The sequence below is a fragment of the Cuspidothrix issatschenkoi CHARLIE-1 genome, assembly GCF_002934005.1.
GTDB classification, from domain to species: Bacteria; Cyanobacteriota; Cyanobacteriia; order Cyanobacteriales; family Nostocaceae; genus Cuspidothrix; species Cuspidothrix issatschenkoi.
Window position 1 is genome coordinate 1 of the sequence record NZ_PGEM01000059.1, and the last position, 41,507, is coordinate 41,507.

Genomic DNA, 41,507 nt, shown 5'->3' on the forward strand with positions numbered 1-41,507 from the left:
TTTTAACGCTAACCTACTTATATCCTACATTTTCTTAATTGAAATGCTTATTACTCGATAAAGGTAACGAATTTGAATTAAGGCAAATATTCGCCCCAGTCGAAGCCTAGCCTATGAAGGTTTAGTAACGATTGATGCGATAGGATGTCAAAAAATACAGATATTAATATATAGAACTGCACAAAATAAATCCACTATCGAAAATAAATAATTACTCTAAATCAGGACTTACGCAAAACATCACGAAAGTAGGGGTAATACCCTTCGTGCGTAAGTCCTATAAATTTATTAAATTTTTAGGATATTAATAAAGGAATTAATCCGATTTTAAATGAAATTAGATATTTTTCCATCTTAATGTACTAACATAGTATTTTGTCAATATAATTTAGATGCGTTTCCCCTGCCTGCCAGAGTTACAAATTCAATTTACCAGACTTTAAGATGTAGGTTGGGTTAAGCCACAGCGCAACCCAACAAAAAATACAGATTAATTCATACTTTTATTCAACACCAACCTTATTAAAATTTAAACTCCTCATCAGATTCAAACTGAGCAATTGCTTACAAGCTAACCAAATAAAAGCCGGGATAGTTTTACTATATCTACTAAACAATCTGAATGGTTCTTGCATCAGACGATATAACCACTCTCCTCCTATATGACGTATCCAATAGGGTGCTCTTTTATGACTCCCAGCAAACACAGGAAATGCTCCTCCTAAACCAATCATTACAGCTTGAATTTTGCCTTTATGTTGGTTCATCCATAACTCTTGTTTAGGACATCCTAAAGCCACTAAAACAATTCCTGCACCACTATCATGAATCTTTTTGATAATAGATTCATCTTCTATAGATGTAAGAGGACGAAATGGTAAAGACTCCATCCCGGCAATTTTCAAATTGGGAAAGACAGACTCTGAATTGTTTCGCATTTTATCTAAAGTTACTTCATCAGCACCTAAGAAAAAAAGAGGAATATTTCTGAGTGGAGCTAATTTACACAAAGATAACAGAATATCCATCCCCGCAACACGATTTTGAGTACCGACACCCATTAATTTTAACATCCAAACTAACGGCATTCCATCAGGAGTCACAATATCTGCATTCTTTAAAACAGCAGCAAATTCAGGATGCCAATAAGACTCTACCAACATATGAGTATTAGCTACACAAATAACCTTACTCACCTTGCTCATAGCCCATTCTAAAATGATATTTATTTGTACTTCAAAAGGTAAAGCCGTTACAGGAGAACCAATGATCTCAATTTTTGCAGGTTCAAAGTTAGGCAATGAACTTAATGCTGGACTTTCTTTAGTTAGAGTTAGCATAATTTTTGATATGGTTGTGTTGAAAAAGTATGCAAAAATAATCAATTATGTATAACAATTCATGTGAGGCAATAAGATCCCCCACTTTTGTGATCAATTTATAATTTATGGACACAATAAGTATTCTTAATACTGACTCCTGAATTCTTACATTTATCCTTTCATATCAACAGAGACTGTACCCAAAATGGGAGTAGAATAAAAATTTAGCTGCTCTAATACTTTCGCTAAAACAGAACGGTTAGTTTTACCTACTCTGATCGCCAAAATACTTGCATCTATATATCTCATTAATAGACTGGTATCTGCAAACTCTAATAAAGATGATGTGTCATATATAATTAGGTCAAAATTTCGTTTAAATTGTGCTGTTATATCTTGCATCTGAGGAGATGAAAGTAAAATTGTAGGATTGGGAGGAATTGGACCAGTTGTTAAAATAGACAAGTTATTTTCTAGAGAAAATAGTCCTATATACTGGGAAACATTTTTTTCTATATCATTATTTTTTGTATCGTCATTTTTACTATTATTGTAAATAACATTCTCCAAATTTAACCCTTCAGCAATCAAATTACTAAATCCTACTGTATTGGGTAAATTCAACATTTTATGAATATGAGGATTACGCAGATTTCCATCTACCAATAATACCCGTTTACCCATCGCTGCTGCTGTCTGAGCTAAATAAAAAGCAATTGTTGATTTACCATCTCCAGAAGTTGGTGAAATAATTGCTAGAGAATGAACCTCATTATCACTATGAAGAAAAGCAATATTTGTATAAACCGAGCGAAAAGATTCCCAAAATTTGGATAGCTCAGATTTTTGAGCAGGTTTACTATTTTTGCCAAACTTAATATCTGGAATATTTCCTAATATGGGTAGCTTAGTTTTATATTTAACTTCCTCAAGATTATAAAATACATTGTTGAACTTGTCTATAACCAATGCCAAGCCTGTACTTAATAATAACCCCAAAACCGTTCCTAAAATTAAATTGCGTATCGGACTCGGTGCCATATTTTCCGGTTGACTAGGAGGACTAAGGATCTGCCAAGGTATCTGCTTTTGAGCCGAATCTATACGTAATCTTTCCCGTTCACTTAAAAAGTTATTGAGATTATCAACAGCAATTTTTAATTGTCTTTCTAAATCATCCTTTTGTCGGATCAAACCAGGAAACAATTTAACCTGTTTCTCTAAAAAAATTTCCGCTTGATTTAAAGCTTGGATTTGGGTTTTTAATACTTCAATTTGTTTACTTGCCTCCAGAAACTTTTGAATTTCTCGCAGACGAGCCGAATTTGGGGCGGCTGAATATAAAGAATTCATAGTTGAATTTGACAAATTTATCCCCAAAATCTGTAATTTTTGTTTTTCTACTAAATCTAATAAATTATATTTTTGAACTAGCAAATTTCGAATATTTGGACTATTTTCCGTATATTGAGAGGATTTTATAGCAATTGTCGCTTCTATATCTTGTAACTGACTCAATAGTTTTTGATAATCAGGAGACTCACTCAAAGCAGAAATAGCTTCCGCTTGATCAGCTTCCAGTTGTAATTGTTTTTGCAAACTTGTATAAATTGTTTGAGTTCTGGCTAATTGGATTTCATTATCCATCCGTTTTTGGATAATTTGATCAAGTTGATTAGCTAATTGTTGTCCTTGAAGCTCAGCATTAATAATCCCATATCTCTGCCGAAAAATTTGTAACCTTGATTGCAGAATTTCTACTTGTTGTAGTAGTTGTGGTAGTTGTTTTTCTACAAACTTAATTCCTAAATTAGTTTCTGTTTGCCGCTTATCTAAACTATATTGTAAGTATAATTCAGAGACTTGATTTAATACAAACAAAACTTTTTCAGGATTGCGATCTTGATAACTAACTTCTAAAATTTGAGTATTTGGTAAAAGTTTAATATTCAGTTGAGGTTCACCACTACCTGGATAATACATCTGCACTTTTTTAGTCAGAGGAGACATCAATTTAGGACTTTGTAAAATCTTTAATTTAGTATCATCAATTTTGTTATCATCTGCCTTAGATCTATCATCTCGCACTACTTTATCTTCAGCAGTTACGGGTTCGGTTAAAAGTTCAAATTTAGCAACATAAATAGGAGGACTATTCAAAGCTAGTCCTACACCGGCACAAGCAACAGTAGTTGTTCCCATAATAATGAGAATTATTCTCCGCCGAATCACTGCCCATAATTCGCCTAAATTTAATCCACCTTCATTACTTTCTTCAGGCTGAACTGTATAAATGTAAGGAGTAGATTGACGCTGGTGTGTATTTATTTCAGACAAATTCTGGAGAGGATAGGGATTGTTTATCATCTCAAACCTTATATATTTTATAATGGATTTTCAACTTGATATTTCAATTAAATATAGGAATTTAGAGCCAAGTAATTTGTAAGGTAGCACGGTTTTATGAGTTGTAGTGGACAAGTTGGCAAAATCTCTATCGGCTTTCATTTTGCTAAATATATTATTGAGAAATTTGTCAATAGATAAGTTAAATCTTGTTAGAATATTTATAATGTAACTGTTTATATTAACAACCTGCAAAGACTGTGTAAAGTTCACAGAAAATGGTAAATCAGGTATTGACTTTTATATTGAACTATCATTTAATTGATTTCAATCCAGTATTCATAAATCCACATACATCATTCGATGAGCAGAATTTCGCGCTAAAAGTGAGAGATTGAATATCAGATATATCTACTCAAGTTTAGAAAAGTAGATTTTTCTGATTTATCATGGATTTTCATAATTAACGGTAGACAATAATGGCTATAGATGATAATGTTAGATTAGGTCAAAATGTAATAATTTTTCATCCTCAGCTTGTCAACCTTTACGGTTGTCAAATTGGCGATGAAACCAAGATTGGTAGCTTTGTAGAAATTCAGAAAAATGTCATAGTTGGAGCTAGGTGCAAAGTTTCATCACACAGCTTCATTTGTGAGGGTGTGATCATCGAAGATGAAGTATTTATTGGTCACGGGGTTATGTTTACCAATGACCTTTACCCTCGTGCCACTAATGAAGATAGTAGCTTAAAAAATGAAACTGATTGGTCGGTAATTAAGACTTATGTAAAACGTTGTGCTTCTATTGGTAGTAATGCCACAATCTTGCCAGGAGTCACAATTGGTGAAAATGCTATAATTGGGGCTGGAGCGGTTGTAACTCATGATATTCCCGATTATAAAATTGTTGTGGGAGTACCAGCTAAGATAATTAGTAATGTTCCTAATGTGGGCGAACTTAACCATAGTAACTTGTTAAGCTCAATCAGGTAATATTTCAGGTTTTAAAACAATATATTTACTAAACTGAGCGCGTACATAAATTTTACCAACTTGTCTACAATAAACTATGAAACAATGTTAATTTACAAAATATTTCAGGTTAAAAATTCTCTGAAATTTTACTAGGAAATTGTTAACAATATTGCTTTTAATAATCTCTAAAAATTGTTATTAAGCTACTTTGTAATCCTGTTTATTCTTGATAAATCAATTTTTGTAACACTTACTTTTTATACAGTGGAGATCCCATGACAAATACTCATGTTCACTCCCGAATGGCTGGTGATCCAAATATTTACAATACCCCCAGTAATCAGCAAAGTCAGGCAATTAATACAATCAAAATTGGTGTTATCGGCTATGGTTACTGGGGTCCGAATTTAGTTCGCAGTTTTGCGGATTTACCAGGGGCAGAAGTAATAGCCGTTAGTGATTTTAAACTAGATAGATTGGCAAAGGTGCAATCTCGATACCCAGCCATCCAGCTAACAACAAATAGTCAAGACCTACTTGCAGATCCAAAGATTGATGCGATCGCCATTGCTACACCTGTTTCTACTCATTACGATTTAGCCCTAGCAGCTTTACAAGCCGGGAAACACGTATTAGTAGAAAAACCGATGACTGTTTCCTCCCACCAGGCAATCAGACTAATAGATGAGGCTCAAAAGCGTAATTTAGTATTGATGGTAGATCACACCTTTGTGTATACAGGTGCAGTGCGAAAAATCCAGGAACTGGTAGCGACAAAGGTCATCGGTGATATCTATTATTATGATTCCGTGCGTGTCAACTTAGGATTATTCCAGCATGATGTGAATGTAATCTGGGATTTGGCAGTTCATGACCTCTCCATTATGGATTATGTATTGCCGTCAAAGCCTTATGCGGTGTCTGCTACAGGCATGAGTCACATTTCTAGCGAACCAGAAAACATTGCCTACTTAACCTTATTTTTTGAGAATAACTTAATTGCTCATATTCATGTCAATTGGCTCGCACCAGTAAAAATACGGCGGACAATACTGGGTGGTAGTCAAAAAATGGTCTGTTATGACGATTTAGAACCGAGTGAAAAGATTAAAGTGTACGACAAGGGAATTACTGTCAATGACAGTCCTGAGAATGTTTACCAAATGCTGGTGGGTTATCGCACCGGTGATATGTGGTCTCCCAAGTTGGATATGACGGAAGCTTTACAAAATGAAGCATTACATTTTATTGATTGTATTCGCCAAGGGAATCACCCCATCACAGATGGAGAAGCGGGATTACGGGTAGTGAAAATTCTCGAAGCTGCTACCCAATCTATTAAACAACAAGGACGATTAATTGAACTGGACTCAGCAGAGGTGGCAGTATGATTCCATTTATAGACCTGAAATCACAGTATTTGAGTATTAAAGAGGAAATCCAGCCCGCTATCTCTCAAGTCTTGGGGAGTACACAATTTATCTTAGGAAATGAGGTAGCAGCCCTAGAACGGGAATTTGCTCACTACTGCGGCGCAGATTATGGCATTGCTGTAAATACAGGTACTAGCGCTTTACATTTAGCCCTACTAGCTGCTGGTATTGCTCCTGGTGATGAAGTAATTACTACACCTTTCACCTTTGTCGCTACCGTAGCCGCCATTGACTATACCGGAGCTAAGGCTGTTTTCGTAGATATTGACCCTGTTTCTTTGACTATAGATGTCACCAAAATTGAAGCAGCCATTACGGAACGCACTAAAGCAATTTTGCCGGTGCATTTGTACGGTCAGCCCGCAGACATGGATCCCATTTTAGAGATTGCTCGGCGTTATGGTCTAACTGTCATTGAGGATGCCGCCCAGGCACACAGGGCTGAGTATAAGGGACAAAGAGTTGGCAGTATTGGAGATTTAGGGTGTTTCAGCTTTTATCCAGGCAAGAATTTAGGGGCTTACGGTGAGGGAGGGATGGTAGTCACCAATAACACCAAATATGCCCACACCATAGATATGCTGCGTGACTGGGGACAAGAACGCAAATATCACCATGTCCTCAAGGGTTATAACTACCGCATGGATGGGTTACAAGGGGCAATTTTGCGGGTTAAATTACGCCATTTAGATGATTGGACTGAAGCTAGGAGAAATCACGCCGCACAGTACGACAAACTACTAGCAAAGGCAGATGTGATCACTCCTACAGTCATGCCCTACAGCTATCATGTTTACCATATCTATGCAGTGCGTTCAAGGTCACGGGATGTACTACAACAGAGGTTACATGAGCAAGGAATTCAAACAGGAATTCACTACCCTATTCCTGTGCATTTGCAACCAGCTTACGCAGATTTAGGATATCAAGTAGGTGATTTTCCTCATTCGGAACTAGCAGCACAAGAAGTGCTTTCACTGCCTATGTATGCAGAACTAACTCCAGAGCAAATACAAACTGTTAGTCTCAACCTATGTGAGAGCATACTATGTCTGAACTGCTAAAAAATAGAATAGTGCAAGCTGTACATGGCTCTAAAGACTTAAAATCAGATCCACAATTTGAACTAGAAATGGCAGCGTCTTTCCGCCATCAATATAGCCATCAGGATTTAATGGAATTGTATATTGATATTCCCATCATTAAAACAGACTTGGAAATCAAAGCGGTAAAAGTGGAAACAGGAGCGGATATCGGCATGAATGCGGTGATTCTGCCTGGAGTCACAATTGGTAAAGGTAGTGTTGTTGGTGCTGGAGCAGTTGTCACCAAGGATGTACCACCCTTTGCCATTGTCGCTGGTGTTCCTGCTCAGTTCTTACGCTGGCGAGAAGGATATAAGCCATTGGAGAATACAAACAATGCAAAATAAACGAATTTTAATCACAGGTGGTGCAGGTTTAGTTGGTTCTCATATTGCTGATTTACTGGTGAAAGAGGGGGTATCAGAAATTATTGTCCTCGATAATTTTACACGGGGATGTCGTGATAACTTAGCTTCGACACAAGCCAATGGTCCGTTAGTGATTGTTGACGGAGATATCCGCGATCGCCAACTGCTTACTGATATCATGCAAGGTGTGGATATAGTCTTTCATCAAGCTGCTATTCGGATTACCCAATGTGCTGAAGAACCCCGTCTAGCATTGGAAGTTCTTGCAGATGGTACTTTTAATGTTCTCGAAGCAGCAGTCAAAGCTCGTGTGAAAAAGATAGTTGCCGCCTCATCAGCTTCAATATATGGCATGGCAGAGAATTTTCCCACAACTGAATCTCACCATCCCTACAATAACCGCACTCTCTACGGTGCTGCGAAAACCTTTAATGAGGGTTTATTCCGTAGCTTCTATGAAATGTATGGACTGAATTATCTAGGATTACGCTACTTCAATGTTTATGGACCCCGCATGGATATTTACGGTGTTTATACTGAGGTATTAATTCGCTGGATGGAGCGAATTATTGCCGGACAGCCACCACTAATTTTTGGTAATGGTGAGCAAACAATGGATTTTGTCTATATTGAAGACATCGCTAGGGCTAACATCTTGGCTGCTAAAGCTGATATCACAGATCAGGTTTTCAATATCGCTAGTGGTATAGAAACTAGCTTAAATGATTTAGCCCATAGTTTACTGAAAGTGATGGGTTCTGATCTCCAACCAGAATATAAACCAGAACGTAAAGTTAACCCCGTGCAGCGCCGACTGGCAGATGTGAGCAAAGCCAAGCAGTTATTGAATTTTGAAGCACAGGTATCTCTAGAAGAAGGGTTATCTCGCTTGGTTACTTGGTGGCAGAAACAAAAGCTGACAAAGGAAACGAGCCATGCCTGATAGCGATAGCGTGGCGCAAACCATGAACATGAAAAATATCCCCATTGCTAAACCTGGGATTGGTGAATCAGAAGCGACAGCACGAATAATATCTCGCCCCTTGCTAATTTTTCCGTGTAATGGCAATGGCATTGAAGCCTTGGACTGTCTTGGTTCTAAGTTCTATCCATTGGGGTTCATTGATGATGAACCTGATAAGGTGAACTCTGATCGCTTCGGGATCACTGTTTTTGGGCGTGAGGTCTTGGATCGTTTTCCAGATGTACAAGTGTTAGCCGTGCCTGGTGGACCGATGTCGTTTCGGGAACGGGAACGTGTTATAGCTTCTCTCGGTGTACCAGTTGCCCGTTTTGCCCAGGTAGTACACCCTTTAGCTCAGATATCGCCCCTAGCTACAGTTGGAATTAATGTACTAATTATGGCTGGAGTTGTGATCACGAGCAATGCCATTATCGGCGATCATGTCTGCGTACTTCCTAATACGGTTGTTCATCATGATGCAGTTGTAGGTGATTGGTCGCTGATTGGGTCTAACGTGATGATCGCGGGGAATACTACCATTGGACGCAATTGTTACATTGGCAGCGGTACGAGTGTAATGAACAGTATTAAAGTTGGTGATCGCGCACTTATCGGCTTGGCTTCAAACGTCATTCGAGACGTACCCCCTTCAATAACAGTGGTTGGAAATCCAGCCCATACTCTTTCGTAATCAGTTTCAGTAGACATCTCCAAAAAAGAGTCTCAAACCCTTAATCTGTCTAGGTGAAAACCTAATTTCTGGAGATGTCTAGTCAATTCTGATAGAAAAATAAAGGAACCAGTTCCATGCCGATGAAAATAAACGTCTCAAAAATTGAGATCGAAGGTCCATTGATTATCAAGCCAGATTTCTTCCAAGATGAACGCGGTTTCTTCTTCGAGAGCTATTCCTATCAGCAATTTAGCGAACACGGAATAGAGATTAACTTCGTTCAAGATAATCATTCAAGGTCTTCTAAGGGCGTTCTGCGTGGCTTCCACTTTCAAGACTCTCTGGCTCCACAGTGGCGGCTCGTACGTTGTACCGTTGGCAAGATATGGGACGTAATTGTCGATCTTCGAGTTTCATCTCCGACTTTTGGCAAATGGTACGGAATTGAACTTACGGCTGCGGAAAAATGCCAGTTTTTAATTCCACCTCAATTTGCCCATGGCTTCTGTGTTCTCTCAGATATAGCTGAAGTACAGTACAAATGTAGTCATTGCCATGTTGCCGATGCCGAGAGGACACTTGCTTGGGACGATCCAGAGGTGGGAGTACCTTGGCCGATTGAAAACCCGATCCTGTCGCAGCGCGATCGCAACTTAGGTAGCAGTCTGCGGACTTACCAGGAAATTCCAGTCTTCTCTTAATCTCTTAACTGAATCTCGATAGATGTTGTACGCTAATCAAAGGAGTATTTGAAAAATGATTCCAATTAGTCGGTTAAGTATAGGAGTTGCTGAGGCTAATGCCGCATCGGAGGTTATTCAATCAGGATGGATCGCTCAAGGTAAACGCACTGAGAAATTTGAGCAGCTAGTAGCCAATTATGTCGGATCTCGTCATGCAATCGCCGTAAGCAGTGCAACAACAGGTATTCATCTGGCTCTTGTGGCTGCTGGGGTCAAGGCAGGCGATGAGGTTATATGTCCTTCCTATTCCTTTATCGCTACAGCTAATGCAATTGTTTACGCAGGGGCAACACCAGTATTCGTAGATATTGATCCGCGAACTTACAACATTAATCCTTGTTTAATCGAAGCTGCCATAACGCCACAAACTACCGCAATCCTGCCAGTGAGCCAGGTGGGTCTAGCCGCAGACCTTGATGAAATCAAGCGAATTGCTTACAAGCACAAACTTGTCGTTGTTGAGGACGCTGCTCCCTCGCTTGGTGCAAAAGTGAAAGACAGATTTGTGGGCAGTATTAGTGACTTTACTGTGTTTAGTTTTGACGCTCGCAAGATTCTGACAACCGGAGAAGGGGGAATCATCACAACAAACGACGATGATGCTGCCATGCGACTTCGCGCGATGCGTGCACATTCGGCTTCAGCTTCCATGCTTTCACGGCACACAAGCAGCAATGTTGTACTAGAACAGTACCCAGAACTTGGTTACAACTATAAAATGACAGACATTGCGGCAGCCATTGGTATTGTTCAGATGGATCGGGTCGAAGAGTTCGTCGCAGAGCGGAGAAGGCTGGCGAGTCGGTACGCCGAGCTACTGGCAGAAGAAGACAAGATTGAGCTACCTTATGAGCCTGCGGAATACCGACACGTTTTTCAGTCGTTTACGGTTCGACTCCGCTCCAATCATTCCCAGCTTTTCGTTATGAGTAAAATGGCGAAAGATTTAGTTGCAACAAGACGTGTAATTGCTTGTCATCTTCAGGGAATCTATCGTCGTCAGCAACCTAATCTATTTTTACCAGAAAGCGAAGCGGCCTGTAATCGCACACTGCTTCTGCCAATGTTTGTCGGACTGACTGAAGCTGAACAAGAACTTGTAGTCAAATCGCTTCGATCTGCATTAAAATTCTCTGAGACGGACAAGGGCAAAAAATCAGCAAGCCACATGAAGATATCGCCGACTCTTCCATTCACCCCGGCAAGGTAATCACCACGTATGACAGTGGAATACTTACCACCAAAAACCCTGACTGGGACAGGCAATTTCGTCTCTGGCGACAACACAGTATGAGCATCACCGATAATAAATGATATCTCTACAACCCGAACACAAGTCCTATGACTCAACTGTTAATTTACTCAATCATCAACAAGAAGAAGGTTCTTATCTTGTTTTTCTCAGGGGTAGTGCTACAGTTGGACACTATTTGACAGCAGGTATTTTCGACAATGATGGCTTGAGTTTAACAGGAGTAACCATTAATTACCAATGGCAACAATCAGTAAACGGTAATTGGATTGATATTGTTGGAGAAACAGCGCAATCACTGACATTAACTAATTCTTTACTCAGACAACAGGTGCGGGTGTTGGCAAGCTACATAGATGCATTGAACAGCGGTAAATATGTTACCAGTTCAGGGGTGACTGTTGCGGCTCAAAATGCGATCGTTCTGGAAAATCAAAAGGCTGGAACGACTGCTTGGAAAATTACAAATCTGGCTACAAACGATGAGATTGCTGGCTATGGGGATGCAACCAGTATCAACAAAGGACAAGCCTTAAACCTAAAAATCTCCCTGGCTCAGGCAGGACAGTACAGACTCGATGTGTATCGCTTGGGATACTACGGCGGCAAGGGAGGTAGATTGATCACTAGTGTGACGGATCTCAATGGAGTGACTCAAGCCGATCCAAGCATAACAAATGCCAGTACCAATCTGGTCGAGTGCAAATGGAATACCTCTTATACCCTGCAAACTGGCACGGATTGGACTACAGGTCTCTATCTGGTGAAGCTGACTGACAGCGGAACAGGCAAACAAAACTACATCCAGTTCGTACTGCGAGATGATAATCGTCCAGCTGATCTGGGCTTCCAGGATGCCGTGGCAACGGCTCAAGCCTATAACAATTATGGCGGTTACAGCGTATACGACGCTACTAGTATTGGAGGTAAACGAGCTTACCAGGTGTCCTTTGACCGTCCCTATGCTGCGGCTAATTTAGGGCTGACAAACACTGATGGGTACAACTGTAATAATATGCTGACATGGGAGTACAACATGACGCGCTGGCTGGAATCCCAGGGCTATGATGTCTCTTATTACACAAATCTAGATGCAAGTACCAATCCTTTGCAATTGTATTCTTATAATATCTTCCTCTCCGTCGGCCACGATGAATACTGGTCACTGGATGAGCGCAATAATGTCGAACAAGCCAGAGACAATGGCATTAACTTGGCTTTTTTCTCGGCAAACACTGCGTACTGGCAAGTCTGTTTTGACCCTTCCAGTAGCGGACAAGCTAATCGAGTGATGACTATTTATAAGGATATTTCTGGGATCGGCACCGCTGCGTCAATTGACCCCATTGCTCAAACAAACCCTTTAGCCGCAACCACGCTGTTCCGTAGCCCTGAAGTCAATCAACCAGAGAATGCCTTACTGGGAGTTGGGTATGTATTAGATCACGGTAATATTTATCGTGGGTATGACTTTGTGGTTAGCAATGCTGCCGATCCTTACTATGCCAATACTGGACTCAAGAATGGAGACAAGCTCAGGGGTTTGGTGGGTTATGAGTGGGATGCACTTTTAAGTAATGGTTTCACCCCTCCTGGACTCGTTGTTCTGTCCCAATCACCAGTCCGATCTAACAGCATATTGCCACCACTTCCACCTGGAACAAACCCCAATATCTCCAATGCAGTACGTTACACAGCAGCAAGTGGTGCCAAAGTCTTTTCAACTGGCTCAATTCAGTGGGTATGGGGTCTTGATAGCGACTGGGTTGTGAGTCCTCTTGTGGAAAGTGTTAGTTGGTTTAGAAGGATAAAAAATTGGCTGGGAAGGATGAAAAAACTGTGGATTTTTGGCTTAAATAGCCCACAAGTTACGAATCCTCGTGTTGATTCCAGGGCGCAGCAGATAGCAGTTAATGTGTTCGCTGACATGGGAGCAAAACCTCAAACCCCATCTGTTGGGATTGTTTTAAGCTGATTTATAACAGTGAAAAGTTCTGAAAATTGGACTGAAACCACAAAAAATTAATTAAGTAGAAAACTTACTTATGGGATACAGGAGGCGTACATATGGACATTGTTACAAGCTGCACAAAACAACGTACCTATCAGCAACTCCTTAATATCTGGCAACACTGTCTCACTGGCGATCGCTTTACCGACCCGCACGAAGGGGTTGTTGACGAACTCAGCAGGTTCTTTGGGCTACCTCCTGAGAAAGTCCGTTGGATCTGGTCGTCGGCTGCTTTTCCTTACAAAGAAGACGTTATCAAGGATCGCACCTGGCATTCACGATGATTCGTAGTGATTTTTTACCTTATCTTAAGAGTTGCATACTCAAAAATATCCTTTTTATTTGTATCCAATTATGTCTCTTATATCTGTTGTCATTCCTGCTTACAAGCGCGGTTACGTAATTGAGAGAGCGATACGAAGTATCCTAGAACAAACCCATCAAGACTTTGAGATTCTTGTTGTTGATGATGGTTCTAAAGATGACACAGAATCAGTCGTTGCTTCCCTTTCTAAAAAAGAATGCAGAATTCGTTACTTATCTCATGAGACTAATCGAGGCGCTCAGGCTGCTCGAAACACAGGCATTAAGGCTGCCCAAGGAGAATGGATTGCTTTTTTAGATTCGGATGACTATTTCACTCCAAATAGTCTGGAAGTACGAATATCAACTGCTCGAAATGAAGGAGTGAAAGTTGTACATTCCAAATGCATAGCTATAAAAAAAGATGAAAGCATGACTAATTATGGATCTCCATCATTAAGTGGTTACGTCTACCGTGATCTATTGACAAATCCTGGACTGTTATTCTCAGGGTTTTTAATTGCCAAAGAAGCACTTGAGAAAATTGATTATTTGGATGAACAAATTATTTCTCATCAAGATTGGGATACTACTATTCGATTATCAAAATATTATCCTTTTAGTTTTGTAGCAGAGCCTACATTTATCTATGATTGTCGCGGCGATGACACCATCTCTCAAGATATGGTGCGTGAGGCTGAAGGTTATAGGCAAGTATTTAATAAGCACTTTTTTGAAATTGTCAAGCAGCTAGGTCCGCCTATTGTGGCTCACCATTACCGAAACATTGCAAATCTGTATCAATTGGCTGGTAATAAAAATTTTGCCCGATCTTATCGAGTTCTATCTCTTTTATGGTGGCCTTTTCGTTTTAAAGCTATTTATCGCAAGGTTCGGCAATTTGTCCAAAATTCATGGGATAGCTATGCAACCCACTTTTAGTCATTAGCAATGGAGGAGCAATTTTATCTTGTTTGTCCATTAGTAATACTTTATTAGTCTAAAATCTCATGAAGATAGAATTCAAAAATTACCAAAGGATAATATAAATAATTATATGAAACAGATTACTAAGCCAAAACTTGCATTTTTTCAATATAGATTTGGTGAGAAATTACCTGAATTTATGCATATTTTCAGACAACATCATGTTAAGTGCTTATCAGAGTTTTTTGAAGTAATTGTGATTCAGAAGAATTGTGACTATCAGGAAATATGTGATAAGTACCAGCCAGACTTAACACTGTTTGAAATGTTAAGTGGTATTGAACAAAAAACTTGTCAAAAATTGAAAATAACAAATATTCAAGCCTGTCCAGAAATTCCCAAATTAGGCTTTCATAATGCAGATGCATGGTGTGAAGCTCGCGCTGGCTTTCTTTCCGATATGGAGCATTGGGGTATAGAAACTATCTTCTCTATCTGCACTACTGCGGCCGAACGTATACCGGAAATAGCTGACAACTTGTTTGTTTGGCCAAATTTTGTAGATGCTGATATATATCGAGATTATGGAGAATCTAAAATAATACCAGTTCTTTTAACTGGTGGAAAATCGGGATTATATCCTTGGCGGCAAAAAATCCACAACCTCATTTTTGAATATTACCCCACACTCATTTGTCCACATAATAGTTTCAGTTCTGGATCTACCGCATGGCAAGTAATATATGGGGAGCAATATGCTCGTACGATAAATGCTTCTTGGATCGTTCCAAGTTGTGGTACTGTGGTCAAGGAAATTGTTCGTAAGCATTTTGAAATTCCAGCTTCTAAATCCTGTTTAATTACAGAAAAATCTCCAAGTCTTGAAGCTGCTGGCTTCATTGATATGGAAAATTGTGTTTTTGCTGATGAACATGATATCTTAGAAAAGTTATATTATCTGTTTCAACACATAGATGAAATTGAAAGAATTACCAATGCTGGTTATCAATTAGTTCACTCTCACCACACATTGAAACAGCGAGATCAAATTTTCCAATGGTTTAACCTATATAAGAATCTCAAACCAAATCAAAATATTGTTCAAACTAACCCTTTTGAGCCCCTTATTGTAGTAGAAAAATCATCAGGAATTAGAAGTTCTCATATTATCTGTAATGGATTAGATATTGTGCTTCTCCGACAAGGAGATGAAAAACTTTGGGCAGGTAAATACGACGAAGCAGAAGCTTTATATCTAAAAAGCTTAGATATGAACTCGGTGCCTGAGACAAAATTCAGACTTGCACTATGTAACCTGTATCAAGGAAATGCGAAAACAGCACTCGACTGGATTGTACAACCAATTCAGTACACTCTTGAACAGTACAATGCCTTTGACCCCGATCCAGTAGAGTGGGCTTATTGCATTATTTCGCTTCTTTGTTTAGGTAAATTTGATGAGGCTGTGAAGCATAGTAACCAATTTCCCTGTCTTAGTCATCCTGAACTTGATCACACTCGCTGGGTTATTGATTTCTTGAAACATGGAGGAGATATACCTCCTTTCCAGCAAAATGAGCAACTAAGGTATCGCTATACTATTCATCAATTACCCAGTATTAGTTTCAATAAATGGGTTGAAAATCTTTGTATTATACTGAATTCATGCCAACAGTTAGCTTTAGCAGAACTGTTGACAAAATATTTGACTTTACAGGCTTACTCATTCAACCAGACAAAAAATATTAATGATAGAAATAACGAAGTATTAATGAAGCAAGCAACAGCTATTCATCTTAATTGGTTCACAAATTTACCTGTTATTTCTGAAATAGCATATATGTTGAATCCTTATCCTTTTAGAAATAAGTTTATAGTTAGATTAAAGAAAAAATTGAAATCCAAAATACAATATTTTGCAATTACTCTCATTAGAAATATCTCAAAAATTTAGGATATTAACAATAAGTGGGATGCAATTTACTACTATCTCTTCGTAAATCCAATCTAAAATTAAGCAGTTTGTTAAAAATCTAGTAACTAAGGAAGCGATCTTATGTTATCAACAGATAATGAACCAATTATTGTAGTTTGTGCATCTGATGATAATTATGCCATGCCACTTGCTGTCACAGTTCGTTCTGCTCTTGTAAATCTTAAGAGTCAACGTAAAATTCTCTTATTTATCATAGACGGTGGTATTAAAAACCACAATAAACAGAAGATTTTACAATCAATAAGTATAGACAATTGTGAAATTAAATTCATACCAAAACCTGATTCTTGGCTTGACCTGATGGAGTTTGATAACCTTGAAAAAAAACACTGGTTATCTGTATCTGGTGCTGCATTCTATAGATTAATGATTGCCGAGCTTCTACCCAAACAATTTGACAAAGCAATTTATCTAGATTGTGATTTAGTAGTTAGAGGAAATTTAGAGGAATTATGGGCAAATGATTTGGCAGATAACTATATACTAGCAGTCCAAACTCTGACAATACCATATGTATCATCTCCTTGGGGGTTACTAAATTATAAAGAGCTAGGAATTTCTCCAGATGCTAAATATTTCAATTCAGGTGTTTTAGTTATCAATCTCAAAAAATGGCGAGATAACAAAATGACAATTAAAGCCATAGATTATCTTAATAACAACCAAGAATATATACGACTACATGATCAGGATGTTTTAAATGCCTTGTTTGCAAATCAATGGGGAGAACTTGATCTGAGATGGAATTTTTCGCCTTATATAACCGATATCTATCCATCGTGGGCAGATAGTTCATTTTCAGAAGAAGTTTACAATCTTCTAATTAGCGAACCGTATATTATTCATTATATAAGAGAGAAAAAACCTTGGACATCTCGCCATACTCCACTTAAAGATTATTTCTTTCATTATTTGGATATGACAGCATGGTCTGGTTGGAGGCTGACTATTTGGAGAAGGTTAAAGCTGAAATTGATACATAAATTTGAAAATCTCATGTCCAAAATTACTAACCAAGGTGATATTTTTCCCTTTTTTAAGTAATTTATTTCATGTTATATCAATTGTCGGTAATCTACATTTTGTTTAAAAATTTAGTAGCCAAGGAAGCAATTTTATGAAATTAACAAACAATGAACCAATTATCCTAGTTTGTGCAACTGATGATAATTATGCTATGCCACTTGCTGTCACAGTTCTTCTGGAGACAATGCTGGTTGAAGTTGATTCATGAATTCCAAAAGCTATATCCATATTTTAGATATTTCTCTTCATCTGAGATTAAACACCCATGAATAATTTTCTTTCCAGACTTTTATATATTACAAAAGGAAATCACAACTCGCTTATAGCGATGTTTTTTCTCTTCATCCTTGTTTCTAGCTTAGAAGTTGTTGGAACAGGAATGATTGCTCCATTCATTACAATCGCTATCACCCCAGATTCGATTAAAAATATTTACTGGTTGGATTTAATTTATCACCAGATGAACTTTAACTCTCAACAGCAATTTTTGATTTTTTTAGGATTCCTGCTTGTTATTGCTTTTTATATGAAAGCATTTTTAGCTTTTAATGCTCAAAAAGCAGTGTTTAACTTTAGCTCTGGCTTAAAAAGAAACCTGTCTTGCAAACTATTGACAGCTTATATGCACGCTCCTTATACCTATCATTTGCAGATTAATTCAGCAAGACTTATTCAGAACCTCACTGACACAACAGATGTAGTTTGTAGTAGTATAGTGTCTACATTTCTGACATTGATCTCTAATACTGTAATTGTTCTAGCATTAACGATACTTTTAATCAAAACTAATGCTATTGCTTTAATTCTTATTGCTCTGTTACTACTCATTTCTTTTATGTTGTTACATCCAATGAAAGATCGTTTATCTCGTTGGAGCAAAGAGAAATTTTATTCTTATGGCGAGATGATTCGCATTACAAATCATGGACTAGGAGGATTGAAAGAAACTCGTATAATTGGTTGCGAATCCTATTTTGAAAATCAGATGGAGAAGCAGTCAAAAATTTATACCTTAGCTAATACTTTAGCTTCAGCCTATGGCAATCTTCCTCGGTTTGTGCTTGAACCATTAATTCTGACCTTCTTGATTGGTTTTACAGTTTTATTTATCACCTTAAATCGAAATGAAATGCAAAATCTTACCGGAATTTTAGGGATTTTTGCACTTGCATTAGTTCGTCTGATGCCGGCAATTGCAAATTTAATTACTGGTATTAATACAATTAGAAGTAACACTTATTCTCTTGATTGGCTATTCTTTGATCTTAAAAAGTTGGAAACAGAAAAGCTAATAACCGACTTTGATTCTCACAGCTTATTGCCAAGCAACAACCAACAAAAATTTCAGTTTTCTGATAAAATTACTTTAGAGAAACTCACATTTCAATATCCAAACACTACAAGAAATGTTCTAGAAAATGTTTCCCTATCTATTCGTAAGGGAGAATCTATTGGACTAATTGGTAAATCAGGCTCTGGTAAAACCACTTTGGTTGATGTTCTGTTGGGTCTTTTTATCCCTCAATTTGGAGATATCAAAGTTGATGGGGTTTCAGTTTATAGCGATTTACGCGCCTGGCAGAATATGCTTGGCTATGTTCCCCAATCTATATTTTTGATTGACGATACCCTTGAACGGAATATTGCATTTGGGGTATCTGATCATTTAATTGACCAAAATAGATTAAAGAAAGCGATTGAAATGGCTCAACTCAGCGAAGTAGTAGAACAACTTCCACAAGGGATAAAAACTATTATTGGTGAACGGGGAGTTCTCTTATCGGGAGGACAACGCCAAAGAGTTGGGATTGCGCGGGTGCTTTATCACGAAAGAGAAATACTGGTTTTTGATGAAGCAACTGCTGCTTTAGATACTGAAACAGAACATCTAATTACTGAAGCGACAAAAACTTTAGCCGGTAGTAAGACGATCATTATTATTGCTCATCGCCTTTCAACAATTGAGCATTGCAATAGTATTTACCAACTTGAGCAGGGTCGAATTCTTAAATCAGGCAGTTACCAGGAAGTGATTCCAGGAATATAAGGAATGATGTCATTTTTCATGTAAGTCAAAAATTGTTACACTGCTATTACTTGCTCCTGAACAGGCTTCACTTTTTAATCATGCGTTCAACTACCGATTACCTATATGTTTCTAGGGAGTAGCTAATCAAAACGTTAGAGATTTGCTCATGACAATAGCATAAAAATTGTAAATATTTTGCATAATCGTTACATATCCGTTTTCATTAGAAAAGTCCATGAAATCATCCATATCTGTATGTATTCCAACATATCAAAGACCTAAGTTTCTCCAAGAAGCTTTGTATTCAGTATTTGAACAAACTCTCCAACCAATCGAGATCGTCATAGGTGACGACTCTTATGATAACACAACTGAAAACCTAGTTTTAGATATTAAGAAGGAATGTAAAATTCCTATTTCTTATACTAGACATTCTCCTTCTCTAGGTCAAGCAGGAAATATCAACTTTATATATGAGATAGCAAAAGGAGATAAAATAGTTCTTATGAAGAAATAGGAAATGCAGTAGATTTTGATTTTGGTTTACGGCTTGGCTTTGAATACTCGAATTTCTTTTTCTTAGACCAATATACTGCTAAGTATCGAATTACTAAGGATTCAATTTCTAAAAATACTAATTCAACTGCACAATCTTTCCATATAATTCTCAATACGGATTTTCCAGATGATCTATCTTGGGCTAAAGACTATGAGCTTAAGAAAGAAGCATCTACTGCAATCATACAGTTAATTAATTTTGGTAAAAAGAAGCAAGCTCTAGATATTTATTTGAGTCAATATTATCCATTATCTAAAAGATTTAGTTTAGGGGGAATTCATCGCTTAATGAAATTATTTTTACCGCCAGCAATTGCTAAATTGATTTAGCAAACTATTAGCAAATTAATAATATGCAGCATCAACTATTTGTTAGCATTCTCATCAACAACTACAATTACGATCGCTTTCTGCCAGAAGCAATCAATAGTGCCATTAACCAAACCTATCCTTATACTGAAATTATTGTTGTTGATGATGGTTCAACTGATAATTCCCGTGATATTATTGCTGGATATGGCGATCGCATAATTCCTATTTTCCAACCCAATGGCAAACAAGCTGCGGCTTTTAATAGCGGTTTTGCCAAAAGTCAGGGTGATATTATTATTTTTCTAGATGCAGATGATTATTTATTTCCTCATGCCGTTGCACAAATCGTTTCTGTTTGGAAACCAGAACTTTCTAAAGTCCACTATCGTTTAACAGTTGTTGATAAGATTGGCAAATCTCTTGGCTACTCTTGTCCCCAAGGATCTGCCCCTCTTTCTACTGGAGATGTGTCGAAAGTCCTCCTAGATAAGGGTGGATATGTTAGCACTCCAACTAGTGGTAATGCCCTAAATCGGCAGGTTCTGGAAAAGCTTTTTCCCATTCCTGATGAATATAAACTCACCGCAGATGACTATTTATCTTTTCAAGTTCCTTTTTATGGTGATGTAGCAGCAATAGAAGAACCATTAGGTGCTTACAGAATTCATGATACAAATCAGTGGGCATTGGCAACTGTCACCGCTGCTCGATTTCAACGCTTTGTGCGCCATGACTTACAAAACTTTGCCCTCTTAACTCAGAAAGCCAAAGCATTAGGCTATGAAGTTCCTGCTGATTTAGAACAACGCTCACTCGGACGTTTATGGTCGCGGATTATTTCTTTACGCCTAGATCCTCAAAAGCATCCAGTTCCGAGCGATCGCCCACTTCATTTAATTTACTACGGAATTCGCTGCCTCTGGAAATACTCAGACTTTAACTGGCAAAAGCGAATTTTCTACACCCTCTGGTTTATCTGGGTGGGATTGATGCCATTACCTCTAGCTGAACCTGCTATGACATGGTTGTTTGCGCCTCAATATCGTCCTAAGTTAGTTGATTGGACTGTGACTAAAATTCGGGTGCTAATTGCCTAAAAAACTGTAAGAATTCAGGGAACAGGGAACAGGGAAACAACTTAGTTCAATAAACTCCTAATTTGTTTCTTGAGTTTCTATTTTCTATTTTGGAGATGTTTAATGTTAAAACTTAATCTTGGTTGTGGTTTTCATACTCCGAGTGGTTGGTTAAATGTAGACTATGCAATAGGAGCTTGGTTGGCAAAAACTCCAGGTTTTTCTACTATCAATAAAAAATTCAAATTTATTAACTTTAATTGGTCAAATGATATTTTTTTATGTGATCTAACAAAAAAACTTCCTTGGGACGATGATTCAGTCGATATAATTTATAGTTCTCATAGTCTGGAGCATTTATCTAAAATTGAAGGAAGATACTTATTAAGAGAATGCCACAGGTTATTAAAGACCAATGGGATTATTCGGATCGTTGTACCAGACTTGAAAGTAATCATTAACAGGTATACTGAGGGAAAAATAGCAGCCGACGAGGTGCTTGATCAACTTTATGTCAGCTACAATTCTCCCACGGATAGGGTCTTAAAGCGGATAATAGCACCATTTATTCAATTCCCTCACAAGTGTATGTATGATACTCCAACTTTACTACGGATCATGTCTGAGATTGGATTTGAGGTTATTAGTAAACAGGCTTTTGAAAGCGAAATTAAGGATGTAGAAGTGATTGAACAGTCTGAGCGAACGGCTGAATCTATCATTGTTGAAGGAAAAAAAATATCTGCATACGTCTGTAAGCAAGCGAATTTTGTGCCGTTAGACTCTCTGGCAACCGAGACTTGATAGTTGTATAGAAGATAAAAGCTATAATGACCAATTCTTCATCCATACGCATACTTTTTGTCAGTCACACCTATGTTGTGGGTGTTAACCAGGGTAAATTGAATGCGATAGCTTCGCTCGCCGGAGGCATCGCACAGCAAGAAAATATTGAAGTCGGGCTTTTAGCTCCAAGTAACTGGAAAGCCTTAGAATGGGATCGTCTCATCCCATTAGAACGCCCTTATCCTCATCTCCATATCTATTCTGCTCCTGTCATGTTTTCGGGGCGGGTGGGAGCGCATTTATATCCTCCTTGGGTACTTTGGCAAGTCTTACAAAATTTTCAACCCGATATTATCCAAGTCGAGGAAGAAGTATTTTCAATTTGCGCTTTTGAGGTTGCTATTTTAGCCCGCATCACCAACAAACCGATTGTCATATTTGGATGGGAAAATCAATTACGCCAATTGCCATTAGCTCGTTGGCAGATATGCCAATTTGTTCTCAATACTGCCAGTGCGATTATCTCCGGCAATCAAGACGGAGCCGATGTCATGCGAAAATGGAATTATCGCGGTTTATTAGAAGTGATGCCGCAAATGGGAGTCGATCCAGAGTTTTTTGCCCCATCTATAAAATCAGATACAGCCAATACATCTGCTTTTAAAATCGGCTTTCTCGGTCGTTTAGCTCACAGCAAGGGAATTGACCTAATTTTTAGGGCAGTTGCTCAACTATCCAATAACAGCATCAATACTCAGATTATTCTCTGCGGTTCTGGTTCTGAAGAAGCAGCACTGCGAAAACTAGCAGAAAATCTGCAAATTAGCGATCGCATCGTTTGGAGAGGGGCAGTTACCCATCATCAAGTTCCCACAGAACTGAGCCAATTTGATGTATTAGTATTACCTTCTCGCTCAACTCCAACTTGGAAAGAACAGTTCGGTCATGTTCTCATAGAAGCTATGTCTATGGGAATTCCTGTCATCGGCTCAAATTCAGGTGAGATTCCTAATGTCATTGGCCGTTCTGATTTGGTATTCCCAGAAGAAGATCACAGTGCATTGGCTGATATCCTCGCAAGACTAATCAACGACGCTGGATGGAGACAAGAAATAGCACACTATGGCATTGCGCGAGTAAACCAACTTTATACCCATGAACAAATTGCTTATAGATTAATCTCTTTATGGCAAACTATTCTCCTTCAATGATGGTTTACTGAATGGAAAGGGCAATTTGCTTACGTCTTCATCGAAGCGATGGCGATGGGAGTTTCCGTAGTTGGTTAACACTACAGTGGAGAAATTCCCTTTACCTCAGAATCCTAAACAGGTTGCAACAAATTAAACAGATGAAGGTAGGAAAAGGTTAATGCGAGTGATCATTGTTCGGCGAGTACCTGGTTCTACACACAGTCTTGAGGTTTATGCAGATAATCTAGTTGCTGCTTTGAAAGCCGTTCGACCGGACTGGAGAATCACCGAAGTAGCACCTCAGCCTTGGAACAGCAAAGACAAGTTGTGGATGTCTGGTATTGGACTACGGAAGTATTATGAGTGTTTTTGGAGACATCCCCGTGCTGTTAGCCAACAAAATGCCGATATTTTTCATGTTATTGACCAAAGTGATGCCCATATCGCTTATTGGCTTAATCGTATTGCTAAATCTGTAGTTGTCACCTGTCACGATTTAGTTCATTTTGTGTATCCAGAAACTCTTGATGATGCGTCACGCTTTCCTGCTTTGAGCATGGCAAGTTGGCGTTATTCCGTTCAAGGAATGGAGAAAGCTAATCATGTAATTGCTGTTTCTTCTAATACAGCCCATGATGTGGCTCAGATGTTGAAGATCAGTCCAAAAAAAATAACTGTGATACCAAATGGCGTGGAGTCGATCTATCGTGTACTTCCACCAGAAACAGTAGAACTTTTGCAACAGCAATATAAACCTTCAGTAGAAACTATTTGTTTACTCCATGTAGGAGGAACACTTCAACGCAAAAATATATTGACAGTTCTCAACGTAGTAGAACGCTTACGAGCCAGGGGATTATCAGTTTGCCTATGGAAAACAGGTGGTCAGTTTACCCGGGAACATAAAGCTTTTATTCATGAGCATCAGCTTGAGCCACATATCACTCACTTTGGTAATCCTGATCAAAAAACATTAGTACATCTTTACAATGCCGCTGATGTTTTACTTTCACCCTCTCTGTATGAAGGATTTGGACTGACTATTTTAGAGGCAATGGCATCTGGAACACCAGTGATTACTTCAAATGTTTCTTCTCTGCCAGAAGTTGTCGGTGGGGCGGCGATCACAGTCAATCCGATGGATGTTGAAGCAATGGTAGAAGCAGCCCAGCGAATTAAGCAAGATCCTCTCTATCGTCAGCATTTAGTAGACCAAGGGCTATTAAGAGCAAGGTGTTTTAGCTGGGAAAAAACAGCCAAGCAGGTTGCCGAAATTTATGAAAATATTGCACACCAAAACTAACCAAAGAAGTTATATGCGGTTTTCACTGGTTATGGCTACGATCAACAGAGATGAAGAAATTAGCCGTTTTTTAGCAAAGCTAGACGCTCAAACCCATCAAGATTTTGAATTGATCGTTGTTGATCAAAACTCAGATGATCGTTTACGTATGGTTTTAGAACCCTATCAAAATCGCTTTACGATTCGTCATTTGCGTTCTTCTGTTACCGGTGCATCGCGATCGCGAAATTTAGGTCTAAGACAAGCAAAAGGGGATATTATCGGCTTTCCAGATGATGACTGCTGGTATCCTGAAGATTTGTTGGCACAAGTAAACAGTTATTTTAAGAATAATTCTGAATGGGATGTAGTGTCAGGTTCTTCTGCCGGAGAAAGTTATTGGGATCGACACCCAGGGACGGTAAATCAATTTAATGTTTGGAAGCGAGGAATCGAATATTCCGTATTTTTTCGCCGTGACCTAGTTCTAAAAATTGGTGAATTAGATGAATCTTTGGGACTAGGATCAGGTAGTCCATGCTGGGCTGGGGAAATCACAGATTATATGTTGCGTGCGCTGAATATTGGTTGTCATATTTACTATGATCCCAATCTGGTCATACATCATCCTGGTCCAATTCATACTAATCAAATCAGATGTAATCAAGCCCTATCATTATGCCATAGGTAAAGGCAGAGTTTTACGTAAATCAAATGCCCCACTTTGGTTTTTTGCCTATCAATGTATCAAACCTCTAACAAAATCATTATTGGGATTGATTCAGCAACGTCCAGAGCAACAACAACTTTGTTGGGCAGTTTTTCAGGGAATTGTACAAGGATGGAAGGCAGAGGTCTAACTTCATGAAAATTTACCTTTATCTAAAACACTTTCCACCTCATGATCATAGTTTAAATGATGGCACCAGCAAGGCTGTTCATGGGCTTGCTGCTGGCTTGACAGCTTGTGGTGCTGATGTAACAGTCCTTTGTGAAGGTATACAGAAAGATAATGTATGTCAAGCGCAAATGGGATATCAGATTGCATCATTTGCAAGTGAGAGTACCAAACCATCCTTCAAAGTTTCCTCCAGTTTGCAACAGTACATTTCCCTCAATTCCCAACAAAGTCTTTTTATTCTCAATGGCATTTTTCATCGCAGTGTTTATATCTTATCGCGATTTCTAAAACGACACTCTTTACCCTATGTAGTCGCACCTCATGATCCTTACCATCCGACAATTTTTCATAAAAATGCCTACATAAAGTGGGTATATTGGTATCTTTTAGAGCGTCCCATGTTGAACCAAGCTTGTGCAGTACAGCTTTTAGATAAACGTCATGGTGAATGGCTGCATCGGCTTAATATCAAAACACCCATTATTGAAGTGCCTAACGGTTTTTCGCTAGCTGACGTTCATCCAGAATCTACCCTGAGTTGGAATGCGGATGATGTGCCTAAGTTTTTGTTTTTGGGGCGTTTAGATGCCTATAACAAAGGACTTGACATATTGCTAAATGCTTTTGCCCAACTTAGCGAAGTTCCAGAATGGAAACTAACAATTCAAGGACCAGACTGGGGCGATCGCGCAAGCCTTAAACAGCAAGTACGGCAACTCGGTTTATCTCAGCAGATTACCTTTCTTGAACCTGATTATAATCTTTCTCCATCAGCCATTATTGCTACCTATGATGTTTTCTGCATTGTATCCCGCTTTGAAGGATTCAGTTTATCTGCAATGGAAGCAATGTTGGCAGGTCGAGTTTTGGTGGTTTCAGATATTGCCGGGATAGCACCGTATGTTCAGGCAAGTGACTGTGGTGTTGTCGTCAAGTCAGAACCACAAGCAATCAAATCAGGAATTTTATCATTACTTGCTCGTCGTTCCGAATGGAAAGAAATGGGATTGAGAGGAAGACAGTACATTTTAGAAAATTTGCACTGGCAAAAGATTGCTGCAAGAGCAATGGAGGAATATCTTTACTTACAAAAATGAAGCGGAATATTAGTAGAGAATTAATGAAAGAAGAGTTGGCTAATGAAGTAGTTTTCCCGGATCTCTCACCAAAATCCTCAAACCCTTATAAAATCTGGATTATGGGTTTTCACACTGCATCAAAAATAAACCTCGTGAAAAATGCCCGAAACCGTTTCTCCATAAGAATTATATAGGGTTTGCGATTGCATTGTTTGTGAGAAATGTGGGTTTTGAACGAGTAGATTAGATATATCCCTCTTCTGTCACTTTCCGGATTTTCCTACTAGTAAAAAATCTCAAAGAGACGTAATATCAATTGTTTGATGTGTCTGTACCCACAATTTCGTCATCTGTTCGTCTTGTGGAAATTATATTCCGAAATAACTGAGTGATCGCTTTCCACACAACTGTTCCAGAATTTAGAAGTGGCAAGTGTTTTCGGAGACTGACAGAAGAGGCATATTTTCAAATAGGTAAATTTTCTATTGCGGAAGAGTAATACAAAATGTTAATTTATCTATTGAATCCACATCTAAAAATTTTTGATTTGTACAGGAACAAGTTTATTGGAGAAAAACAGATGATCATAGGAAGAAAAATTTTGGAAATACTTCAAGATGAGCGTCCAATACGCCGCTTAATGGCAGGTTTCATTGGCAGATCTGGGCTTGCGAGGCTATTTAGAATTAGGTTTCAGGTTCAGGACTATGAAATTTTTTTTAATCCAACTGGACTTAGTAGTCTTTATTGGTACAAACCAACTGTTGGAAGTAAAGATTATGAGTTTATTTCCAGTTTCTTAAAAGAGGGTGACACATATATAGATATAGGAGCAAATATTGGAACTATTTTGATACCAGCAGCTAAATATATTGGAAAAAGTGGTAAGGCAATAGCATTTGAGCCTCATCCTAAGACATATTCATATCTTCGAGAAAATGTAGATTTAAATAATTTGGGTGACGTGACAATTAACAATTGTGCTGTGGGAAATAGCGATGGATATATTTACTTTACCAATAATGATATATAGATGATGTATTTGCATTTAACGACAACTAAGAAACCGAATAAAAAGGGATTCATTGATAACACCAACTTAATTATCTTTGCTTTTTCTGTAGCTTTTTACTCCCGAATTTTTTGTGCAATTACTCGCGCTCCTTCAATTTTTAACCTTGCTCACTTCGCAGTTGTTCCCTTTGTTTTAGGAGTTGTATTATTCACGAGTCGGGCAAAAGATCGCAAACAAATTGCAATTGCCTATTCTTTTCTCTTCGGACTATTCATTTTTTTAGTCACAGTATTGGCTAGTGCTTTATGGAATAACACGGGGTTGATTAATGCCGTCATCTCTTTCATGATGCTTGCAGAACCCTTCATATTCTTGCTGTCCATAGTCTGTATTCCCATGTCTACGGAATCTATTACCCGCATCAAGAAGTGGCTGATGTGGTCTGTTTTGATTAACTTTTTCCTCGCTGCCGTCCAGAAACCCCTAATTGATGCCGGCAAACTCTATGCTAAGGGACTCAATGGAACGGACGGATGTGGCGGAGTTTTTTTCCCTACAGGGGCGGGGAATTATGTATCAGCTTCAGTATCAGTTGCCTTTGCTTTATATTTCTTAACTAATGAAAAAACTTTTCCATTATGGATGAGAATCGGGGCAGTTATCGCTGCTTTTTGGCAGATTCTTTTTTCTGATTCCAAACAACTTTTACTTGCTTATTTAGTTGCCTGGGTTCTTCTAGTCTTGGTAAATTCAAAGGATTTTGGTAAAACGATCAAACTTCTGAGTGCGATCGCTCTCTTTGGATTTGCATTTCTTTGGTGTGTGCAAAACTTAGAAGCATTTGCTGGATTTACATCTTGGGCTCGACCGGAACTTTATGGGGCTGATGGTTATGCTTGGTATACTAAATTCTACTCAGTGCGTTCTATTTTATCTCATTATCAATCATCTCTGGATTGGTTATTTGGTCTTGGTCCAGGACACACTGTCAGCCGTCTAGGAGTATGGTTTCTTAAAGATTATTGGTCTATACTCGGACCACTAGGCGCTACCACTAATCCAATTGGTCAGGAAGCAATGGAATTTTGTGTTAGTTCTTGGCTTTGTTCAGGTTCTAGTCTTTTCACGCCCATTTTTGGCTGGGCTGGAATATGGGGAGATTTAGGACTTTTAGGTGTAGGAGCATACCTATTTCTATGTCATTTAGCTTGGCAACATTTTGGTTTAGATGATTCTTTGAAAGTTACCTTACTCGCTGTTCTTGTCTTTGGTTTTATTTTTACTCAAATGGAAGAACCTGGTTTCATGCTCTCTATTGCCTTAATTATAGGACTAGCATGGCAAGAACGACGGCTGAAGAAACAGAAACAGCATAGGAGCAGGAAAAACGAATTTCCCAATTATCAATTACCTATTACCAATTCCCTATGAAGATTTTAATATCTGCTTACTCCTGTGAACCAGGTATGGGTTCTGAGCCTGGTGTGGGTTGGAATATTGCCCGCGAAGCCGCTAAATATCATGAAGTTTGGGTACTCACCCGACCTGATGAGAGTCAGGATATCATCAATGCAGAATTGGCACGCCATCCCATTCCTAATCTTCACTTTGTTTATTTCACCCTTCCCTTTTGGCAGGATAGTAGACGCTGGGGACAGTCTGGGGGAATGCAGCTTCACTATTACCTCTGGCAAATTCAAGCCTATTTTGTCGCCCGTGAATTACATCAAAAAATTGGCTTTGACTTGAGCCATCATGTTACTTTTGTCAAGTATTCCAGTCCTTGCTTCCTGTCACTGCTACCTATTCCCCTCGTTTGGGGTCCTGTAGGCGGTGGAGAATCAGCACCAGCCAGCTTTTGGCAGGATTTTAACTTAAATGGCAAAATTTATGAAATTGCCCGCAGTGGCGCTCGCTGGGTAGGAGAGCAAGACCCCTTTGTGCGTCTGACTGCGAAAAGAAGTGCTGTAGTCCGAGCTACAACTAAGGATACAGCCCAACGACTCTATCAAATGGGTGTGAATCATGTCCAGATTTTACCAGAATCAGGATTATCCACCGCAGATATAGAACATCTTCATCAATATCAAAATTCTCCTTATCCCATTGTCAGATTTATCAGCATGGGTAGACTGCTACACTGGAAAGGTTTTCATTTAGGATTGCGTGCCTTTGCTCAAGCGAATTTACCAAATACAGAATACTGGATAGTGGGAGATGGACCCCAATGGTATCACCTGCAAACTTTGGCATCAGATTTAGGAATTGCGGAAAAAGTTAAATTTTGGGGCAGATTACCCCGTGAAAAGGCTTTAGATTTATTAAAAGATTGTCATATTCTGGTTCATCCCAGCTTACATGATTCTGGGGGCTGGGTTTGTATGGAAGCAATGGCAGCAGGTCGTCCTGTGATTTGTTTAGATTTAGGTGGCCCGGCAGTTCAAGTTACTGAGGAAACTGGCTTTAAGATTCCTGCTGATGAACCATATCAAGCTGTACGTGATTTAGCGGCCGCAATGATTCATTTAGTTCAAAATCCCCAACTTATCGTTACTATGGGTCAGGCTGGCCGGAAATTAGTCAATGAAAACTATAGTTGGCAAGTTGTGGGAGAACGTTTGCACAAACTTTATTTAGAGGTTGCCAGCAAGAAAGTATTAGAAACTGACGTTATATCTCAAGTTTTTTGAAACTACTTTTAACTAATTAATTTTTCCCAATTTCATAATATGCACATATTAATTTCTGCTTTACACAGACCAACAAAACCAACGGGTGTTTGCCGACACGCTGCAAATTTGGCTCAATGTTTAGCTGACACTCCAGAGGTTAGCAAGGTGACTTTAATTGTGGGAGTATGGCAACAAGATTACTTTCAACTATTTTTTCATTCGCCAAAAATTCAATTAATTACTGTAGATATTAAAAATAATTCTTTCACAAGAAATATCTGGTTTTTATTCGGTTTACCAAAGTTGGTAAAGCAGTTTAATCCTGATATAGTTCATTTATCTTTTCCGTTTCCTTTTCTCCGTCCACTTTTTCCCTGTCCTGTTGTTTCGACAATTCACGACTTGTATCCTTACGAAAAACCAGAGGTGTTTGGATATCCAAATGTGATTTTTAATCGGTTGTTTTTAAAACAATCTATAGAACATAGTGATGCTCTTACCTGTGTTTCTCAATCTACATTAAGTAGTCTTAAATCATATTTTCCTCAAGTTCAATCACTCAAACCCATTACCGTTATTTATAATTACGTGGATTTTAGTGATATTATTGCTGAAGTACCTACTAATTTAGATATTAGTGATCAGGATTATTTTTCATTATGTGTTGCTCAACATCGTAAAAACAAAAATCTAGATTTGTTAATTCGAGCATTTTATTTATTAAAGAAGAATGAGTATTTAAAAGATAATACTAAATTAATTATTGTTGGTAGTACGGGACCAGAAACAGAGAATTTATTGCAGCTAATTCATAATTTATCTCTTCAAGAACAAGTGCTGCTAATTCATACAATTAAGGATCATGAATTATGTTGGTTATATCAAAAATGCCAAGTTTTTATTGCTGCTTCCTCTGAGGAAGGTTTTTGTCTACCTTTAGCAGAAGCTTTATATTTTTCTTCTCCTGTAGTGTGTGCTGATATTCCTATCTTTAGAGAAATTGGTAATTCTAACTGTTGTTATTTTGATCTTCAAGGTGATGCTGTACAAAATCTATCACAAGCTATTATTTCTACTTTAGAAAAGCCTTTAAATCCTACTAATAATGATTTGCGGTTTTCTAAATTGGATATAGCAGGTCAATATCTAAAGTTTTACTCTACATTAGACACAGGATTTCAGGATTTACAGGATGTAGGAAAAGCAAAAAACTGAGGTTTTACCCACATTCCGCAGATAAAATCCAATTCTGAATAATTATCACGAAAGATTCAGGGTTGTACAAACTTTACTCCAAAAATATTCTCAATAAATGAGATAAATTCCTAATAAACATTTTATAGTTCCTTTGAACTAAAATCCTGAAAACCCTTACCAAACAATGTTTTTGGAGATAATTATTTTTTTATTCTCCGCTTATGCGGAATGTGAGGTTTTACACAATTAATAAGTTTAAATAATTTAAACTTAAAATTTTAATAAGTTTTTCTTCAAAAAATTTTTATTTTAGGGGTTGCGTCCGGGGCAAACGTGGTATGATAGTCATATTAATATAATTGGATATAGGCAAAATTTTTATAGAGGCACATATTCCCATAATGAAAATATCACTTCTAGCGGAAAAAGTCAATGGGACTGAACCCCAAAAAACGAAATTTTTTTTCAAAATTTAATTTTTTTTAATTTTCTGATGTCCTAAGAAATTGAAGAAATTAAATCGTGGATATTATCTCGACTATGGCTACGCCACGCAGGCTATCGCTCGATAAACACCTGATTCTCACAAAAAAATTATAACACAAATAAACATCTTGTAAATCAGATCCCCGACTTCTTCAAAAAGTCGGGGATCTTGAAGTTATTTGAAGTTATTGTTTCACCTTTTGCCTGGGAAACCAATCATCTAAAATTGCGTAGAAGACTGGTACAACAAACAAACTGAGAATAGTCGAACTAACCAAACCACCGGCAATAGATACAGCCATAGGCGATCGCAATTCTGAACCCGCACCCAAACCCAAAGCAATGGGAACCATCCCCAAAATAGTCGCTGCTGTAGTCATCATAATGGGACGCAAACGTACAGGACCAGCCTTCAGAATGGCATCAGTTCTTTCCATTCCAGAATCCCGTAATTGGTTAATGTAATCTACAATTAAAATCGCATTTTTATTAGTAATTCCTAACAAAAATACAAACCCAATTAGAGATATCATCCCAAAATCACTCTTCGTAAATAGCAGCGCCAACAACGCCCCCACAATTGCTAAAGGCAAAGAAAGACCAATAACTATGGGGTCTACCCAACTTTTAAACAGCCAAATCAACACCACAATAATACACAGTGCCGATAATCCCAAAGTTGTGCCAAAACTGCCAAAAACCTCATTTTGACGGGCAGAATCGCCCCCTAAATTCAAAGAAACACCCGCAGGAATTACCGCTTTAGCTTCAGCTATCACCTTATCAGTTGCATCGCCTAAAGTTAAATTTTCACCCAGGTTAGCACCAATATAAGCTACTCGCTGATTATTCAAACGTTCAATTTGCAAAATTGTATCTTGTTGATGAGATTCACCTGTAATAGTCACATCAGCAAAACCAGATATTTTCTCAATTCTTGCTTTCACCGCTTTAGCGGCTGTAGTCAAAGCCTTGAGGTCATTACCCTGTAAAGCGATTTGTAGAGGTTTTTGTCCACCCGTGTCAACAAACTGAATATCCTCTACACTGGTAGTTACACCCGCCAGTTTTGGCAAAGCCGCCCGGAGTTGGTCTTGTACCTGTGCTGTTTTCAGTTCTCGCTCCTCCTTGAGCTTAACGTACAGTGTACCCTTATTTGGCTCACCTTCACGAGAACCTACAGTTGTAAACACCGTACCCACTGCGGGGAACTTTCTCACCACTTCTTCCAGTTTCTTGGCAACATCCAAAGAATTGTTTAAAGGACTAGGAATGGGAATAGAAGATGATGAAACAGCCAAAGCCGCAGCAGACAAAGAGGAATTTCCTAATTTATCTTGTTGTCCCGTTTGTTCTACCTGTCCTCCTGGTTGTCCTAGTTCTCCTGGCCTTCCTTGTCCAAGACCCGCAGGAAGACTAGGTAAAGGGGCAGTATAGACAATATTAAATTCTCCTCGGTCGAGTTTGGGAATAAACCCTTTGGGAATGAGGGGAATCAGGGCAATACCAGCAATAAAACTACCCACAGCTAAAGTCACAACTATCATGCGGTGCTGCAAAGACCAGGCTAACAAATTTCTGTAAGCTTGGTCAAATTCTAGCCAAATTTTACTTTGTTTCTGAGGAGAATTGGATGGTTTAGCTTTGAGCCAATAAATAGCTAACACAGGTGATAAAGTCCGCGCCACTAACAAAGATGTCAGCATGGCAGCAGAAACAGTGATCCCAAAGGGTTTGAAAAACTGACCAATGACTCCGCCCATTAAACCGATAGGCAGAAATACCGCTACTGCCGTAAAAGTGGCGGCGGTGACAGTTAAACCAATTTCATTAGTAGCTATCAAAGCGGCTTCGCGGGGAGTTTTGCCTTCTTCAATATGCCGCATGATGTTTTCTACATCAACTATGGCATCATCAACGATTGAACCAATGACTAAAGCTAAAGCTAACAGGGTAATGGTTTCTAAGTTAAAGCCATATATCGCCATGACGATAAATGTCCCTAACAAAGATATGGGAATAGCTAAAGCCGAAATCAGGGTAGCTTGCCAATTCCATAGAAAGGGAAAGATGACAACTACCGACAGGATAATTGCTTCTATGAGTGCATCTATGGTTGAATGGGTGGCATTACGAATATATTCGGACTGGGTAGCAGCTAAGGTGAGGGTGACATCTTTTAAGCCAGACCTTAGCTGTTGTACTTCTTTTTCCACCCGACTCACCACTTCTAAGGTATTAGCATCACCTTTTTTAATCACCTGAAATGCTAAAGCCTCTTTACCATTAAACCTAACTAAAGTCCCGGCTGGAGGTAGTCCATTAGTTGTTGTTGGTGGTGGTGCATTATTACCATCCCCTAGCAGGGAGACTTTCAGCACTCCTGGTAATTTAGCTATGGTGGGAACTATTTTATCTTTGGCTAGTTGCCGTAAATTATCAATATTCCTAGTAGAACTTTCAATGGCATAGCTAACAGCCGCAGATTCGTTCAGATTCAATGGGATGATTTTTTTATTGGCATTTTTGGGTAAATTTAACTGATTGACTATTTGTGTAACTTTGCTAGTTGCAGTTTCTAAATTTGTCCCGACAACAAAGGAGGACACTACAGCAGTTTGACCAGGATAAGTTGATGAACGAATATCCTCCAGTCCTGCCACTGATTTTAGACTTTCCTCTATTATTTTCGTCAGTTTTTCTTCTGTTTCTAGGGCAGATGTTAAGGGCGCTTGGGCATTTACCACCACTACCGGAAAGGTAATATCGGGAAATAAAGCATACTTGAGGGAACTGAAGGCCAGAACACCAGCAACCGTTACACCTATCCAAAAACACACCGTTAACCAAGAAAACTTAATCGCCAATTTGGAAATATTAAAGCTTTCGCGTGCAGATTCTGAGTTATGATTCTGTACCATCTGAGAAAATTATCTTAGTCATTGGTCTTTAGTTATCGGTCTTTTGATCACTGACAACTGACAGGTTAGTATAGAACTTCTAGAGTCAAAATGGTTGTATAGGTTTAGCAGTATCAATCTCTATCCTTAATTTATCTTTTATAAAGACGCTTATAAGTATATTATCCACTATATAGCTATTTAATTCAAATAATGTAAAATTAAACGTAGATAAATGCAAATAAACGCGGATAATTTTCCATTTCTTTAGACTAGGAAATGCTATTTTTCATATTCCAGCTTGAGTTAATATTTCACTGAAATCAACAACTAAATCTAAATTTTCTGCCCATTCTGTTAAATAACCATAATCTAAATTATCTGCTTGTAACTTAATTATACCCAAAACATCACGCCATTGTTTTTCTGATTTACTTCCCTTTCCCCAATGCAGTTTTTGTAAAATAATATCTTCTGCTGAAGCTATCCAAAACGAAGGTATTTCGTCTAAATTAACTAATATTCTGCGCTGCATTTGTGATATAGCAAAAGGTGAATTATTAGTAATATATATATCAGCATTAGCAATAGTTTCTGTATGGGTAATATTCAACATATTTCCCAAACCTCGTTGCAAATCTTCTACCGCACCTGCTGGACAATAATATCCAGATGCTTCTAAAGTTTTCACCAGTAAATCTATTTGATTTGGTTTGACTTCTATCACCAAATCTAAATCACGAGTAGAACGTGGTTCTCCATGAATAGAACTAGCAACACCACCACTTACATAGTAATCAATATTAATTGATTCAAAAAGTTGATGTAGTTCTCCTGCTAAAGAAATTGAATCTTGAATCCACATATTTTCATTAATACCTTTTGGTTGGAAATCAGCAGTAAATTTTTCTCCTAATACAGCATGGATAAATATATCGCGAATTTCTTGTATAGTTGAATTTCGATGTCGAGATTTAATTCCTACAAGACATAGTTTTTTTACTCCTCGTTCATGGGAAATAAATCTTTCTATGCGTTGCTTTAATGATAGTTGTCGCCATTTTTGAAAGAAATCAATATCAGATTCTATGTTTGTATCTCGACTTTGGGGTTGATAACTAGGTTTGGGAATTGTTGGGAAAAAAAAGTTTGATTTTTCTAGCATAGTTTAAATACCGAGGATGCAACAGAATTCTTGACAAGAATCATAACTATAAATTACAGCTATTTTCAGTAAATAAACCACATTTTAATTTAGGTTTAGCGTCAATGGTGTAGGGGCGAAGCATTCGGATCATAGTCTGTGGTAAAAACCGATAATTAATTGTCCGAATGCTTCGCCCCTACTGTGGTCTAAATACATGAAAACTTCTGTACATTAGAATCAATCAAAGAATATAACCATGATTATTCAATCAAGAGATTAATATAGAAACATTATCTCACTTTGTCTGAAAAATATTCTGCACCATCTTCTTCTCCACTCTATCAGCAGCATGATCCAACTCTATCACCTCACCATCACTCAAAAACCAACCCAAAGCCCCAATATTCTCTTGTGCTTGTCCCAGATTTTTAGCCCCAGGAATGGGAATTGTGCCTTTACTAATACACCAATTAATAGCCACTTGAGACATAGTTTTATTTCTGGTATTTGCTATTTCCTGCAAACAACCTAAAAGGAGCTTCATTCCTGGTAATAACTGCTTACATAAAAATCCCCGAACACCTTGAGGAAAACTGCCATTTTCCGAAAACTTCCCGGTTAATAAACCCAAACCTAAAGGACTATAAGCAATTAATTTAATTCCCAAATCATCACAAACATCCTTTAAACCTAATTCCGTCACCGGATAGGTAGATAAAAGTGAATATTGCACCTGCAAAGTTTTAATAGGTATACCTCTTTCCTGAAATCTTTTATGCACCCATAAAAGTCTTTTAGTTCCATAATTAGATAATCCCACACCCTTCACCAAACCCTGTTCATACAAATCACCTAAACCATCTAATAAACCTACCTCTTGCCAAGGTGCATAATTAGCTGTAGACCAGTGCATTTGCACTAAATCAACATTGCGTCCTAATCTTTTTGCAGAGGCATGACAAGCTGATATAATTGAGTTTCTTGTCCATCTCCAAGGATAAGCAGCTAACTTAGTGGCAATACAAATATTCTCGTGATTTATTCCCTGATATGCTTGGGCAAATTTTCCTAAAAGTAACTCACTTCGTCCCTTTAACTTACCAGTACCGTAGGAATCACCCGTATCAAATAGTGTGATACTATTGCTCACACAGAGATTAAAAACCTCCTGTAACTGGTTATCCATACTTTCATTGTATCCCCAGAGCAGTTGATTTCCCCAAGCCCAAGTTCCGCAACCCATGAGAGGCAGATTTAATAAATTGTTAGTTAGCATAATTAAGAAAAACTTGCCAATTGTTATAAACTAATTATTTGGGAATAATACCAATTATCCGTAAAGCTAAACCGAATAATTATCATTTTTATTTATCTGCGTTTAACTTTCATTTTAAAAATATCACAAGTATCAAAGTAAAAACTAAATGCCCATTATCATTTGTCCGGGAATTCATGCCCCAGAATTAACTAAAAGCTTCATCCAAGGGTGCTTAAATCAATCTGGTGAAAACCCCGTAGATATACTGGTTTATCCTGAACAGGGTTATTTAACTTTATCAACATTGCATATTTTACATTTTTTGTGCGATTCCTTGGGAGTGCCTAGCGATCGCCTCGGTAATAAGCTAAAATCGCCTGTTATATTCTTATGCTTTAGTGCTGGTGTTATTGGAGGTATAGGTGCAGCCACCGCATGGCAACTTTTGGGAGGTCATGTTCAAGCCTTTATTGCTATTGATGGTTGGGGAGTCCCTCTAGGGGGCAATTTCCCCATACATCGTTTAAGTCATGATCATTACACCCATTGGAGTTCAGCTTACCTCGGTATGGGAGAAAACAACTTTTACGCCGAGCCAGCAGTTGACCATTTATCAATGTGGCAGTCCCCCCAATCTGTCCAAGGACAGTGGACAAATCCTTCCGTTGGCTTCTCTCCACCTAAAAAATACCTCAGTGCATCCGAATTTCTCAATTTCCTATTAGAACGTTATAACAAGAAATAGTGATTATTTATTCCCCATTCCCAAGTATCTGATGCTTCCTCCTGAACCTACTGCTATTAATAATGGTTTTGCCGCACTGATCAAAAACCGGGGTTTTATGCTCCTGTGGATTGGTCAACTAATTTCTCAATTAGCTGATAAGGTATTCTTTGTGTTAATGATTGCCTTACTCAAACTCTACCTACCTAGCAATGAGATAGACGGTGACGCACGCTTCTATTTATATATGGCCTTTACCCTGCCAGCAATGCTGTTTGGTTCTGCCGGTGGTGTTATCGTTGACCGTGTGCCAAAAAAACTGATTATGGTAGGTTCAGATCTGGTGCGGGGATTATTCATGATTTTAATTCCCTTCCTGCCACGACAATTTGGGATCCTTTTATTCTTTACCTTTGGTATCTCCACCGTTACCCAGTTTTTTGCCCCAGCGGAACAAGCGTCAATTCCGTTGTTGGTGAGAAAGGAAGGTTTAATGGCTGCTAATGCCCTATTTAGCAGCACTATGATGGCAGCATTAATTATTGGTAATGCAGTGGCTACTCCGATGTTAAACTGGTTTGAAACCTTTAATAAAGGCTTTGGCAAAGAATTGGTCGTCGGCTGCTTGTACCTAATTTCTGCCATGATTATGATGCCAATTCAGTTTCGAGAACATAGACACATTGAAAAAACCGCACCCGCAATTAATCCCTGGGCGGAATTTGTGCTAGGACTGCGCTATCTCAAACAAAATCGGCTGGTGTGGAATGCTATGCTACAAATTGTCACCTTATACTGCGTATTTGCCGCCCTGATAGAATTAGCCATTGGTATGGCGGCAAGATTACATTTAGCACCAGAAGAGTTTAGCTCTTTCGTAGCGGCCGCTGGGGTAGGTATGGTGATAGGTGCGGCTATTCTTGGACATTCTGGACATCGTCTTCATCATAAGCCCTTGCCTTTAATCGGATTTTTGATTATGGCATTTTCTTTGGGTTTATTCATTTTCATTGATAACCAACCTCTAGCATTAGGACTGTGCATTTTCTTGGGCGTAGGTGCAGCTTTTGTTAATGTGCCAATGCAAACTTTAATTCAGCAACAAACACCATCAGAAATGCACGGTAAAGTCTTTGGCTTTCAAAATCATGCCATTAATATTGCCCTGACCGCACCTTTGTTAATTACCACCAAGTTAGTTAATGCCTTTGGTTTGTCCGCAGTTTTATTGGGAATGAGTATAGCTGTCGCAGCTATTGGTATGTGGACTTGGCAAAATACTCGCCGGGTCTTGCAAGATGTAATCTAAAAATTGTAGAATCAAAATCCATTTTTAATGTTTATCAATCAAGCTTTCTCTGCAATTGTGATAATTTTTAACTTAAAATGAGATTTTAAATACAAAATCTAGGCGTTAATTTTAGCTATACTTTGAGGTTAACCGTGGTTTCGTCTTCTCAAATCAGTCTCCCACAATCTGAAAATCACAAACAGTCTGCTATCTCTAATTCCTCAGTTCCCACACCCCAACGGGCATCTGGCGGTTTTGCCTTGATAGATAGTCTCATCCGTCATGGCGTTGAACATATTTTTGGTTATCCCGGTGGCGCAATTCTGCCGATTTATGATGACCTCTATAAAATAGAAGCCTGTGGTACAATTCAGCATATCTTAGTTAGACACGAACAAGGTGCATCCCATGCCGCCGACGGTTACGCCCGTGCTACTGGTAAAGTAGGGGTATGTTTTGGTACTTCCGGTCCTGGAGCAACCAATTTAGTTACAGGCATTGCTACAGCTTACATGGATTCCATTCCCATGATTGTCGTTACGGGACAAGTACCACGAGCGGCAATTGGTACAGATGCCTTTCAAGAAACAGATATTTACGGGATTACTTTACCCATTGTTAAGCATTCCTATGTCGTCCGTGATGCCAAAGATATGGCGCGGATTGTCGCTGAAGCTTTTCATATTGCCAGCACTGGTAGACCTGGGCCTGTTTTAATTGATGTTCCCAAGGATGTGGCTTTAGAAGAGTTTGATTATGTGCCTGTCGCGGCAGGTTCTATTAAGTTACCGGGTTATCGTCCCACGGTGAAGGGAAATCCTCGCCAAATTAATGCAGCAATCCAATTAATTCGAGAAAGTCGCCGCCCCTTGTTGTATGTTGGGGGAGGAGCGATCGCTGCTAATGCCCACGAAGAAGTCAAACAACTGGCAGAATTATTTAATCTCCCCGTCACTACCACCTTAATGGGTATCGGTGCATTTGACGAACATCATCCCCTGTCTTTGGGAATGTTGGGAATGCACGGTACTGCTTACGCCAACTTTGCTGTTACAGATTGCGATTTATTAATTTGCGTCGGCGCAAGATTTGATGACCGCGTGACAGGTAAATTAGATGAATTTGCCTCTTTAGCTAAAGTCATTCACATTGATATTGACCCCGCAGAAGTCGGTAAAAACCGCGTTCCCGAAGTTCCCATTGTTGGTGATGTTAAGAACGTCTTAAAAGACTTATTACGCCGATGTCAAGACGCAAATACTAAAGCTACACCCAACCAAAACCAAGAATGGTTAAACTTAATTAACAGTTGGAAACAAGATTATCCTTTAATTGTTCCCCATCACGCTGACAGCATTTCTCCCCAAGAGGTAATTGTCGAGGTTGGCACTCAAGCGCCCCAGGCATTCTACACCACAGATGTCGGTCAACATCAAATGTGGGCTGCTCAATTCCTCAAAAATGGACCAAGACGCTGGATTTCTAGCGCTGGTTTAGGAACAATGGGTTTTGGTGTCCCCGCGGCTATGGGTGTAAAGGTAGCATTCCCGGACGAAGAAGTAGTCTGTATTAGCGGTGATGCCAGTTTCCAAATGTGTTTGCAGGAGTTGGGAACACTCGCACAATACGGGATTAATGTCAAGACCTTGATCTTAAATAACGGTTGGCAGGGAATGGTGCGTCAGTGGCAAGAAGCCTTCTATGGCCAGCGTTATTCATCTTCTAACATGGAAGTAGGAATGCCTGATATTGAGCTTTTAGCACAGGCTTATGGCATTAAGGGGATGGTAATTACCAAGCGGGAAGAGTTGGCAGATAAAATTGCCGAAATGCTGGCACACAATGGACCGGTAATTGTCAATGTCCATGTTACCAGAGATGAAAACTGTTATCCCATGGTAGCCCCTGGGAAGAATAACTCGCAAATGGTTGGTTTACCTAAGTCAACATCAAGAACCGCAGTTGAATCAATTTCTTGCAGCAATTGTGGAACTCAAAACCAAGCTAATCATAATTTTTGTTCTGAGTGTGGAACAAAGTTATAGTTAGATTTTGTAAGGGTTTAGCGTTATGCTTTACCCTTATACAAAATGGTAATTTATAATTTCAAGCAACATCAATTAATTGTTCTAGAGATAATAAATATTTAGGCTCTACTAGAGTGGTTATGGTAAA

General features: G+C 38.6%; 33 protein-coding genes. 28 read left to right on the top strand and 5 right to left on the bottom strand.

Translation table 11 applies throughout. From position 1 onward, the window contains the following. Nucleotides 1-503 precede the first annotated feature (503 nt). Together CUN59_RS08930 and CUN59_RS08935 are read right to left on the bottom strand one after the other, a co-directional pair. Entirely contained in the window at nucleotides 504-1,340 is an 837-nt protein-coding gene (locus tag CUN59_RS08930; RefSeq protein WP_104387518.1) for a WecB/TagA/CpsF family glycosyltransferase, read from the bottom strand. A 153-nt stretch (nucleotides 1,341-1,493) separates the two neighbouring features. Next, nucleotides 1,494-3,689: a GumC family protein gene (locus tag CUN59_RS08935; protein WP_104387519.1), complete on the bottom strand. Its 2,196-nt coding sequence runs from the start codon at nucleotides 3,687-3,689 to the stop codon at nucleotides 1,494-1,496. Nucleotides 3,690-4,147: 458 nt separating this feature from the next. Between CUN59_RS08935 and CUN59_RS08940 the strand changes: the two genes are divergently transcribed. The 25 genes from CUN59_RS08940 to CUN59_RS09065 all read left to right on the top strand — a co-directional run bounded on the left by CUN59_RS08940 (nucleotide 4,148) and on the right by CUN59_RS09065 (nucleotide 31,544). After that, nucleotides 4,148-4,663, top strand: coding sequence for an acyltransferase (locus CUN59_RS08940; protein ID WP_104387520.1), 516 nt, complete (start codon nucleotides 4,148-4,150; stop codon nucleotides 4,661-4,663). A gap of 284 nt (nucleotides 4,664-4,947) precedes the next feature. Beyond that, on the top strand, nucleotides 4,948-6,036 hold the full coding sequence (locus CUN59_RS08945) for a Gfo/Idh/MocA family protein (RefSeq protein WP_104387521.1): 1,089 nt from the start codon (nucleotides 4,948-4,950) through the stop codon (nucleotides 6,034-6,036). Next, a complete protein-coding gene (locus CUN59_RS08950) occupies nucleotides 6,033-7,142 on the top strand; it encodes a DegT/DnrJ/EryC1/StrS family aminotransferase (RefSeq protein WP_104387522.1) in 1,110 nt (369 codons plus the stop codon). The genes CUN59_RS08945 and CUN59_RS08950 overlap by 4 nt, the downstream gene beginning before the upstream one ends. Then, entirely contained in the window at nucleotides 7,127-7,510 is a 384-nt protein-coding gene (locus CUN59_RS22305; protein WP_104387523.1) for a DapH/DapD/GlmU-related protein, read from the top strand. Before CUN59_RS08950 ends, CUN59_RS22305 begins: the two co-directional genes overlap by 16 nt. Next, entirely contained in the window at nucleotides 7,500-8,474 is a 975-nt protein-coding gene (locus tag CUN59_RS08960) for an SDR family NAD(P)-dependent oxidoreductase (RefSeq protein ID WP_104387524.1), read from the top strand. The genes CUN59_RS22305 and CUN59_RS08960 overlap by 11 nt, the downstream gene beginning before the upstream one ends. Continuing rightward, nucleotides 8,467-9,186, top strand: coding sequence for an acetyltransferase (locus tag CUN59_RS08965; protein ID WP_207765391.1), 720 nt, complete (start codon nucleotides 8,467-8,469; stop codon nucleotides 9,184-9,186). Before CUN59_RS08960 ends, CUN59_RS08965 begins: the two co-directional genes overlap by 8 nt. Nucleotides 9,187-9,302: 116 nt before the next feature. After that, the gene (rfbC, locus tag CUN59_RS08970; protein ID WP_243406903.1) at nucleotides 9,303-9,869 is read left to right on the top strand and encodes a dTDP-4-dehydrorhamnose 3,5-epimerase; all 567 of its coding nucleotides are present in this window, start codon (nucleotides 9,303-9,305) and stop codon (nucleotides 9,867-9,869) included. Nucleotides 9,870-9,924: 55 nt separating this feature from the next. Beyond that, nucleotides 9,925-11,121, top strand: a complete 1,197-nt coding sequence (locus CUN59_RS08975) for a DegT/DnrJ/EryC1/StrS family aminotransferase (RefSeq protein WP_104387525.1) — start codon at nucleotides 9,925-9,927, stop codon at nucleotides 11,119-11,121. Beyond that, complete coding sequence (locus tag CUN59_RS21970; protein WP_243406904.1) at nucleotides 11,103-11,225, top strand: DegT/DnrJ/EryC1/StrS family aminotransferase; 123 nt, start codon at nucleotides 11,103-11,105, stop codon at nucleotides 11,223-11,225. Before CUN59_RS08975 ends, CUN59_RS21970 begins: the two co-directional genes overlap by 19 nt. Continuing rightward, nucleotides 11,222-13,138, top strand: a complete 1,917-nt coding sequence (locus CUN59_RS08980; protein WP_104387526.1) for a N,N-dimethylformamidase beta subunit family domain-containing protein — start codon at nucleotides 11,222-11,224, stop codon at nucleotides 13,136-13,138. Before CUN59_RS21970 ends, CUN59_RS08980 begins: the two co-directional genes overlap by 4 nt. 390 nt (nucleotides 13,139-13,528) lie before the next feature. After that, nucleotides 13,529-14,419: a glycosyltransferase family 2 protein gene (locus CUN59_RS08990; protein WP_104387528.1), complete on the top strand. Its 891-nt coding sequence runs from the start codon at nucleotides 13,529-13,531 to the stop codon at nucleotides 14,417-14,419. Between the two features lie 115 nt (nucleotides 14,420-14,534). Then, nucleotides 14,535-16,358, top strand: a complete 1,824-nt coding sequence (locus CUN59_RS08995) for a glycosyltransferase (RefSeq protein WP_104387529.1) — start codon at nucleotides 14,535-14,537, stop codon at nucleotides 16,356-16,358. Between the two features lie 102 nt (nucleotides 16,359-16,460). Then, the gene (locus CUN59_RS09000) at nucleotides 16,461-17,444 is read left to right on the top strand and encodes a glycosyltransferase family 8 protein (protein ID WP_104387530.1); all 984 of its coding nucleotides are present in this window, start codon (nucleotides 16,461-16,463) and stop codon (nucleotides 17,442-17,444) included. A gap of 247 nt (nucleotides 17,445-17,691) precedes the next feature. Next, the gene (locus CUN59_RS09005) at nucleotides 17,692-19,473 is read left to right on the top strand and encodes an ABC transporter ATP-binding protein (RefSeq protein ID WP_104387531.1); all 1,782 of its coding nucleotides are present in this window, start codon (nucleotides 17,692-17,694) and stop codon (nucleotides 19,471-19,473) included. A 217-nt stretch (nucleotides 19,474-19,690) separates the two neighbouring features. Continuing rightward, nucleotides 19,691-19,972, top strand: coding sequence for a glycosyltransferase family 2 protein (locus CUN59_RS09010; protein WP_104387532.1), 282 nt, complete (start codon nucleotides 19,691-19,693; stop codon nucleotides 19,970-19,972). A 394-nt stretch (nucleotides 19,973-20,366) separates the two neighbouring features. Further along, nucleotides 20,367-21,422 (top strand): glycosyltransferase, encoded by a 1,056-nt coding sequence (locus CUN59_RS09015; RefSeq protein ID WP_104387533.1) that lies wholly within the window; start codon nucleotides 20,367-20,369, stop codon nucleotides 21,420-21,422. A 102-nt stretch (nucleotides 21,423-21,524) separates the two neighbouring features. Continuing rightward, nucleotides 21,525-22,205, top strand: coding sequence for a class I SAM-dependent methyltransferase (locus tag CUN59_RS09020; protein WP_104387534.1), 681 nt, complete (start codon nucleotides 21,525-21,527; stop codon nucleotides 22,203-22,205). Between the two features lie 26 nt (nucleotides 22,206-22,231). Then, nucleotides 22,232-23,398 carry a glycosyltransferase gene (locus CUN59_RS09025; protein WP_104387535.1) on the top strand — a complete coding sequence of 389 codons (1,167 nt, stop codon included), beginning with the start codon at nucleotides 22,232-22,234 and terminating at the stop codon, nucleotides 23,396-23,398. 160 nt (nucleotides 23,399-23,558) lie between these two features. After that, complete coding sequence (locus CUN59_RS09030; protein ID WP_104387536.1) at nucleotides 23,559-24,683, top strand: glycosyltransferase family 4 protein; 1,125 nt, start codon at nucleotides 23,559-23,561, stop codon at nucleotides 24,681-24,683. Between the two features lie 31 nt (nucleotides 24,684-24,714). Next, nucleotides 24,715-25,353, top strand: a complete 639-nt coding sequence (locus CUN59_RS09035; protein ID WP_165790176.1) for a glycosyltransferase family 2 protein — start codon at nucleotides 24,715-24,717, stop codon at nucleotides 25,351-25,353. 173 nt (nucleotides 25,354-25,526) lie between these two features. After that, nucleotides 25,527-26,660: a glycosyltransferase gene (locus CUN59_RS09040; protein WP_104387538.1), complete on the top strand. Its 1,134-nt coding sequence runs from the start codon at nucleotides 25,527-25,529 to the stop codon at nucleotides 26,658-26,660. A gap of 562 nt (nucleotides 26,661-27,222) precedes the next feature. Further along, the gene (locus CUN59_RS09050; protein WP_165790177.1) at nucleotides 27,223-27,675 is read left to right on the top strand and encodes an FkbM family methyltransferase; all 453 of its coding nucleotides are present in this window, start codon (nucleotides 27,223-27,225) and stop codon (nucleotides 27,673-27,675) included. Further along, entirely contained in the window at nucleotides 27,676-29,088 is a 1,413-nt protein-coding gene (locus CUN59_RS09055; protein ID WP_104387541.1) for a hypothetical protein, read from the top strand. Next, a complete protein-coding gene (locus CUN59_RS09060; protein WP_104387542.1) occupies nucleotides 29,085-30,347 on the top strand; it encodes a glycosyltransferase family 4 protein in 1,263 nt (420 codons plus the stop codon). The genes CUN59_RS09055 and CUN59_RS09060 overlap by 4 nt, the downstream gene beginning before the upstream one ends. 39 nt (nucleotides 30,348-30,386) lie before the next feature. Beyond that, a complete protein-coding gene (locus CUN59_RS09065) occupies nucleotides 30,387-31,544 on the top strand; it encodes a glycosyltransferase family 4 protein (protein ID WP_104387543.1) in 1,158 nt (385 codons plus the stop codon). 653 nt (nucleotides 31,545-32,197) lie between these two features. Here CUN59_RS09065 and CUN59_RS09070 read toward each other — a convergent pair. From CUN59_RS09070 to CUN59_RS09080, 3 genes are all read right to left on the bottom strand, one after another. Next, entirely contained in the window at nucleotides 32,198-34,933 is a 2,736-nt protein-coding gene (locus CUN59_RS09070; protein WP_104387544.1) for an efflux RND transporter permease subunit, read from the bottom strand. A 268-nt stretch (nucleotides 34,934-35,201) separates the two neighbouring features. Then, entirely contained in the window at nucleotides 35,202-36,077 is an 876-nt protein-coding gene (locus tag CUN59_RS09075; RefSeq protein ID WP_104387545.1) for a hypothetical protein, read from the bottom strand. Nucleotides 36,078-36,354: 277 nt separating this feature from the next. Then, complete coding sequence (locus tag CUN59_RS09080) at nucleotides 36,355-37,335, bottom strand: aldo/keto reductase (RefSeq protein ID WP_104387546.1); 981 nt, start codon at nucleotides 37,333-37,335, stop codon at nucleotides 36,355-36,357. A gap of 148 nt (nucleotides 37,336-37,483) precedes the next feature. Between CUN59_RS09080 and CUN59_RS09085 the strand changes: the two genes are divergently transcribed. From CUN59_RS09085 to ilvB, 3 genes are all read left to right on the top strand, one after another. Next, nucleotides 37,484-38,062, top strand: a complete 579-nt coding sequence (locus CUN59_RS09085) for a hypothetical protein (RefSeq protein WP_104387547.1) — start codon at nucleotides 37,484-37,486, stop codon at nucleotides 38,060-38,062. Between the two features lie 31 nt (nucleotides 38,063-38,093). Further along, nucleotides 38,094-39,350 (top strand): MFS transporter, encoded by a 1,257-nt coding sequence (locus CUN59_RS09090; protein ID WP_104387548.1) that lies wholly within the window; start codon nucleotides 38,094-38,096, stop codon nucleotides 39,348-39,350. A 134-nt stretch (nucleotides 39,351-39,484) separates the two neighbouring features. Further along, entirely contained in the window at nucleotides 39,485-41,377 is a 1,893-nt protein-coding gene (gene ilvB / locus CUN59_RS09095) for a biosynthetic-type acetolactate synthase large subunit (RefSeq protein ID WP_104387549.1), read from the top strand. Nucleotides 41,378-41,507: the final 130 nt, after the last annotated feature.

Excerpts from the sequence above, each read along its gene's own strand:
- CUN59_RS09030 (WP_104387536.1), top strand. The coding sequence starts at position 23,559 with ATGCGAGTGATCATTGTTCGGCGAGTACCTGGTTCTACACACAGTCTT.
- CUN59_RS08935 (WP_104387519.1), bottom strand. The coding sequence starts at position 3,689 with ATGATAAACAATCCCTATCCTCTCCAGAATTTGTCTGAAATAAATACA.
- CUN59_RS08930 (WP_104387518.1), bottom strand. The coding sequence starts at position 1,340 with ATGCTAACTCTAACTAAAGAAAGTCCAGCATTAAGTTCATTGCCTAAC.
- CUN59_RS09010 (WP_104387532.1), top strand. The coding sequence starts at position 19,691 with ATGAAATCATCCATATCTGTATGTATTCCAACATATCAAAGACCTAAG.
- CUN59_RS08975 (WP_104387525.1), top strand. The coding sequence starts at position 9,925 with ATGATTCCAATTAGTCGGTTAAGTATAGGAGTTGCTGAGGCTAATGCC.
- CUN59_RS09040 (WP_104387538.1), top strand. The coding sequence starts at position 25,527 with ATGAAAATTTACCTTTATCTAAAACACTTTCCACCTCATGATCATAGT.
- rfbC (WP_243406903.1), top strand. The coding sequence starts at position 9,303 with ATGCCGATGAAAATAAACGTCTCAAAAATTGAGATCGAAGGTCCATTG.
- CUN59_RS09090 (WP_104387548.1), top strand. The coding sequence starts at position 38,094 with ATGCTTCCTCCTGAACCTACTGCTATTAATAATGGTTTTGCCGCACTG.
- CUN59_RS09015 (WP_104387533.1), top strand. The coding sequence starts at position 20,367 with ATGCAGCATCAACTATTTGTTAGCATTCTCATCAACAACTACAATTAC.
- CUN59_RS09005 (WP_104387531.1), top strand. The coding sequence starts at position 17,692 with ATGAATAATTTTCTTTCCAGACTTTTATATATTACAAAAGGAAATCAC.
- CUN59_RS09085 (WP_104387547.1), top strand. The coding sequence starts at position 37,484 with ATGCCCATTATCATTTGTCCGGGAATTCATGCCCCAGAATTAACTAAA.
- CUN59_RS08960 (WP_104387524.1), top strand. The coding sequence starts at position 7,500 with ATGCAAAATAAACGAATTTTAATCACAGGTGGTGCAGGTTTAGTTGGT.
- CUN59_RS08950 (WP_104387522.1), top strand. The coding sequence starts at position 6,033 with ATGATTCCATTTATAGACCTGAAATCACAGTATTTGAGTATTAAAGAG.
- CUN59_RS09080 (WP_104387546.1), bottom strand. The coding sequence starts at position 37,335 with ATGCTAACTAACAATTTATTAAATCTGCCTCTCATGGGTTGCGGAACT.
- CUN59_RS08940 (WP_104387520.1), top strand. The coding sequence starts at position 4,148 with ATGGCTATAGATGATAATGTTAGATTAGGTCAAAATGTAATAATTTTT.
- CUN59_RS09025 (WP_104387535.1), top strand. The coding sequence starts at position 22,232 with ATGACCAATTCTTCATCCATACGCATACTTTTTGTCAGTCACACCTAT.
- CUN59_RS08990 (WP_104387528.1), top strand. The coding sequence starts at position 13,529 with ATGTCTCTTATATCTGTTGTCATTCCTGCTTACAAGCGCGGTTACGTA.
- CUN59_RS09065 (WP_104387543.1), top strand. The coding sequence starts at position 30,387 with ATGCACATATTAATTTCTGCTTTACACAGACCAACAAAACCAACGGGT.
- CUN59_RS08980 (WP_104387526.1), top strand. The coding sequence starts at position 11,222 with ATGATATCTCTACAACCCGAACACAAGTCCTATGACTCAACTGTTAAT.
- CUN59_RS08965 (WP_207765391.1), top strand. The coding sequence starts at position 8,467 with ATGCCTGATAGCGATAGCGTGGCGCAAACCATGAACATGAAAAATATC.
- CUN59_RS09020 (WP_104387534.1), top strand. The coding sequence starts at position 21,525 with ATGTTAAAACTTAATCTTGGTTGTGGTTTTCATACTCCGAGTGGTTGG.
- CUN59_RS09060 (WP_104387542.1), top strand. The coding sequence starts at position 29,085 with ATGAAGATTTTAATATCTGCTTACTCCTGTGAACCAGGTATGGGTTCT.
- CUN59_RS08945 (WP_104387521.1), top strand. The coding sequence starts at position 4,948 with ATGGCTGGTGATCCAAATATTTACAATACCCCCAGTAATCAGCAAAGT.
- CUN59_RS09035 (WP_165790176.1), top strand. The coding sequence starts at position 24,715 with ATGGCTACGATCAACAGAGATGAAGAAATTAGCCGTTTTTTAGCAAAG.
- CUN59_RS09055 (WP_104387541.1), top strand. The coding sequence starts at position 27,676 with ATGATGTATTTGCATTTAACGACAACTAAGAAACCGAATAAAAAGGGA.
- CUN59_RS09000 (WP_104387530.1), top strand. The coding sequence starts at position 16,461 with ATGTTATCAACAGATAATGAACCAATTATTGTAGTTTGTGCATCTGAT.
- CUN59_RS09070 (WP_104387544.1), bottom strand. The coding sequence starts at position 34,933 with ATGGTACAGAATCATAACTCAGAATCTGCACGCGAAAGCTTTAATATT.
- CUN59_RS09050 (WP_165790177.1), top strand. The coding sequence starts at position 27,223 with ATGATCATAGGAAGAAAAATTTTGGAAATACTTCAAGATGAGCGTCCA.
- CUN59_RS09075 (WP_104387545.1), bottom strand. The coding sequence starts at position 36,077 with ATGCTAGAAAAATCAAACTTTTTTTTCCCAACAATTCCCAAACCTAGT.
- CUN59_RS08995 (WP_104387529.1), top strand. The coding sequence starts at position 14,535 with ATGAAACAGATTACTAAGCCAAAACTTGCATTTTTTCAATATAGATTT.
- CUN59_RS22305 (WP_104387523.1), top strand. The coding sequence starts at position 7,127 with ATGTCTGAACTGCTAAAAAATAGAATAGTGCAAGCTGTACATGGCTCT.